This window comes from Shewanella sp. TC10 (assembly GCF_009663145.1).
Lineage (GTDB): Bacteria > Pseudomonadota > Gammaproteobacteria > Enterobacterales > Shewanellaceae > Shewanella.
Genome location: NZ_VKHR01000033.1, coordinates 1 through 55,823, shown reverse-complemented (window position 1 = coordinate 55,823; position 55,823 = coordinate 1). Strand labels below are relative to the sequence as shown.

The following is a 55,823-nucleotide window of genomic DNA, read 5'->3' as shown; positions in this document are numbered from 1 at the left end:
CTTCATTCCAGTTATTTATTGCACCATCACTAGAGCCTGATGGACGAGCCTGGTTACAGGGGTTAATTAACAAATTGGGGGTGGTGATTGACTCTTGTGGCAAAGGTGCAAAATTCGCGCGCTGGGCATTTGGCTATTTACTCATTAATTCATCCATATCCCCAAAATCCATTGCCCTTTGGGTACAACCTTGCACACATAGAGGTGGCTTGCCTTAGGCTTACTTGCTTTTACAGCGTTATTTCTAAGCCGTTTCATGCCAATGCAATATATTGTCATGCCTTTGGTTATTTTATTTGGCATTACTTGGCAATATTTAAGCCAAACTACACCTAGTTTTAATTTCGCACAGGCAGCACCTTGGCATTTGAGTTGGCCAGAAACTCATGAGTGGAGTTCGGCTGCTATTTTATTAGTGCTGCCGCAGTTAGCTTTAACGTTAACGAATGCGGTAATCGCAATATCGGCGATGGCGAAAGATACGTTTCCTGAAGACAGTGAGAAATTTACCCCGCAAGCTTTTGCAAAGAGTTCAGGTTGGGCAAATTTACTCATGGCGCCTTTTGGCGGCGGAGCCATGTGTCATGGTGCAGGCGGGTTAACTGTTCAATATCACTTTGGCGCTCGTACTTGGATTGCTCCAGCTATTTTTGGTACCAGCTGTTTATTAATAGCGGCATTTTGGGGGCAGGGAATTGCAACTGTGCTATCACTTATTCCGCTTGCGGTATTGGGAAGTTTACTGGCTATTGCAGGTACTCAGCTTGCTTGGTCAAAGCGATTTATTGATGGTAAACCTTTTTGTATCTTCGTTATTTTTACCACAGCGTTAGCGTGTCTTGCTATTAACACTGCTGTAGGATTAGCCGTTGGGGTGGTCTTAGAGTTGGGGCGTCACCAATGGCAAACCTTGTCAGCGCCGAAAAACTAGCTTCAAAATCGCCTCCTTTGAGCGTGATGGCGATCACAATGTCATCATGCTCATTTGTCATCTTGTACATGCGAAGTGACTAATGAGCAAACTGTGTTAACATTTTCATTTAACCCTTCCTTATTGTGAGCTAAATGAAAAATACCCTTTCCCGCGGTTTAACCAACTTATTACCTATGGTGTTAAGTCTCTGGTTATTTTGGTCATTGTTCATATCTTTAGACGGCTTAGGTCATTTATTACTGGATATTGTGGACCTTGAAAATAGCTTTGTTGGTGCTGGGTTTATTTTAGTTGCTGTATTGGTCTTTATTTCGGGACTGTTATTTTCATTTAGCCCTTTTGCTTGGTTATACGGCTGGGTTGAACAGCAGTTAATGAAGTTTCCTTTATTCAAGTCTGTTTATGGCAGTATCCGAGATATTGCTGGCTTAATGAAGCGGGATGGTAAGCCGAAGAATCAAAAAACAGTGTTAATTAAGCAAGCCAACGGTGGCTATGTGGTTGGCTTTATTATGAATCAGACTGCGCCGCAACCTTTGACTGAAGCATTACCTGAAGGTGATTGGGTACCGGTGTTATTCCAGTTAAGTTATCAAATGGCCGGTGTTACAAGCCTAGTGAAACGAGAAGATCTAATTGAAGTCGATTGGTCTTTTGAAGATGCGATGCGCTTTAACTTAACCGCTGGGATCTCAGCGAAATCGATTACAGCAGTTCATGATAAAAAACCGCTTAAAAAGTCTGTAGAAGAAAATCAGACTGAAACAACTGACGCAAAATAACAGTTTTTAAAAAGCCTTACTGGCTTTGTCAGCTTTTACTCCCTTGAATACTCACAAGGGAGTATTCAAGCTCTCACTTCACTCTTTTATTCACTTCACACTTCTACTCAGCCAATTTTCTATAATGCGATTATCCATAACCAGTTAATTTGATAATCCAACTTTCGAGCTAATGTTAGCTGCTGATATCTTAAGTTAAAACTGAAATATTAAAGCTGTCATCTTTCCCTTATAAACTAACTATTAACCTTTATGACTTTTCTGACATTGACAAGTTTTTGGCAGTGACTGTGTAGCTAGATTGATGTTTGCTGTTAATGTTATGTGATAGGTGTGATCGCAAAGTAAAGCTTTGTTCAAAGTGTATGCTGTTAAACAAAGTGAGGCGGTTAATTATGCTAATCTAACGATTAGTTTTTAGGGAATCCATATTATTAGCTGCTGATTAACCTAAATTTCTTTTCACTCCAAACTAGGAGTATTAATGTTACGTAAGGCCAGTATAAACCCGCCTGTATTTTTTTCGTCTGTCACCCTAATCACCCTGATGGTCCTAATGTGCGCTATATGGCCACAACAATCTGCTGACTTTTTTCAGTCAGTACAATCATGGTTGCAACTTAAAGTTGGATGGTTGTATATCGTAGGGGTCGCCATTTTTATTATCTTCATTATGTTTGTCATGATGAGCCGCTTTGGTGATATTAAATTAGGTCCTGATCACGCAGTACCTGATTACAGTTATAAAAGCTGGATTGCGATGTTGTTCTCGGCAGGTATGGGCATCGGTCTGATGTTCTTTGGTGTTGCAGAACCTGTAATGCATTATTTAGCGCCGCCTGATACTAGTCCAGAATCTATTGAAGCTGCGAAAGAGGCAATGAAAATTACCTTTTTCCATTGGGGGATCCATGCTTGGGCTATATACGCTGTCGTTGCGTTGAGCTTAGCTTATTTCTCTTACCGTCATAAATTACCATTGTTACCACGTTCAGCGCTTTATCCACTATTTGGTGAACGCATTTATGGTCCAATTGGCCATATTGTCGATACTTTTGCTGTGTTGGGTACCATGTTTGGCGTCGCAACCTCGCTTGGTTTTGGCGTGCTGCAGGTTAACTCAGGTTTAAGTTATCTTATTGAAAGCTTCCCAAACACTGCGATAACCCAAGTTGGCTTGATTGTGGTGATAACCGCTATTGCTACCTTGTCTGTTTTCTCTGGCCTTAATAAAGGGGTTAAGCGCTTAAGTGAGCTTAACCTTGGGCTAGCGATATTCCTACTGGTTGCTGTGTTATTACTCGGCCCTACCGTCGCTTTACTGCAAGCCTTTGTGCAAAACACGGGTGGCTATTTAAGTGACTTAGTGGGTAAAACCTTTAATCTTTATGCATACGATCAAAAAGAAGATTGGATTGGTGGTTGGACTCTACTTTATTGGGGCTGGTGGATTTCATGGTCCCCATTTGTCGGAACGTTTATCGCACGTGTTAGCCGAGGTCGAACTATTCGTGAGTTCCTGATTGGGATCATGTTTGTACCATCTGCCATTACCTTCCTATGGATGACAGTATTTGGTAACAGCGCTATTGATGCAATTATGAATCATGGTGCAACTTATCTTGCAGAAGCGGTCTCGACAGATGTCTCAGTTGCCTTGTTCAAGTTCTTTGAACATATGCCATTTTCATCTTTATTGTCGATTGTCTCAGTGTGTTTAGTGGTGACATTCTTTGTGACGTCATCTGATTCAGGCTCGTTAGTGATTGATAACTTAACCTCTGGTGGTGATGAAAAAGCACCGGTTTGGCAACGTATTTTCTGGGCTATCTTACAAGGTGTTGTAGCATCAGTATTATTGCTTGCTGGTGGCTTACAAGCACTTCAAACTGCCGTTATCGCAAGTGCGATGCCGTTTTTGATTGTAATGATGTTGATGTGTATCGGTTTGTTCAGGGCTCTGCAAGACGATTACTTGAAGTTAAACAGTGTTCAGTCTCACAACACCAGTGTGCAATTTGCTAAAGCCAACATGAGCTGGAAAGATCGTATTGACGTATTGGTTTCTCAGCCAACTCAAGAAGATGCGCAAAAGTTCCTTGATAACATTGCCAAGCCTGGCCTTGAAGAAGTAAGACAAACATTTGCCGCTAAAGGCGCATCTGCAGTGATTACTCAAGACGATGAACGTATTAGGTTAGTGATTGGTAATGCTGAAAACGAAACCTTACCGTTTGCCTATGGCTTGCGTGTACGAGCATTCACCATGAATGGCGCAGATATTGAAGTGTTTGATAGTGATCAGGATTACTATCGCGTGGAAGTGTTCTTAGAGCACGGTGGCCAGCATTATGACGTGATGGGGTACACCCAAGAGCAGATTATTGCTGATATCGTCAATCAATATGAACGTTATCTGCATTATCTGCATTTATCTAATTCAGAGTTGGTGACGGACTAAACAGTCGGTAATCATCTTTGCTAGATATAATCATTAGACTCAGTCTGTGATAGAAAACATTGCCCCAAGTGATAACTGAGATTATCCTTGGGGTAATTTTTTAGGTTAATATTTATAATTAGCCATTAATGGTACATAAACAAAAGTTGGAAAGTTGATGTCAGGTACTCAAAGCAAACTCGATAAAGTCTTAGCGGAAGCGAGAGAATATAAAGCCAGCCGAGAAAAGGGGTACCGCGAACAAGCGTTAAAACTCTACCCTTGGGTTTGCGGACGTTGTACACGGGAATTTACTCATAAGAACTTAAGTGAACTTACGGTACATCATGTTGACCATAATCATGACAACAATCCATCAGATGGCTCTAACTGGGAGTTATTGTGCCTGTATTGCCATGATAACGAGCATTCTCGATTTGAAGAGTTGATCCGTTATGGCAGTACCACTGAAGTAAAGCAAGAAGCAGCAACTTACAATCCGTTTGCTGATTTGAAATCGATGATGAAAAAATAAAGTTTTCGTCGATAAAAAATAAAAGGTTACCTATATGGGTAACCTTTTTTGTTTAAGTAAGCTTTCCTTCTGCAGCAAGCCATTTTTCGCGGCTGATAACTTGCTGACTGTTACCTCCCTTCATGGTTTCCTTTCTTGCGGGGAGTAAAGCCCAAATTTGCTGCTGACGTTCTTCACTCGCTTTTCCCCAACCTACAATTTCATTGATATGCCTGAAACAACCCATACAAAAATCATCATCGTTGAGTCCGCATTTGGCAACGCAAGGTGAGTGCATATTTAGATCCTATAATTAAACGTTAAGGGAGCAATTGGCTTTATATATTTTCATTAATAACACTAGACACAAAACTCGATAAAAATTAGTCTGCGATGAAATTAAATTATTATATATCAACTGGTTAATCTTACTGGTTAACTGTCGCTATTTTGTGTTTTATTGTAACTAATGCGACCGATTAATGTTGAGTAAGCTTGGCTAAATTGCTACAGGTTTGTGGAGAATACCATGAAAACATGGCTATGTTCAGCAGTAAAGCGCATGTCATTTGTGACAATGATGGGCTTAAGTTTAGCGGTAATGACCGGGTGTTCGTTACTTGAGGTAAAACTTGAAAGCGGTGTAGAACCTTTGCCAAAAGAGCAAATAAACATGCGAATGTTTAGCCGTGAGTTTAGCTACTCTTTTTATACTCAAGTAGAAGCCAGTGCTGATCTTATTGCTAACAGCACAGATGATGTCAGCATTATCTCGAATACTTTAATGTGGAAAATTTACTCTGAACAAAACCTTCAGCGTGCTATTTTTCAGGCATCACCCGTTGCTGCAATGTTAGATACATGGGTGTTTACCGAGCAGATGAATCAATACTTTTCTGAAGGCGCTGGTAGCGATGTATTTGGCGAGCATCAATCAATCGCCATTGAAGCTAGCCAAATGCTGTCGACTCAATTTGCTAAAACGGTTAAAGGGTTTGTGGGCTCAAGTAGTTACAAAAAGCATCAAGCTTTTGTAAAACAATATGTAGCTGATAATCCAATTCAAGATATAAGTTTTAGCCGAACCTCTGCGTTTCAAGACTGGCTAGCCTACAGCGAAATTTCAGAATTTGAAGCAATCACCACATTTGGCTCAATGCCCGAAGTGATGAGTGACATGTCAGATAGAATGGCGATGACGACTCAGCAAATGCCTAAAATTCTAGGCTGGAAAGCGGAGCTGTATGCTTTGCACGCTGATGTAAATGCAGCAGATGTTGAACAAGCCCTTAAAAACATCAGTGAGACAACCGTTAAGTTTCAAGCGTTAATGGAGCAAACGCCTGAGATGATGACCATGTTGGCGACGGATATGCGCACTGAACTCAGCCCCTTACTGGCTGAATTAAGTGAGTTAACCGATGATAAAATTCAGCAACTCAGTAAAGAGCGTGAAACCTTAACTTTGCTACTGACTAATGAGCGTGAAGCTTTAGTTGAGATGGTCACCAGAGAGCGGGTAGCAGCAGTGCAAGATATTGATGATTTGACCCAGAAAACAGTTGAGCAAGTGTTTAAGCAAATCACTGAAACTCTCAAAAGTTTGATTTTGTATTTCATTTTGTTCTTAATCGCGGTATTTTTTGCGCCATTAGGATTCGGTGTCTGGTTAGGCAAGCGAATGGCAATAAAACAACAAGCATAAAAGGTTTCGGCATTGGCTATTAGTTCACCAAACACGCAAAAGCTTACGCAAATCAGTGCATGTTTAATGTCGCTGAGACCTTTGTGGCAAGTGCAAGCATTTGAGTGTCAATCTTTACCTTGGGAGCAATTGTTTCCAACTTTGGCAAAGAGCGTATGGCAAATAGACGATGCCGATATTGATGCATTAGATATTGATCAGCAAAAGTTAGTCTCTTTTTTGTTGCCAAGTTTACTGGAAGATATAGCAACAAAAGCTGACAACGCAATAAAACCAGATGAGTTAGCGGCAATGCTAATGAATGACGGGCAGGCTTGTCATCAACCGAGTATTGGCCATCAACCGAGCATTGATAGTCTGCTCAGATTATCAGAAAAAGAGTTAAGCCATTTTAGTGCCCATATAAAAGGCCGAAAGTGGCAACAAATTACTCAGTTTGCAGATCATGTCCCAATGGATAGCTTACCTATTTTAGAGTGGTGCGCAGGAAAAGGGCATTTAGGCAGATACTTAGCGAAAACCCATGATACCAATGTCACTAGCCTTGAGTGGCAACAAAGCTTGTGCGACCAAGGTCAAGATTTTGCTAATCGCTGGCAGCTTCAGCAGCAGTTTCGCTGCACGGATGTGTTTAAGTTAACTGACAATCCTCTAAAAGCTAAGCAACATGCAGTGGCTTTACATGCGTGCGGTGATTTGCACGTTAAATTAATAGACTTAGCTGCTCAATCAGAGACTCAGTCAATTTCGTTTTCACCTTGTTGTTATCATTTAATTGAAGCTAAGCAATACCAGCCATTATCTAACGTTGCTAAGCAAGCTGGCTTTAGGTTATCGCGCCATGATTTACAGTTGCCATTACAACAAAGCGTAATAGCCAACCAAAAACAGCTAAGCCTAAGACATCAAGAGATATGTTGGCGCTTAGCTTTTGATAGTTTGCAGCGTGATGCCACTGGCTCGAATTGTTACTTGCCCATTCCCAGCATCAAACGAAGTCAACTTTCAGCAAGTTTTACTGAGTTTTGTCATTGGGCTGCTGCGCAAAAGCAGGTCGATATTACTGCTATCAAAGATATAGAAAAATATTTACATATTGGTTTTCATAGACAACGCCTAACACGACGGATTGATTTAGTGGCTCACTTGTTTAGACGGATTTTAGAGCACTGGCTAATATTAGACAGAGTGTGCTTTTTAGAGCAACATAATTACCAAGTTGAAGTGTTTGAATTTTGTTCAAACAGTATTACCCCAAGAAATAGCCTCATTCAGGCTCAAAAAAGATAATTACTATTATCTATGTTCGAATTGTTATCTAACTCGCTGTTATATATTCCTATATTTATATGCGGCAGATTAAACCTAATTGACCAGAAAGAAATTTTTGTCATATAAAGTGTGGTTTAGATAGATTTATCTGCGACTAAAAGTGGTTTTATATTGAATATTTGGGTTTTTCTTGCTCAAATGGCGGGTTAATAACAAATACCAATAAATACGGTTGCTGAAAGTGACCTTAAAGTGAGCGATTGATACGGTTTCATGAAATATTCCCGCGTTTTTATTAATAGTATGGCTTATGAGTTAGCACCCCAAGTGGTGTCTAGCCTAGACCTAGAATCTCGCCTTGCGCCGCTTTATCAAAAGTTTCGTATTCCAATGGGGCAATTAGCTGCATTAACCGGTATCAAAGAACGTCGTTGGTGGCCAAAAGGCTATCGTTTATCTGACGGTGCTTTATGTGCAGCGCGCAAAGCTGTAGATGAAACAGGCATTAGTGTAAGTGATTTAGGCGCTGTGGTTTATACCGGCGTTTGTCGCGATCAGCATGAGCCAGCGACTGCATGTCGTGTTGCTGCTGAGTTAGGTGTGTCTAAAGATACTGCGATTTACGATATCAGTAATGCATGTTTAGGTGTGTTGTCGGGTATTTTAGATATTGCAAACCGCATTGAGTTAGGACAAATCAAAGCGGGTATGGTGGTTTCGTGTGAATCTGCTCGTGATATCGTTGAAGTCACCATTGATAACATGCTGTCAGAACCGACGATGCAAAACTTTGCTCAGTCTTTAGCGACCCTTACTGGTGGCTCTGGCGCTGTTGCGGTTATTTTAACAGATGGCAGTTTGCCCCTTAGAAATGACAGACAGCACCAGTTGTTAGGTGCGAGCCATTTATCGGCTCCTGAGCACCATGAGTTATGCCAATGGGGCCTGCAAGAAACCAGCCCTAACTTCTATCGTGAGTTTATGCGCACTGACGCTGTTACCTTATTAAAAGAAGGTGTTGATTTAGCTAAGCATACTTGGGAGCACTTCTTAACCCAACGAGATTGGTTAGTTGAGCAAGTGGATAAAGTGATTTGTCACCAAGTTGGCGCATCAAACCGTAAGCAAGTATTAAACGCGTTAGATATTCCTCATGAGAAAGAATTTCCAACTTATGAAACACTTGGCAACATGGGCACAGTCTCGCTTCCTGTTACGGCTGCGATTGCACATGACCAAGGTTTTTTAAAGCTAGGCGATCAAGTGAGCTTTCTAGGAATAGGCAGTGGATTGAACTGTATGATGCTTGGCATTAAGTGGTAGTCATCCAACTGGTTATTTAACAGTATTATAAAAATTATTAGGAAGCATCATGTTAGAGAATCTGTTGCCTTTTGACAGTCATTACTTAGATCGTAATGGCAATAAATTACATTATGTCAACGAAGGTCAAGGCGAGCCTGTGGTTATGGTTCACGGTAACCCAAGTTGGAGTTATTACTATCGTAATTTGGTGAGTGCATTAAGCCCAACTCACCAATGCATCGTGCCTGATCATATTGGTTGTGGACTATCGGATAAACCTGATGATCCTCAGTACGATTACACATTAAAAAATCGAATTGATGATTTAGAAGCTTTGCTTGATCATCTGGACGTCAAAGAAAACATAACCTTAGTTGTTCATGATTGGGGTGGAATGATCGGTATGGGTTATGCTGCACGCTACCCTGAACGCATCAAACGCTTAGTCTTTTTAAATACTGCGGCATTCCATTTGCCTGAGACTAAATCGTTCCCATGGGCATTATGGGTTTGCCGTGAAACGATATTAGGGACGTTTTTAGTTAGAGGCTTTAATGCATTCTCTTCTATCGCATCTTATGTGGGTGTTAAACGTAAACCTATGGATAAGGAAGTACGTGAAGCGTATGTGGCTCCATTTAATAATTGGAAAAACCGCATTTCAACGTTACGCTTTGTGCAGGATATTCCATTAAAGCCAGAAGATCGTAATTATGATTTAGTATCAGAAATTGGCGATAGTTTAACTAAGTTTCAAGATGTACCAACTTTGATTTGTTGGGGCTTACAGGATTTTGTTTTCGACAAACACTTTTTAGCAAAGTGGCGTCAACACATGCCGCATGCACAAGTCCGTGAGTTTGATGATTGCGGTCATTACATTCTTGAAGATGCCAGCGAAGACGTGATTGGCCTCATTCAACACTTTATGGCTGAACAACCTAACAGCTAATTGTGTTAACTAAGAGCAAAATTAAGGGCATTTTTTTAATGCCCTTTTTATTTTCTCGGTTTTAATTGGCTTGATTTAACTTAAGTAAAGCGTAAAGACATTTAAAGCTTCATTAATACTAACGCTCGATTAATATTAACGCTCCATTACTACTAACGCTCATTAAAAGCTATGACATTACTATTATGACTAAACCATCAGCTAACATTTGTCGCCATCTTCAGCACGCTGCAACGCATACTCCAAAAGAACTCGCAGTAGCAGTGCAAACGGCAAAGTCATCTTCGCTTTCTTATCAAGAAATTAATTTCCTAGATCTGCATTTTCAATCCGATGATATAGCTTACCGCTTAAATGACTATGGAATTAAAGCGGGTATGAAAGCAGTGTTAATGGTAACGCCAAGCATAGATTTTTTTGTGCTGACTTTTGCATTGTTCAAAGCTGGTGTTATTCCAATTTTGGTTGATCCAGGTATGGGGGTTAAAAACCTCAAACAGTGTTTTGAAGAAGCTAAACCAGATGTGTTCATTGGGATACCCAAAGCGCATATTGCCCGCAGAGTATTAGGGTGGGGTAAGTCATCTGTTACTCATTATTTGAATGTCGGTGGTAGTCGCCTTCAGCGCTGGTTGTCTGGTGCAAAGAGTATTGATCAGTTACCCAAGGAAAGTGTCGCTGGTTCTTATCCAATGCAGTTACTTGAAAGGGATGAGATTGCGGCTATTTTATTTACCAGTGGTAGTACAGGTACGCCAAAAGGTGTGGTGTATAGCCATGGCATGTTTGAAGCACAAATTCAGGCGTTAAAGCATGATTACGGTATTACACCAGGTGAGCGTGACTTAGCCACATTCCCGTTGTTTTCATTATTTGGTCCTGCACTGGGCATGGCATCCATTGTCCCCGCTATGGATGCCAGTAAACCTATCACAGCTAATCCAGATTATTTATTTGCCGCGATTGAAAAGTATCAATGCTCGAATATGTTCGTTAACCCAGCTTTACTTGAGCGATTAGGCCAAGCTGGTGAGCAAACTAACCATAAGTTAACCAGTGTCAAACGTGTTATATCGGCAGGAGCACCAGCCACTATTTCGTCAATTAAGCTTTTCAGTCAAATGCTTACACCTAGTGTTGAAGTGTTAAACTCTTACGGGGCTACTGAGTCTCTACCAATAAGTATGATGCCAAGTTCCGCTTTATTTGACACCACCCAAGCCACGGATAACGGCAAAGGCATTTGTGTCGGGCACCCTATTGAAGGGGTTGATATCGCAATCATTGATATCACTGAAGAGGTGATTAATCAGTGGGATGAATCGTTAACCTTAAACCATGGTGAAATTGGCGAAATAGTCGTTAAAGGTCCTATGGTAAGTAGCAGTTATTATCATCGTGACAGCGCAACTGCTGCAGCTAAAATATCCGACAGTGCTGATGCTGAGAATAAAAACAGTCAGAATTTAGTACGGCATAGAATGGGCGATGTTGGCTATCTTGATACTGAAGGTAAGCTATGGATGTGCGGCCGTAAAGCCCATCGCGTAGATAGTGATAAACGTTACTTTTCTATCCCATGTGAGCGGGTATTTAACACTCATCCACAGATAAAGCGTTCTGCTCTTGTTGCAATTGAAGTGAACGGTGAAACTGCGCCGTTATTATGTGTGGAGCTTAAAAAAGGAATTGTTTGCTCAACCAGTAAAATGCTATATCAAGAGTTACTCGAGATTGCTGACAAGTACGAGCATACAAAAGGGATCCATCGTTTTTTAATCCACCCTGATTTTCCTGTTGATGTCCGCCATAACGCTAAAATATTCCGCGAAAAGTTAAGTGTATGGGCGCAAAAACAGTGGAAGGAATAAATTGTGTTTGCAAGAAGTAACACCAATTTGCTAACTGCCAATTAGAAGAGTCAATTAATGTTTGAAGATTTATTAGTACAAGAACAGCAAGCGCTAATGGCGCTTAAACCTGTGGTGAATAAAGTCTTTGTCACAGGTGCAGGCGGCTTCTTAGGTAAAACGATATGTAAAAGATTGCGAGCCGCGAATATCGAAGTCGTGGGCTTTGCGCGTGGCAGTTATCCTGATTTATCTGACATGGGGGTGACCATGTTTCAAGGAGATATTGCTGATTACGATAGTTTGTTTAATGCAATGCGAGAATGTGATCTGGTTTTTCATGTTGCATCTAAAGCGGGTGTTTGGGGCAGCAGAGACAGTTACTTTGAACCCAACGTGAATGGTACAGCCAATATCATTAGAGCTTGTAAGCAGCTGAATATAGAACGTTTAGTCTACACTAGTACACCGAGTGTGACCTTTGCAGGTGAAGATGAAGCTGGGATTGATGAGTCTGCGCCGTATGCAGAAAAGTTTCTGAATTATTATGGCCATTCAAAAGCAATTGCTGAAAAAATGGTGTTAGATGCCAATAGTGAAGAGTTTAAAACGACGGCTTTAAGACCGCATTTAATTTGGGGGCCTGAAGATCCTCATCTTGTCCCTCGCGTTATTGAGCGGGCTAAAATAGGTAAGCTAAAGTTAGTCGGCAAGCAAGATAAATTAGTCGATACCATTTATGTGGACAACGCTGCTTATGCACATATATTGGCAGCGGTAGATTTATCCACGACAGCAAATGCTGCTGGCAAAGCGTATTTTTTGAGTAATGATGAACCCATCACTATGGCTTCTATGCTAAATAAAATACTGGCTTGTGTTGATATTGCGCCTGTCACCAAACGAGTGCCTGCTGGTGTAGCATATACTGCAGGGGTTGTTTTAGAGTCGGTTTATGGGCTATTGAATAAACAACAAGAACCTATCATGACGCGTTTTGTCGCCCGTCAGCTATCTACCTGTCACTATTTTGATATTAGCGCAGCAAAACAAGATTTTGGTTATCGAGCCCTGATCAACATAGATGAAGGGATGCAGCGACTAAAACAATCTCTTTAATACTTTAAGCGTTAATTAGTCGTTAGAGTTAATAAGTAAAACAACAGGTTTTACTTATCGATAGATTTAATAAACTTGCAAGGATTGCCGGCATACACTCCGTTACCGGCAATATCTTTTGTTACCACACTACCAGCACCAACCACCGCCTTATCACCGATTGAAACCCCTGGCAGTATTGAAACATTCCCACCTAACCAGACATCATTGCCAATAGTAATGGGTTTACCATATTCAGTTGAACGCCTCTCAATTGCGTCAATAGGATGAGTTGCAGTTGATATCATCACATTGGGACCAAACATTACATTGTCGCCAATTTTTACTTGGCAAACATCAAGTATCACCAGGTTATGATTAGCATAAAAGTTATCGCCAACTTCGATATTAATACCGTAATCGCAGAATAAATTGGCTTCGATGTGGCACTTGCCTTTGGGTGATATTAGTTTGTCTAAAATCTGGTTACGTCTATCTGATTCAGAAGGACAAAGCAGATTAAACTGATGGCACGACTTTTTAGCCTGGGCTCGTAATTCAAGCAACTCTGGCTCCCATGCATCATAAGTGAGACCAGCTAACATCTTTTCTTTTTCAGTCATATTAGAACCCATTTATTCATTATGAGATGGCCATTCTTTGTCTGCATTCTTCTATTTTAGTTTTCTACACTGTTCTTTTAATTTAGCTTTCTGCATTAGCTTGGAAGATTCATAGTTTTAGTTGCCAGAGAATATAAAATTAAAACGTTTTCCAGTAGACCAATGTCGGCTATATCTTGCCAAGATACACTAGCAAAATATAGGACAACTTGATGTCTAACAATTTTAATTCTTAGTAATATTTAATACAGGAAACCTAAATGACAAAGCGACTTACATTATTATCATCGATGAGATTTTACCTAGTCATATTTACATTATTTATAAGTAGCTCTGTCACTGCAGTTGATGATGAAAGCCAAATTGGACAATTGCACAGTCCATTGATAGGGAGTTGGGAGTTAATTTCTGGAGAATATTTGAATGATAAAAACCAGTGGGTCGATTATCAAGGGTTAAATCTTGAAGCCATTAAAGTCATCTCAAACAAGCATTTTAGCTTCACGACAATCAAGAATAACTCAAAGGTAAAAGAGTTTTGGGCTGCTGGAACTGGGCGTTATCAATTAACAGAGCAACATTATATCGAGTTTCCCACATTGAACTCATTTAACGTAAAAGAGGGTGAAAGCTTTAAGTTTTCATATCAAATATTAGGTAATGAATGGCATACCAAGCGATATGAAGATGGACAATTAGTAGAAAAAGAAACTTGGAGAAGGCTTGACTGACGCACCATACAGCTCAATTGTAACACTTGATTTACGTTATGTTTGTATATAAAAACAGCGCCAAGTATTGGCTAAATGATTTAGCTCTGTATCTTAAATTCGTATTCACTATTTAAATATTACTCTAATGAATAGTGAGCAGGGAGAGCAGATGCAACGACAATGGAATTTAGCCACCTTAGCGATTCATGGTGGCCATAAAAAGGAAGAATTTGGGGCGTTAGTAACGCCGCTGTATCAAAGTGCAACTTTTGTCTTTGATAACGCAGAGCAGGGAGGCGCGAGGTTCGCTGGTGACGAGCCCGGGCATATGTATACACGGCTTGGTAACCCGACGACTGATGAGCTTGAACGTAAAATGGCAATGCTTGAAGGTGCAGAAGATGCAGCTGCTTGCGCATCAGGTATGGCAGCAGTGTCTTCGGCATTAATGACGCACCTTGAAGCGGGCGATCACCTTATTGCGTCTAATGCTGTATACGGTTGTACCTTTGCTTTATTAAACACTCAACTAAAACGTTTTGGGATAGACACTACGTTTGTCGACTTTAGTGATACCTTGGCAATAGAAGCTGCAATTCAACCAAATACCAAATTGATTTTTTGTGAAACGCCAGTTAACCCACATTTACAGGTTTTTGATTTAGCAGCAATTGTCGCTATCTCAAAACGTAATGATTTGATAAGTATTGTCGATAACACCTTTATGACCCCACTCCTGCAGCAGCCGTTGTTAATGGGCATAGATATGGTTATTCATAGCGCGACTAAGTATCTTAATGGGCACGGTGATGTGATTGCAGGGGTAGTATGTGGCCGTGAAGAACATATTACTAAAGTTAAATTTGAGATTTTAAAAGATTTCGGTGGAGTGATTTCGCCTCATGATGCATGGCTAATTCTTAGAGGCCTGAAAACATTGGATGTTAGGTTAACTCGCCATTGTGATAATGCTGAATTGATAGCCAGTTACCTTGAAAAACATCCAAAAATTAAACAAGTATTTTATCCTGGGCTAGAAAGCCATCAGGGTTATTCTTACATCGGTAAACAAATGAAGCGTGCTGGTGGGGTGATGGCATTTGAGTTAAATGCGGATAAGCAAGCCGCAATAAAATTCGTCAACAGTTTATCACTGTTTACTATCGCCGTGAGTCTTGGGGATGCAGAGTCGTTAGTTCAACATCCAGCCTCAATGACACATTCTCCATATACCCCAGAAGCAAGAGCAGAAGCTGGGATCACAGATAACTTGTTAAGAATTTCAATAGGGCTTGAGAATGTTGAAGATTTAATTGCTGATATTGAATTGGCGTTAAATAGTAGCGTGTAGTAATTAAAAAGCCCACATTTGTGGGCTTAAGGAGTGTTGACTATTTAATTCTCAAATAAAATTAATTACCTGAGATAGTACCGTCTCCACCACCTGATCCACCACCAAAACCAATTCCACCTGGGGCTGGAGCTGAACCAAATGCACCACCACCTGCTGTTTGAGTTTCTTCAACAGCTTGTGCCACGATGGAAGGGTCAACACCGTTAGCCAATGCAATTGCTAAAATTTCATCAGCATCCATTCCTGAGGCTGCAGCAGCTGCCAGTACTTGTATTTGCATTTCTTCATTACCATCAGTTGCCTGAATAGCTAAAGCTAAAATATCAGCTGCATCTTCTGGAGAGGCGTTGAACTGATTTAAGGCAAAATCTGCTAAAGAAATTCCTTGATTATTTGCTTGTGTAAGACCGTCAATGAAATCAGTTTCACTCATTGCTGCAATTCCATTACTCGATACCATAGCTGATAACAGTAGGAAACTAACCTTAATGTTACGCATCATTTTTCCTTAATTTGTGGCGAAGGATTAAACTTATTAATTAGAAGTATAGTGTGTAAAGCATCATTTTTGGAAGAGATAATAGTATTAAAGTTAGCCACAGGGTAGAGTCCGTTGCCTTGTAAACCATCAATATTCATTTCTAAACAATGAGTTGAAATCGATAAGTTCTCTACATGTGGGGCTATTATCTTAATTCCTATACCATGACAAATTTGGGTAATTGTCTGCACGAAAAAGCGAGTATCAGCTTGATTAATATCTCTAATATAGCTTCCATCAAGCTTAATGTAATCAATATCTAAATTACGGATATATGAAAACGTGCTTAAATTTGCCCCAAATCTTTCAAGGGTAATTTCTAGACCTGCAGCTTTGGCTGCGGTAATAAATCGTTTTGTAGACGTAATGGCCGCGATAGCTGCAGACTCATTTATTTCTAATATAATTTCTGGAAGTTCAGACTTTTGTTGTTGATAATTTTCCATTAGCCATGCAGTAAAGCTCTCATCATGTATAACATTGTTGCTTATATTAATAGCAACTTTAGTTTGCTTCACTTTTAATAGCTTGTTGAATATAAAACTGACAACAGCTTTTTCTAATTCGACAGATAGTCCAAGCCTTTCAGCCATGGCAAAAACATCAGGGGTTGAAAAAAGCTCGTCACCTAATTTAAATCGAACAAAGGTTTCGACATACAACAATTGTTGTTCATTATCGATTAATGGCTGCAGCATCAGGTCGAAAATATTATCTAATTTATTAAAGTGACTCGTCGCACTTTTTTCTAGACTACCTTCATGATGCTCAATAAATTGCTTCAGAATGGCTAACCACTGGAGCCTTGAGTGACTTTGCTGTGATGATTCACAAATTGGGTTATTAGGCTTAAGGAAGTATTCTTGGGTAGCAATATTGGTATCACAGCGCTGAATGGTTTCTGGAAAGGTTTCCTCCAGTTGGACCATTGTCATAATCTGTTTGGCAAAACCTTGGGGATAATGCTCATTGCTTGCAACACTAATAGCTTCGTTAAGCAGATTATCTAACTTGCTTGCTTGGTCATTTGATAATGAAGACAGAATCACAAATTCAGAACCTGAAATTCGATATAAGGTACTTTCATCAAAAGGAGTAACTTGAGTTTTGAACAAATTGGCTGCCCAAAGAATGTAGCTATCGCCTGCACTATAGCCTTGAGTATCATTTATTACCTGTAGGGAGCTCATTGATATCAAGTTTAAATATAGAAATGTACCAGTTTCAGCCGCTTCTACTTTTAAAGAATCAAACTTTTGTATAAGTGCTCTTCTGTTGGGTAATTCAGTATGAGAGTCGATATACACCTGTTTAGATAGTGATTCGGCATGCTTAGTTTGTTCATCAAAACTTTGTTTTATGTTTGATACCATCTTATTTAATGCGTTCACAACAGCACGTAACTCTGTTGTGAATGGAATGTCTGGATTAATGTCGTATTGCTTACTAGCTACTGCATTAGCTTGTGATTCAATTTTTCGAAGTGGAGTTAAAACCGCTTTGAGAATGAGATAACCCAGGAGAAGGGCACCTATAAGTTGAAATAAACTTAGCCACAATACTTTTTTACTGTGTTGCCACAGTGTTAGATTAGCTACCCCGACATTTGACTGCACTGCAAGTTTTCCTGCAATTACCCATCCATTTGATACTTCACTGATCATTTCTGGAGGCGTTAAGGTGAATAATTGAGTAAACCAGTGTGGTACGTTTGATGTAGTGGCTGGGTTTTGTCGCGAAAATTTTAATTCACCATTAAGATCGGTGAACGTGATGTGTTGATAATAACCTGAATCAAATATAGCGTTGGTCATTGTTTTAGCAATGACAAGATTTTCCTCATCCATATAGGGAGATATTGATAAACCTAAATTATGAGCAGCATCTTGAGCATGAGACGCCAACTGCTCATCAAGGTACACTTGCATATTATTTATATTAATAATAGTTGAGGCGAAAAAACTGAAAGTGACTAAACACGTAATTAATAAATATAATTGCGCTTTCAGTGAAAAGCCTTTTGTTAGTTTCACGATACCACTCCTGTTATTGTCCTTGCTCAATTCGTTCCATTAATTGGGTCCAATCTTTTGAGCCTGAACCGCTTTTTACTTTATTACCTAACCCTTGAGCTTTAGATAACCATAACCCTTGGCCATTGAAGGAATAGATTGGCTTGAGATCAGGTCGTTTATTGGCAGGTAAAATGCGACTTTTCAAGTTATCTAATACTAATGGTATAGAGTTAGGTTCTTCTGAGTAGATTAATACCATATGAGGCTCATCTATCGTTAAGGCTCTGACATACATCAAGCGTAATTTTGACTCTTCAATTCCTGATGCAATCAAACTTACATATTTAAATATTGCGTAATCTTCGCAATCACCGAACCCAGTCCCTAAGGACTCAATAGGGGTTGCCCAATAATCATCCTTTCCCCAATGCTCTATGTCTGTTTTAAATTGGATGTTTCGATTAGCAAATTGGTTAACTCGATTTAATTGCTCATAAGCATCTCGTTGAGTGTTATTGATAATCAATTTCTGCCATTCATGAAATGCATGCGTTCTGTCTTCACCATACTTATCTGAGATTTTGCTGAAAAAAGTCTCATTGAACATATTTTCGGGCGAAAAAGAGAAGCTGTAACAGCTTAATAATACAAGCAGAAGTAATAGCTTGTAGGAACGACTTGCAAGCGCAGTTTTTACGCTTTGAAAATCGTTAACCTGTGAATTGCCCGATAAGGTTTTCATTAATTTTTCATCATTTAAATTGTCGAGTCATTAATGCTGAGTTCTACCATGAGACTGAACATTAATCTTATCACTCATTTTTGATTAAACGGAATGTTAAATTCAATCCCTGTCACTTTTTGTAACTTTATTTCAATTGATCGCCTTTTGTTGTTCTTTTGTTGATTTATGTGCTGTTTTGTTTGTGGGCCCGTTGTGATTGTTTTGATTGGGTTTACATATATTTTAGAGTGTCACAAAAATGTCTTTACGGTTTTGTTATATCAATTCCCCTTTTATTTTTAGGGTTGTACGGACTCTTGTTGAGTGTCATAATATTGACGCTACCTTTGTTTGTTCATTCTAAATAGTTTGGCTTGAAATTTGCTTTTTACATAAATCTACTTGGTTAATAATTTTTGTAATAAAATTTCATTGGGCCCTTTTGATGGTTAAGTTATTGTTTTTGATTGGTTATGCTTTATTTTATTAATCGTATTTTGATTGTTTGAATGAGTTTTTTACAGTGTGTAATCAAATTTACATCTAGATTGGTTAGTCTTGTGTTCCAAAAAGGTGCAAAGCACTCATTGTTGAACTAAATGTTAAGGGTTTGGTGTTTTTTGTGGCTTGAGTTCGAGGGATGAAAGTAAGTCATTATTAGCGGTAAAAGTACAAATTGGAAAGTTCTACAGCAATCTGGAAGCTGAGATTCAGGGGCGGTAGCGTGATTTTTTTCAAATAGTTTATGAAGTTTGAGGTTAATAAATGAAAGTTACAGTCTTCGGTATTGGTTATGTTGGTCTTGTACAGGGCGCAATCCTTGCAGATGCAGGTCATGAAGTTTGTTGTGTCGATGTAGACCAACAGAAAATCGATAATTTGAGGAAAGGAATCATTCCAATTTATGAGCCAGGGCTGGCATCAATTGTTGAGAAGAACCATGCACAAGGCAGGCTTTTGTTTACAACTGATGCTTCAGAAGGCGTAAATTTCGGTGAGTTACAGTTTATTGCTGTCGGCACTCCACCAGATGAGGATGGCTCTGCAGATTTAAAATACGTACTCGCTGTCGCAGAAACGATTGCTTCATATATGTCATCTTCAAAAGTGATTATTGATAAGTCTACTGTCCCCGTAGGCACTGCAGATAAAGTCACGGCCTGTATTAATCAAGTATTGAGTTCACGCTTTAGTGAAGATAATGAAAAACCTGAGTTCTCTGTTGTTTCGAATCCTGAATTTCTAAAAGAAGGTTCAGCTGTTGCCGATTGTAAAAGGCCAGATAGAATCGTTATTGGTACTAATTCAGACTATGCTGAAGAGTTAATGCGTGAGTTATATGAACCTTTTAATCGCAATCACGAAAAAATTATTGTGATGGATGTAAAAAGTGCCGAATTAACCAAGTATGCTGCGAACTGTATGCTAGCGACAAAAATTAGTTTTATGAATGAAATGGCTAATATTGCTGAACGAGTTGGTGCCGATATTGAAAACGTAAGACAAGGGATTGGTTCTGACTCAAGAATTGGTTTTCAGTTTATTTATCCTGGTTGTGGCTATGGTGGTTCTTGTTTCCCTAAAGATGTTCAAGCCTTGGTAAAAACTTCAGATAGTATAGGTTATGAATCGCAAATTTTGAAAGCGGTAGAGTCTGTAAACTTTTCTCAGAAAAATAAGTTATTCGAGTATATTTGCCAACATTACCTCCCTCAATTAAATATATCTTCAGTTATAGAGAATAAAGGGTTAACAGGGAAAACTATCGCGATCTGGGGGCTTGCTTTTAAACCTAATACAGATGATATGCGTGAAGCGCCGAGTCGAGTGTTAATGGATGCCTTGTGGCAAGCTGGAGCTAAAGTTCAAGCTTTTGACCCTGAGTCTATGGAAGAGGCGCAACGCATATATGGCAATAGAGATGATTTTGCGTTAATGGGTACTAAGGAAGCTGCATTAAACGGTGCAGATTTATTGGTGATTTGTACTGAGTGGCAAAGCTTTAAAGCACCAGATTTTGAAACTATTAAAGGTTTATTATCTGAAGCAGTAATTGTAGATGGTCGAAACCTTTTCAACGTAAAACGTATGAAGCAAAAGCAGTTCAAGTATTACAGTATTGGTAGAATACCAACTGATATGTCGTTGATAAGATAATTGTTTTGATTTAGTCACTCAGACTTCCAATCACAATCTAGTGGTAGTGTATATTTTTTTACTACCCAGCTAGTACAGCCAGGTAAGTTTGCTAAGTCAATTTAGTTAATGTTGCTGTGTTTTCGGCCTGCGGCCGGAGTCACTGGATTGTTATCTTTAAATCAAAAAAATCAATTTTTGTATCGAAACTTGTTTATTAACCGCTTTAAAGTGTAACAAAGTTAGAGGCTTACATGGAAAGTATAGTATTTTTTAGACCAATCACCCAATACGAAAATCTCGGTGATTTGGTCATTAATCAAGAGCTATTAAAGCTACTACCCGATAATTGCTCAATTGTTATTGAGGCCAAAGGGATCCCTGAGTGGTTCGTAAAGGCTTTAGTTGCTGATGTAAAAGTTGAATCGGTCATTACGGAGAAAAAGCGTTTTTATAAGCGGGTATTACAGTCAATTTTTGGGAAAACTAAAACATATTTCTTAGATGTGCCTGGCCATGTTTTCTATGATAATGCAGACAAAAGTGCTTGGTTTCGATACCTAAAAATGCGTGTTTTTAGTCTAATTGGTATCAGATATGTACGTCTTGGGGTCTCATTAGGACCCTATGGCAAGTCTGCTTTAACTTTAGAAACAAAGAAAAGCAAAGTTTATGCTTTTACTGGGGTTAGAGAGGCATACAGCCATCAGTATTTACGCGGTGTCAATATCACTAAGTTTACTTACTTTCCAGACTTTGGCTTGTGCTTACCATTTTTGGCAAATACATCTTTAAAAACAAATTCAGTTGGCTATTCATTCAGAGCCGGAGTGGTTTCTGCTGATGCTAATGCCGCTGAAAATACTAAGCCAATTATTGATGCGATGCTAAAACTTAAAACTCATTATGAGTTAACACCAGTAGTGCAGGTTAATCTTGATGATGATTATATGTCTTTAATCGCTGAATCAATTAAGCCCCAGCATGATGCTGTTACTTTCCTAGAACATGATCAAACAGCAATTTTTGACGCATATTCAAAGGCTAAATTTGTTGTTTCAAATCGCCTTCATGTTTTGATTTTTGCCTTATCGAGAGGTGCTATAGCAGTGCCTTATATTGATCGTAAAAAACACACAAAAGTCACTGGTGTGTTTGAAGATATCGGCTTAGGTGACGCTATTTTTGATATTAGGCATGATAAAGATATTGAGCAGCACTTAATCAACACTGAAGCTTTTTATTGTACGCTTGATGTTGGAGGTATTTTCAAAACAAAAAAAGCTGAAATTGAATCTTTATTGTCTCAGCAAGTATTTGTTGATCATATTGATATATTAAAAGTAGCGGACAATTCAGCATGTTGATTAGTGTTTATATTACGACTAAAGATAGACTTACACTATTGAAACGAGCAGTAGAGTCGGTTTTAGCACAAACATATACCTCGGTCGAAATTATTGTTGCAGATGATGGCTCTACGGATGGCAGCCATGGGTATTTACAAGCCATGGAAGCTGAAGGGAGGTTGACAGCGATACTCAATACAGAGTCCTCAAAAGGGGCATGTTATGGCCGCAATCGAGCTATAGAGTCTGCTAATGGCGAATTTATTACTGGTCTAGATGACGATGATTACTTTGAACCGTGGCGATTAGCAGCTTTTGTAGATTATTGGATAGAGCAAAAGGTCGATGAGCAAAATATTGCAGGTTTATTTGATAGCGTAATCGAGCTTAGAGAAGATGGTATACACAAATACAATGAAACGTCTTCTGCCTCATATACCCAGCTAAGAAAAAGCAACCTTGTTGGCAATCAAATTTTTACGCGAGTAGCTTACCTTAAATCAGTTTCTGGCTTCGATGAAGCAATGCCTGCATTACAAGATTGGGATACTTGGATTCGATTAACGAAAGAATTTGGTACCTTAGTGAATATAGGTAAATATTCATACATTATCGATCAAACCCATGGTGAGGTAAGAATTTCAGAGAAAAAAAGTGCCAGAATTAGGATGGCTTTTTCTCGGTTGCAGCAAAAGCTACAGCCGCTTAGTTTTGATGAAAAAGTGAGTTTAACAGATGCTTTATATCGTTATAAACAAATAGAAATTAAATTTTCAGAGCTTGTTACTCTATTTCTTGGTTTTAAATTTAGAAAGATTGCTCAAGTTATTAAATGGAAATTAACCAATGGTTAATTCGTTTTATATTTTTTCACCTTTGCTTTTTTATGTGGTTTTTTTAAGAGCTTCACTTGACCCTGTGCTCAATTTAACTAAAGTCGCTGGCATCGGTATGGGAGCTATTTTAAATTTAGTCGTTGTTTGCTTTTTCATTGTTGTTTGTTTTATTAAAAAGTTTGAGTTGCCCAAAAGTTTTTTTAAAGTTTGGTTTTTATTTGTTTCAGTAGGTCTTATCTCTATTGTTATATCTCCGGATAAAGTAGGGTCAGCAAGGTCCTTTTTTTCTGTATTGACCTATTTTTCAATTTTTTCGTTAACCTTTTATTTTATTAAAACTAAAGAAGACTTTGCGGGGATTGTCAGGCTGATAGTGTATTCATCAATCATTCCATTTTTATTTGTATTCAAAGAGTTTGCATTACCAGCTGCGAGTACAACCAAAGATGGTTTTAGGTTATTTGCATCATTTTCTCACCCTAATATTTTTGCGTTTTACTTAGTGCTGGTAGTTTCAATGTGTTTTTATGCGATGAAGTCAAAAGTGATTCTATTTACGCCTAAGTTTATTCAACATGCTAAATATATAATGTTTTTTGGCATATGTTGTTTAGTGTTAACTAAAACAAGAAGTGCATGGGCTGCACTACTGGTAGTTTTTACTATTTATGGCGTTATTTATGAAAGAAAAGTCTTACTTTATCTAACCGTGTTGGCCTGTATAGGCATGTTAGTACCTGCTGTACAAGAGCGTGTACTTGATATCTTTAGTGGTGTTACCGCAGACGACCTTGAGTATGGGGAAGTATTAAATTCATATACATGGCGTCAGATTGTTTGGGCCGCATCTTGGGATTACATCATTGATAAGCCTTTGCTGGGCCATGGTTACGATACTTTTTCTTACTACTTTTTAGACTTTTTCCCTTTAGAAGGTTCGACAAAGTTTGATGCACATAATGCTTATGTGCAAATTGCATTTGATATGGGATTTGTAGGGGTTCTCGGATTTCTACTTATCTTCATATTCGTCATTAAAGAAATGCTGGTTTTTTATAAATATGATAAGCCGGGAACAGCTATTCTTATTGGTTTAATCTTATCTTACTTACTGGTTTGTTATTCAGATAATATGTTTTTCTATCTCTCATATAATTGGTATTTTTGGTTAGTGATGGGAGCTTTCTACTACCTCTCTAGAATTGAAACAGCAACAGCTCAAGGAGTTAGTAATGACTTCAGTTAAGGCTATGGATTTAACTATTTTTTTAAGAGCTTTTTCAATTTTTTCAATAGTGTCTGGTCATCTAGGCTTTATAGGATTAGCTGGCGGTGCTTTTTACTTGATATTTTTGTCAGGTTTTAATTTTGTTAAGTTTAATTTCCCCAAAGTAGAGAAGGCAAATGATAATAGTGAAGAGTTTAATACATCTATTTTTATTAGTATCTATTTTGGTTTCTTATTAAAAATAATTGTGCCCGTTTTGCTATATACACTATTTATTTATGTGTTTCTTGATAGATATTATTTAGGTGGGATACTTTTGATATCTAATTTCTACGGCCCTAATTATGCTGATGGCTTGACCTTCTGGTTTATTGAAGTATTGGTCCAAATTTATATATTGTTTGGTTTGTTAATGTTGACCAATAAATATTACTACTGGATAAAAAAATCACCTTATATTTCTTTTCTCATCGGATTTGCCTTTTTTTATGCGATTTCAATCTTGTGTAAGTCGACTTGGGACACGTCTTTTTATCTCGATCGTTTTCCTCATTTAATGATGTATATGTTTTTTGCTGGAGCCCTAGTTGCTTTTAGCCAAACTCAACAACAAAAAATAATGACTTCCTGTGCATTAGCTTTTGTCGCAACCGATTTTATTTTATTTGATTTTAGTAGTAAAACCATGTTCTTCATCATTGGGGCCATTGCGACTTTGTGGATTCAGAAAGTGTCAATTCCTAAGCTATTGCATTGGCCTATATCAATTATTGCAATGTCATCACTATTCATCTATTTGTCTCATTTTCAAGCTAAATCGTTGTTAGATAAATTATTACCTAATTCACCAGCAATTGTAGTTGTTTGTTTTGCTTTAATTGTTGGAATTATCATGTCTGAAGCGTGGAAAAAACGCAAAATTTTGTATACCAAACCATTTAATTTAAAGGGATTTTTTAAGTGAGAATTACTTACTTTATTAACCAGTACCCTCAAGTGAGTCACACCTTCATTAGAAGAGAAATTTTAGCACTAGAATCTCAAGGATTTGAAATTCAACGAGTGGCTTTGAGAGGGTGGGATGCTGACATCGCCGATGAAACGGATCAAATTGAAAGGCAGAAAACTCAGTACATTTTAAAAGCTGGCTTAAAGTCATTAGTTCCTTTATTTTTTAAACGTTTAGTTAAGCAACCTATAGCGATATTAAAAGCACTACGAATGGCTTTTCAATTATCAAAAATGTCAGAAAGAAGTTTACCTTACCATTTGGTTTACCTTCTAGAAGCTTGTCAATTGGCCAATCTGATGGAATCGGAAAAGAGTCTTCATGTGCATGCTCATTTTGGTACAAACTCCACAGAAGTCGTCATGTTAGCTAAATACTTAACAGGTATTCCATATAGTTTTACGGTTCATGGCCCTGAAGAGTTCGATAAACCATTGAGTTTGCATTTAAACGAAAAAATTTCAGGTGCAAAATTTGTCTCTGCAATCACAAGTTATTGCCGTTCTCAGCTTTATCGTTGGGCAAACTATGAAGATTGGTCAAAAATTAAAATTGTTCATTGCGGTTTAGATGAGAGTTTTTTACAAGGTAACGTGCCAAAAGTTTCCAAACCAGCATCTTACCAGTTTCTTTGTATCGGAAGACTATGTGAACAAAAAGGTCAGCTATTATTATTGGAATCATTTGTACAGCTTGTAAAAACGAATGATGCAGTGAAGTTAATTTTAGCGGGTGATGGTGATATGCGAACTGAAATTGAACAATTCATTAGACAACACCAATTAGACCGACATGTGGAAATCACTGGATGGATTAGCTCAAGTGAAGTTAAAAAGTTGTTGACCGAATCTGATGCAATGGTGTTGCCGAGTTTTGCTGAGGGCCTACCTGTAGCTATCATGGAAGCCATGGCAATTGGAACACCTGTACTAACAACTTATATTGCCGGGATCCCTGAGCTGCTTTCAGATAAAGACAATGCAATTTTGTTCCCTGCGGGAGACGTTGATGCAACTAGCATTGCGATGAAAAACTTTACTGAGTTAAGTACCGATTCTTTAAATCAATTAATTCAAAACGCTTATACAAGCGTTAGTACCCGCCACAATATTGATATCGAAGCTGCGAAATTAGCTGAACATATCAGGCAAGGATAAAGTATGGCTTATCTTGATTATATCAGTGCCGTCTTACTGTTTATCATAGTGGGCGTGCCTACAATGATGATCAGTATTGAATTGCTTCTTGGACAAAGAAAGCAAGTTTTACTTGTCCCTAAAGCTGCTCGTCAGCCTTGTGTAATTTTAATGCCCGCTCATAACGAAGCATTAGTGATCACAGATACCTTATCGAAATTATCAGAAGTTGTAAGTTCAGAAGATAAAGTGATTGTAATTGCAGATAATTGCAGTGATGAAACCGTTAATCTTTGTCAGCAATTTAACGTCAAGGTGTTAGAGCGGCACAATACTGAATTAGCTGGTAAGGGTTATGCGTTAGATTATGGCGTTCAGTATGTAAAATCATTATCCGTTGCGCCTCAAACCCTCGTAGTGTTAGATGCCGATTGTGAGTTTGAAGGTAATGGCTTGGATGTCCTTGTTCATCAAAGCCAAACTCAAGACTCTGTCGTTCAATCGCTTTATTTAATGAAGTCTCCAATAGGTGCATCGATTAAAACGCGAGTGGCAGAATTTGCTTGGTTAGTCAAAAACAAGATTCGACCGACTGGGTTAGCAAACTTAGGTATAGGCTGTCATTTACAAGGCTCGGGAATGGCATTTCCGTGGCGTTTATTTAATAAAATCTCCTTTGCTAGTGGCAGTATTGTTGAGGATTTAGAGCTAGGTTTAAAACTTGCCAATATCGATGAACAAGCGAAATTCAGTCCTTCAGCAATTGTGAATAGCTATTTCCCTGAGTCAAATGCTGGGACGGAATCTCAAAGAACGCGCTGGGAGCATGGACATTTAAGTGCCATATCTCTTTTGCCACAAATGATGTTAACTGCGTTGCTAAAAGGCAGGGTTAGCGTTTTTTTACTTGCCTTAGATGCGGCAATTCCTCCAACAATTTTATGGCTACTATTAGTGGTTTTCGCAACATTATTGAGTGCGGTAATGACCTTGCTAGGATTAACGACTGCGTTTTACATAAGCCTGATGCTATTAAGCCTGCTGATTTTGTCACTTGCCTTATCCTGGCTTTGTAACGGTCGAGAGATTATCAAGTTAAGTGATGTATTCGGAATCCTTGCTTATATTTTGAGTAAGTTTTCAATCTACAAAAAATTCTTCACGGCTAGACAAAAAGAGTGGGTTCGAACGGAGCGTGATGATAAGTATGAACAATGAAACGATCTTAGATAAGGTAAGTTATTTAGAGGCATTTCAGGTTGACGATTTTATCAACCAATTATTGTCCACGCCAGATGCAATCTCAGTCGGTTTTTTAAATCAGCATGGCTATAACCTCGTAGCGAAATCACCAGTTATTAAAGCCGATTTTTTAGCCTTGGATTATATTTTACGTGATGGTATTGGAATTAAAATTGCGTGTAAATTAAGCCAAATAAAACCTGGGGAGAACTTAAACGGTACTGATTTAATTCCTCGGATTATTGAATGTAGCCAAATCCACAGCCAGACAGTTAAATATCTATGCTACGGCACTATCGAGCCTTGGTTATCAAAAGGGGCATCGAAGCTTTTTAAGCAGCATCCCTTTGATTCTTTAGATGGTTTTCAAAACGATGATGACTATCTTGAGCATTTTAGAACACATTTAGATAAATCTGCTTTAAATATCGTGGTACTTGCAATGGGAATGCCTAAGCAGGAGCGTATTGCAAAAATGCTGACTCAAATAGTTGGCGTAAGAGTGCTAGTGATTTGTGGTGGCGCGATTCTGGATTTTCAAGCTGAGCGAGTCTCGAGAGCTCCAGAGTTTTATCAAAAAAATGGTTTGGAATGGGTTTATCGTCTCTTAAAAGAACCCAAAAGAATGTTCTCGCGATATGTTATCGGGATTCCCATTTTTTTTGCCAACGTAGCGATGAAAAAATAACACAATTTGATAGTGATTTTAGTCTAGTTCTAATGTCTAGAACGTCTCTAAATTAGTCAACCTAAAGTTCGAATTCGAGCAGACTTTATATTTAAAGTTTGTCATCAATTTTATTATTACAGTTCAATATTCACTTTAAAGGAGTATATCGTGGATAAGCCTTCTAACTTTCATGTCGCTCGAAACGGACTTGCTTTCGTATTTCGTCTAGTCGATGTGAGTGTGTTAATTTTTGCATTTTTTGCCATGCTGAACTTTCACGATGTGTTATTCGACAGAGAATATTTTCTGCTTTTGATGGCAGAGCTATTCTTTTACCTCTATTTAGCTGAATCCATTTCACTATATCGTTCATGGAGGTTAAGCAGTTTTCTTTATGTTTTAGGATTAATGGCAACCGTGTTAGTGGTGTCATTCTTTATTTTACTCACTGCGATTTTCCTATTCAAACAAGGTGAGTATTATTCTCGTGTAGTGATTTTTGGTTGGTTTAGCCTTTCTCTAGTGACATTAGTGAGCTGGCGCGTTCTCGTTAGAATTATTAAACGAACTATGCGAAGAAATGGATACAGTCTTCAGAAAGTTGCGATTATCGGCATGACAGAATCTGGTAATAACTTATATCGAGAATTAAATGGCAATATTGAACTAGGATTACAATGTGTTGGCTTTTATGACGATAGAGAGCCAGACCGTGTTAACTGTGAGCATTTACATTTGTTAAATGGCTCGATTGACAAAGCGGTTGAAATGGCTAAAAAAGGCGAGGTGAAAAAACTGTATATCTGTTTACCTATGCTAGCTGAAAAGCGAATATCTAGCATTATTCAACAACTCGGTGACTCAACAGTAGATGTTCTTATCTTACCTGATTTCCTACTTAAAAATCTTATGCATGCGCGAATCGGTAACGTTGGAGATTTAGACACCATTAGTGTTTTCGAGTCACCAGTTCATGGAATGAAAAACTTCTATAAACGCACTTTTGATATTCTATTTAGCTCTCTTGCCATCATCGCTATTTCACCTGTGCTAATCATTATAGCCATTGCTATTAAGTTGACTTCACCTGGTGCAGTGCTGTTTAAACAAGACCGCTACGGTCTTGGTGGGGAACGTATTAAAGTGTTCAAGTTCCGCTCCATGACGGTGACTGAAAATGCCGATAAAGTTACCCAAGCGAAGAAAAATGATAGTCGACTGACTCCCATTGGTGGCTTTTTACGTAGAACATCGTTAGATGAATTACCACAGTTTTTTAATGTTCTATTAGGCACTATGTCCGTTGTGGGACCTCGACCTCATGCAGTTGCTCATAATGAGGAATACCGACAAATTGTGGCTTATTACATGCTTCGTCATAAAGTTAGACCAGGAATAACTGGGTGGGCACAAATTAATGGCTGGCGCGGAGAAACTGACACTCTCGATAAAATGGAAAAGAGAGTTGAGTACGATCTTGCGTATATTCGACATTGGACTTTATGGTGGGATATTAAAATTATTTTTATGACAATTTTCAAAGGTTTTACTGGCAATAATGCCTACTAACAGGGAGAAAAGAATGAAAAAGTTATTAGGCAAAAGAAGCATTATTGGGATTGTCGTAAGTTCGTTGATAGGTCCAGTTGCAGTTGCACAAAATAAAGAAAATGCTGCAGTGATCAAAACCGAGTCGGGCATTGATTTTACGCCAGGCTTAAATGCTAGTTTGAAATATGATGACAATATTGCAAGTGCAAATACTGATACAGAAGACAGTATGATATTAGTGGTTAATCCAGCTTTGAAAGCTGAGTTACTAAGCGGTAACAGTGTTTATTCTGCAGAGGCAGGCATCGAATATGGTGAATATTTTAGTAGTAGTGATGATAATTACTTAGATGGCTTGCTTAGATTAAAAGCGGATGTCGAGCTTAATCAATCAAATCGATTTAATATTACAGGTACTTATATCGGTGGTCATGAAGACAGAGGTACGGGTATCTTTGAAGGCGCAGGTAATATTCAAGATGAGCCAAATACCTATGATGTTTATGCTATCGGTGGCTACTATGAGTATGGTGCTAGAAGTACGGCTGCAAGATTAAGGTTGAATGGTAAGTATCTTGAAAAAGAATACAAACGTTATGAAGAATTAACTCAATACAAAAACTATTCAGAAACAACCTATGGCGGAACATTCTTCTATGATGTGAGCCCTACTGCCAGTTTAGTGGCTGATGTTCAACGAATTGATACTGAATACGATAAAAGGCCTGAGCAAATAGAACTAGAAAATCGTGACAGTAGTACGACAAACTATTTATTAGGTGCAGATTGGGAAGCGACAGCTTCTACTGAAGGTAAGGTTCGAGTTGGTTATCAACAGAAAAGTTTTGACAATAGTAGTCGTGAAGATTTTAGTGGTTTAACTTGGGATGCAGACATGACATGGCGCCCATTAAGCTATAGTGCTTTTACCCTTAAAACAGGGCAAAGTAGTAAAGATCCAAACTTATTAGGTGATTACGTTAGAGAAACTAATTATGGCGTTGCTTGGAAGCATGAATGGACTGAACTTTTCTCAAGTAACCTTGGTTATGAGCGTATAGAAGAGGATTTTACTGGAATTATTCGTGAAGACCGTACGTCGCGCTATCAAGCTTCTGTTAGTTATTCTTTCGCTCGTTGGTTGCTGATGAGAGTTGGATTGGACATTAACGACAGTACATCAACAGATGAGATCTATAAGTTTGATAGAAACATTTATTACATTAATGCAGAGATGACACTGTAATAAAAGGAAGGTTATGAAATTTGTTTTACTGATTTGTGCAGTTATTTTTTTCAGCGGTAATGCTAGTGCTGTATCAGAAGGAAATCATCGCTTAGCTGCCGGTGATACTATTGTGATTAAAGTTTATGGGGAAGAAGATTTAACTCTTGAAACTAGGCTTACGAATAGCAGTACTGTTAATTACCCTTTTTTAGGCACATTAGCGTTAAGAGGTTTAACGGTAAAAGAAGTTGAGGCATTGATTTATAATGGCTTGAAAGGGGACTATTTCGTTGAACCAAGTGTTTATGTTGGGATTGTTCATTATCGTCCGTTTTACATTCATGGTGAAGTCAAAAAACCCGGAGGATATCCATACCAACCTGGTATGACGATTAATCAGGCGGTTGCCCTAGCGGGTGGATTAACAGAAAGAGCTTCAACAGATAAAATTTTTATTTCTCGTGAAGGCACTAAAACTACTTCAGAAAGCGCGGAAATAAAAACTAAAATTCATGCAGGTGATACTATAACAATAGAGCAGAGATTCTTTTAATGATGTCCAATAACCCTCAAGTTAAAACAACGCCTATTATTCCTGAGCAGTTAATTGATTTTAAGAAGTTATTTAAGCCTATTCTGTTTTTCAAGTGGCGTATACTTGCTTTCTCTATTATAGTTACTGCGTTAACCGTATTTGTTGTGATGAGTATGAAGCCTATTTATAGTGCGACTTCAACACTACTCATCGAGTCTGAGCAGGCAAGTGCGATTAAAATTGATGAAGTATATGGGATTAACTCAGGTCAAAGAGAGTATTACCTTACTCAATTTGAAATTTTAAAGTCTCGCTCAATTGCTGAAAGAGTTTTCAATGAACTAGATTTAGTCAATCATCCTCAATTTTTACCTCAACCTTCTTTATTTAAGCAGTTAAAAAATAGTATCGACTTTTTGCCTAAAGAAGAGGCTGCACCTGTTGATGAAAATAAAGTTTTTCAACAAAAGATAAATGGTTTTGCAAATAATATTATTATTACGCCAATAAGAAAAACTCAATTGGTTAATATCAGCTATGAAACTCCAGATCCAGAGCTTGCATCGCTTGTTTCAAATGCTGTGGGAGATGCTTATATTCTAAGTCAACTTGAAGCTAAAGCGGGAATGACTCAAAAAGCCAATATATGGTTAGGTGGTCGATTAGAAGATTTACGAGTAAATTTAGATGCGTCTGAACACCGTTTAGAGCAGTTTAGAATTGACAACGGTTTAGTTGATGTTGAAGGTGTAACGGCGCTAGATGCTAAAGAACTACAAAGATTAAGTGATGACATTACACTTGCTCGTTCTCGTAAGGCTCAAGCTGATAGCTTTATGGCCGTGGTTAAAAAATATGGTGCGAGTGATATAGGCCGATTAGAAAGTTTGCCTGAAGTGACTTCACATTTGTCAATACAAAACGTTAAACGCGAAGTAAGCATTGTCGAGCGAAAAGTTTCAGAGTTACAACAAGTGTATGGACCGAAGCATCCTAAATTGATTTCTGCAAAAGCAGAGCTTGCAACGGTTGAAAACAATCTTCGAGTTCAAATTGGGCGTTTAGTGCAAGGTATAGAAGATGAGGCGCAAACCGCATCACAAAACTTACGTTCTTTAGAGGCTCAATTCAACAGCTCTAAAGGAGACTTCCAAGATTTAAGTACTATCGACACCACATATAAGCGTTTACTACGTGAAGTTAATACTAATCAGCAATTATTTGAAAGCTTTTTGTCTCGTCAGAAGGAAACCGAAGTCACTGGTGATTTTGATTCTCCTGTCGCGAGGTTTACCGATAGAGCTGTCACCCCATTTAACCCTATTAAGCCGAACAAAAAGCTGATTGTTGTAGCAGCTTTCTTAGCGAGTCTTATTTTCGCAATGGTAATTGTATTAGTGTTAGATGCGTTAAACGATACAATTAAAACCACTGATGATGTTGAGAAGGTTTTATCTCAGCGTGCACTTGGTTATATCCCAAAAGCTGACAAAAAAGCGACTTATGATGAGGTTAACTTTGCCTTTTACGATAGTAATGCCAAGATGCATGCGGAGTCAGTGAGAACAATAAGGACATCGTTATCGTTAATGGCACTCGGGCAGGATTTAACGACAATTGAAGTTACATCTTCGTTTCCAAATGAAGGTAAGACATCGGTAGCAATGAACTTGGCATTTGCTTTTTCTGGTATGGAGAAGGTGTTAATTATTGACGCTGACATGCGTAAACCCAATGTTGGTAGTCGTTTTGGTTTACCTAATTATCAACCAGGTTTATCAAATGTGTTAGCAGGTTCCGAAGCTGTTGGTGACTGTATTGCTCATGATGTTAAGCCTAATGTCGATGTCCTTACTGCTGGCGCTATTCCTCTTAACCCCCAAGAACTGTTATCTACACCTATTTTAGCAAAGGTTATACAAGAGCTTAAACAGCACTATACCAAAATAATTATTGATACGCCTCCAGTGCAAGCCGTAAGTGATGCTTTAGTCATTGCCCCACACAGCGATGCGATTGTGACTGTGGTAAAAGCTGCCACAACGCGTTCTGAAGCTGTAAGGCTAACTCTTGCCAAGTTGTACCAAGCAAGAGGGAAAGTGTTTGGTGTAGTGTTAAACCAGCTTAATATTAAAGACGCACAACAATACCACGGTCAGTATGGTTACTATCAACCTTATGAAAGCAATAGTGTCGAAGAGTCTGAGACACACGCTAAAGCGTCATGATAGACATTCATTGCCATGTTCTACCTGAAATAGATGATGGTGCTAAGTCTCTTGATGAGTCAATGGCACTTATTCGTCAGTCAATTAATCAAGGTATCACTCGGATTGTGGCAACTCCTCATATTCACGTCGGCATTTACGACAATACTCAACAAACCATTGTTGATGCTTATCATCGAGTTCAGCAAGAAATAAAAGCTCAAAACCTACCGATTGAGCTGAGGGTTGCCGCAGAAGTAAGAGTTTGCCCCGAGATTATTATGTTGGCAAAACAAAAGCAGTTGCCCTTTGTTGGGGACTTTGAAGAAAAGAAAGTTTTGTTGTTAGAGCTACCTAGCAGTCACTTACCCGCCGGTGTTGAGAAGCTCATTGATTGGTTAATCAATGCCAATATTCTGCCAATGATTGCACATCCTGAACGTAACCGAGAGTTGCAACGATACCCTGATAGAATTAAGCCTTTTCAGCAAAGAGGCTGTTTGTTTCAGTTAACTGCAGCATCTCTCATAGGTGACTTAGGTGAGTTGCCTAAAGCACTAAGTGAGCAATGGATTAGTCAACAGCTTTATACCATTATCGGTTCGGACTGCCACTCTTTAAAGCGTCGTCCGCCTAAGTTACATCAAGCTCATTCCATTGCTGAAGTACTAACTGATCATACATATGCTAATCAGCTGGTTATTGATAACCCTTATTTGATTTCAAAAAGGCTATTTTCCTAAACTGCCATGTTAATAATGCCAACCTCTCGAAAGTTATTTTATGCTGCGCTGATCATTATATTGTTAGCTTTTCTGCCTTTACTCGTTCAAAAAGGGGTAGCTAATGCCTATCACTTTAAGTCGCTTTATTATTTAAAGCTTTGGGAGAAACACGCAAAAGCGGATGAAGAGCAATATCAGCAAGCTAAAAAGGCTGCTACTTATGCTTATTCTTTAGATAATTCGAATCCACATTACTTACTCACTTTAGCTAAAGTAATAGAGTGGGGCAGTTATGCTGAGTTTGAACGTTTGGATGTATCATTCGTAACTTATTTATATGAAACAGCAATAACGCAAAGGCCCTTATGGCCAAATGCTTATGCTGATTTTGGGGCCATGATAGCTTTCAGTAGTGGAGATATTCATAAAGCATGGCCTTTACTGTTGCAAGGACAAGAAAAAGGCCCCTATACCCCGGAAGTCATTCGCCAAATATTGGCAGTTGGGTTTGCTTTTTGGGACGAGTTAACTGTGGAGCAGAAACAACAAGTAATAGATGTCGCTACGATAGCTACAGAGTCGAAATGGGATGTGAAGTTGACACTGCAATCACTTGTTAAGCAGTACGAGAAAGACCAAGTTTTGTGCACTTATTACAAATATTCTGGTAACAAGTTCTCTGAATCAGCGGCACATTGGATTACTGAATCTTTATGTCATCAAAATTATAAATAGGATGTAATGTTTAGATGATCACTTCTTCTCGACTTGCTAAATATATTGTTTTTATCTTATGTACGTTAATTGTTTTCTCGCCGATTCCATTAGGGAGTAATAGGATTTGGGCTTGGTCAATATTGGAGTTTGTGATATTGAGCTTAGGGTGCATACATATTGGATATTGTGCTAAATATGATAAGGCTTTTCTTAGTCATCAATGGCAAAAAACATTATTGATCCCTTTGGCTGTATTCTTAGGCTTTTTGTTTTTACAAGTGATTAATTTGATCCCTGGCATAGGTACTGTCGATAGTTACCAGACAACTCAGCAACTATTAAAAACATTAAGTTACCTTATTTTTGCTTTATTATTGAGTGAGTACTGTATTAATAGTCAAATGCTCAAGTGGATTGTATTTTCGATACTTTTATCTGGTTGTTTTCAAGCATTTTATGGCTCAACGATTCATCTAATGAATTTAGATGTTTCGCCAATATTTCATTATGCAGATGGTGATAAAGCAAGAGGCACATTCGCCTATCAAAATCACTATGCAAATTATCTCGCTCTATGTCTTTCGATTGCTATCGGTTGGCTGATTTCAGAATTAAAAACACAAAGTACTGATTTTGAGCTTAGACAGTTTTTGGTCACTAGCTTATCGACCTTATTTAGCCGAAAATTATTAATTCGTTTAGCTATAGTTCTTATGATTATTGGTCTCATTTTAAGTCGTTCAAGAATGGGAAATGCAGGCTTTTTTACCGCGCTTATTATTGTATCTGTCATAGCCATTTTTATTTATCGACGACCGCCCATATTGCTCAAACCCCTAGTTGTTAGCATTTTCATATTAGATTTGATCATTGTAGGTTCTATTTTTGGCGTTGAAAAAGTTAAGCAACGTATTGAAGATACTAGCTTCGCATCAGAAAGCAGGGATTTAGTTGTTATTGATAGCTTACCTATAATTGAACAAAACTGGCTAACTGGTACAGGTGGGGGCAGCTTTTATACTGTTTTTCCCGGCTTTCAACCTAGGCCTTACAGTGGATTTTATGACCATGCACATAATGAATATGTACAATTTTCGATAGAGTACGGTGTTGTTATTTCTGCCATGTTAGCATTATGGATGTTATATGCCTTCTTGTTAGCATGTAAAACCATGAAAAATAGGAATAATAAATTTTATAAAGGTGTGGCTTTTGGTTCGGCGATGGCCATTATTCATATGTGTGTTCATAATTTTGTAGACTTTAACCTTCAATCTCCAGCCAATACTCTATTGTTCATCACCATTATAAGCCTATGTTGGATTTCCAATAATCTTCCTTCTGACTTTAAGAAGAAACCACGGAGACATCGTGGGGATTAGATAAAAAAAATAAACTTCAATAATTTTAGATAATGACAATTTATTTTACTTTACTTAAAAAGGACTCTTATGAAAGTTGTAATTCCTGTTGCCGGTTTAGGAACCCGGATGTTGCCTGCAACAAAAGCCATCCCAAAAGAAATGCTGCCTTTGGTTGATAAACCTTTGATTCAATATATTGTTGATGAATGTGTTAAGGCTGGTGTTAAAGAGATTGTTCTGGTAACACATGCCAGTAAAAACGCAATCGAAAACCATTTTGATAAATCCTATGAACTTGAATCAACCCTTGAAAAGCGTGTAAAGCGTCAATTGCTCAAGGAAGTACAAGGGATTTGCCCTAAAGACGTTACAATCATGCATGTACGTCAGGGAGAGGCTAAAGGACTCGGACATGCGGTCTTATGTGCAAAGCCATGTATTGGCAACAACCCATTTGCTGTTGTTTTACCTGATGTCATCTTAGATGAGTACACAGCAAATCAAAGTTCTGAAAACTTAGCGTCAATGATCTCTCGTTACGAAGAAACGTCTTCAAGCCAAATCATGGTAGCTCCAGTTAAAGAAGAAGAAGTCCATAAATATGGTATCGCTGACTGTAACGGCTTCGATGTAAAGCCTGGTGAGTCAACTACAATTATTAAAATGGTAGAGAAACCAGCGGTTAATGAAGCGCCTTCAAATTTAGCTGTTGTGGGGCGATATGTCTTATCTGAAAAAATTTGGGATTTATTAGCCAAAACTCCAGCTGGAGCAGGGAATGAAATCCAGCTTACAGATGCCATTGATATGTTGATTGAATCTGATAAAGTTGAAGCGTTCAATATGACAGGTAAATCGCATGATTGTGGTGACAAACTAAGTTATATGGCAGCATTTGTTGAATATGGTTTAAATGATAAAAAACTTGGTGCAGACTTTAGAAAAATTATTGCTGGACTAGTTAACTAAAGAATTTATAGATTGTTATGAAAGCCTGCTTCTTAGCAGGCTTTTTTGTATCTAAATTAGATGCTAAGTGCTAAGTGCTAAGTGCTAAGTGCTAAGTGCTAAGTGCTAAGTGCTAAGTATTTACAATTACTTGCTGGACTTTAATAGATAAAAGAATGAATAAAAATTTGGAAATAATAGGGGAAATATTCTTGTAGAAGGCGTTTATAAATTGGTTGCGGGAGCTGGATTTGAACCAACGACCTTCGGGTTATGAGCCCGACGAGCTACCAAACTGCTCCATCCCGCGTCCGTATTTATTTAAAACACCATTGAAATGTATTGAACTGAAGTGAAACAGTATCTGTACAACTTATAAAGAGGTCTTTATAAGAAATTGGTTGCGGGAGCTGGATTTGAACCAACGACCTTCGGGTTATGAGCCCGACGAGCTACCAAACTGCTCCATCCCGCGTCCGATTTTTTCAATGTTATTAAGTGAGTGGTTGCGGGAGCTGGATTTGAACCAACGACCTTCGGGTTATGAGCCCGACGAGCTACCAAACTGCTCCATCCCGCGTCCGTACTTAATATTGATAGTTTTTATATTGGTTGCGGGAGCTGGATTTGAACCAACGACCTTCGGGTTATGAGCCCGACGAGCTACCAAACTGCTCCATCCCGCGTCCGAATATAAACTATCTTGCTTAAACAGAATGTTGAAAATATTAATTATCAACTTTGCAGTTTTATAAAGTGTCCAAATACTTGATTCACTTTAAAAATTGGTTGCGGGAGCTGGATTTGAACCAACGACCTTCGGGTTATGAGCCCGACGAGCTACCAAACTGCTCCATCCCGCGTCCGTTTAAGCGGGGCGAACTATAACGACCTATACAGTGCTTGGCAAGTCGAAATGACATTTTTATGATTGTTTGTTGGGTTAATGAGCACAAATCGCTATTTTGAAGGATTATTGTCTGGCTTTTGAGCATTATCAGTATTCTTTAATTTCCAGTATTGGAATTTTGAGATCAAAATCAGCCCCTCTAGTGATCTAAATTTCTACTTATTAAAGTGAGCTTAACGTAAAAAGGGGATAAAAAACCGAGATTTTGTGCTTTTCAGTGACATTTTCACACTTGAGATTTGGTTTAGGTATATAATGCCGACTTAATTATATCTGTGAGATGATGACTGCGATTCCATGTTAAATTTTTTTGCTGCTGCCCCTAAGGGTTTTGAATATAGCTTATCTAATGAGCTTAAAGAGTTTGGTGCTACTGATGTTAAGGAAAGCGTCGCTGGTGTGTATTTTTCTGCACCAATAGAACTTGCCTACCGAATTACATTATGGTCTCGACTCGCTAGCCGCATTGTCGTGGTTATCTATAAAGGTGCTTGTGAATCTGCTGAGCAACTATATAACGCAGCTTATGCTGTTGATTGGCCATCTCACTTTTCTAATAACAGTACTTTTGGTATCGATTTTCATGGTACTGGCGGTTTTATTAATAATACCCAGTTTGGTGCTTTAAAAATCAAAGATGCGGTAGTTGATCGCTTTCGTGATGACGGTAAAGAAAGACCGGACGTAGAGCGAATTAATTCAGACTTTAGAATTGATGCGCATTACCGTAATAATCAACTGACTATGTCGATTAACTTCTCCGGCCCTTCACTGCACCAACGCGGTTACCGCTCTACAACAGGTGAAGCGCCGCTAAAAGAAAACCTTGCAGCAAACATGCTAGCTCGAAGTGGCTGGCAAGCAAATCCTATTACCTTATTAGACCCTTTTTGCGGTAGTGGCACCGTTGTTATTGAAGCCGCATTAATGGCAGCTGATATTGCCCCAGGTTTGCAACGTGCAAGGTTTGGCTTTGAACATTGGCTTCAGCATGACGATAACGTTTGGCAAGATATCTTAGATGAAGCTCACGCAAGAGCTTCATTAGGTAAGACTCGCTGCGCGGTTAAATTCTTCGCATCAGATATTGATTCTCGTTTAGTCGCTTTAGCTAAAAAGAATGCTGAAAATGCCGGCGTTATCGATTTAATTGAATTTTCAGTCTCTGATGCACTAAATGTAACGCCGCCAGTTGCAGACGGTTTCCTTATTTCTAACCCTCCATACGGTGAGCGTTTAGGTAGCATTACTGAATTACTTCAGCTGTATTATCAGCTGGGTGATAAGTTTAAGAAAGACTTCGGCGGTTGGAAAATTGCCATGCTTTGTAGTGACATTGAATTATTGTCAGCATTAAAGCTTAAAGCTGATAAACAAATGAAGATGTTTAATGGCGCACTTGAATGTGGTTTTAATCTTTATACACTGCACGCAAAAAGCACTCGCCGCGAAGCACCTGTATTGCCAGAAGGTGTCGACATAGCCGACATTTCACCAGCATTTGCTAATCGTATTAAAAAGAATATGAAACAGCTGACTAAATGGGCGAAGAGAGAGGGCATAGATAGCTACCGCATTTATGATGCTGACTTGCCTGAATATAACGTCGCCGTTGATAAATATGTTGACCATGTTGTTATTCAAGAGTATTCAGCACCGGCCAGTATCCCTGAAGCGGTAACCAAACGTCGTTTAACCGATGTGTTGTTATCACTGCCAAATGCATTAGGCATTGACCCTGAACTAGTCACGTTAAAAACCCGTGAGCGTCAAAAGGGAACCAATCAATATCAAAAAATTGATGAGCAAAAACTTGAAATTATCACTCAAGAATATAATGCCCGCTTTAAATTAAACCTCACTGGATATCTAGATACAGGTTTATTCTTGGACCATCGCTTAACCCGTAAATTAGTCGGTGAAAAGTCTAAAGGTAAACGAGTATTGAACTTGTTCTCATACACAGGTAGTGCATCAGTTCATGCAGCACTTGGTGGTGCTAAGTCTGTCACGACAGTCGATATGTCAAATACCTACCTTGCTTGGGCTAAAGAAAACTTTGAGTTAAACAACCTCAATGTTAGACAGTACCAGTTTGAACAAGCAAACTGTATTCAATGGATTAAAGATTGTAATGAACAATTCGATTTGATTTTTATTGACCCGCCAACCTTCTCAAATTCAAAAAGAATGGAAGATAGCTGGGATGTTCAGCGTGACCATGCCGCTTTGCTGGTAGATTTGATTAAGTTGTTAAGCCCTAATGGCGAGATAATATTTTCGAATAATAAACGTAAATTTAAAATGGATATCAATCTTTTAAGCCAATATAAAATGGATATTAAGAACATTGATAATCAGACCTTACCAATGGATTATAAGCGTAATCCACACATCCATAATACATGGTTAATCACTCACGCTAAGTCGCCTTATAGCAGCTAAAGCATGCAGAGTAGTAATATGTTAACTAACACTATGAATAAAAATTCTAGCCTCATTTTATATCACACAGATGGTTGTCATCTGTGTGAGTTAGCTCAGTCATTAGTTGAACAATTAGACATGAGCTATGAGCATATTGATATTTGCGATGACGATCTATTAGCTGAGCGTTATGGTATTTCAATTCCAGTGTTAGTAATGGGTGACAAAGAGCTGTTTTGGCCATTTGATGGCGAGCAGTTAACTGATTTTATTAGGAGCGTCGTTTGAGTCTAGTTCGTATTAATAATGGATCGTTAGCCTATGGTTATACGCCATTATTGAAAAATTCTGATTTCACTATTTTACCTGGTGAGCGTGTTTGTATTGTTGGCCGAAATGGCGCAGGTAAATCAAGCTTGATGAAAGTGTTATCAGGAGATGTGTTACTTGATGATGGTGAATTTAACATTGCCTCCGATGTAACAGTAAGTCGATTGCAGCAAGACCCACCTAAGGCTGAAACAGGTACTGTATATAAGTATATTTCAGCAGGCCTGCAAGAAATTGGTGAGCAGCTTGAGCGTTACCATCAGCTTTCTCACGATGTTGCAACAGCTGAGCCTGATGCAATGGAGAAAATGCTCAATCAAATGACCCGCCTGCAAGAATCTCTTGATCATAATAATGGTTGGCAGTTGGATTCACGTATCATACAAAATTGTGAACTATTAGGCCTTGATCCTGATAAACCTTTAAACGAATTATCGGGTGGTTGGCAGCGTAAGGTTGCCTTAGCTCGAGCGTTAGTGAGCGAGCCAGACTTATTACTACTTGATGAACCAACTAACCACCTCGATATCGATACTATTGAATGGTTAGAGCAATTTTTGCTTAACTTCAAAGGTGCCATTGTTTTTGTAAGTCATGACCGTGGCTTTATTCATCGAATGGCGACTCGTATTGTTGATCTTGATCGTGGCGTTGTGACGTCATGGCCTGGTAACTACAAAATGTACTTAGAAGGCAAGCAAGAATGGTTGCGGGTTGAAGCAGAGCAAAATGCTCACTTTGATAAAAAACTAGCTGAAGAAGAAGCCTGGATCCGCCAAGGCGTAAAAGCGCGTCGAACTCGTAATGAAGGGCGCGTTAGAGCGTTAAAAGCATTAAGAAGTGAACGTAGTGAGCGCTTGAACCGTCAAGGCAATGCCAAGATGAATGTCAGTGATACTGAACGCTCTGGTAAGTTAGTATTTGATATCAAAAATATTAATTACAATTTACCTGAAAAAGATCTCGTTAAAAACTTCAGTTCAACAGTAATGCGTGGCGATAGAATTGCCTTAATCGGACCTAATGGTTGTGGTAAATCAACATTAATTAAGTTACTGATTGAGCAATTAACGCCGCAATCGGGCGAAGTGAAAGTAGGGACCAAGCTTGAAGTTGCCTATTTTGACCAATACCGCGAAGCACTTGATCCTGAAAAAACCGTTGAAGAAAACGTTGGCGATGGCAAAAGTACCGTTACGATTAACGGACAAGATCGTCACATCTTAAGTTATTTACAAGACTTTTTATTTTCTCCAGCAAGAGCAAGAACACCAGTCAAGGCATTATCAGGCGGTGAGAAAAACCGTTTGTTGCTTGCTCGTTTGCTTTTAAGACCTGCAAACTTAATTATTCTCGATGAACCAACCAATGACCTTGATGTTGAGACCCTAGAATTGTTAGAGTCTTTGCTTACTGATTTTGCTGGGACATTACTGATTGTTAGTCATGACCGTGAATTTATTGATAATACCGTAACCAGTAGTTGGTGGTTTGCAGGTAATGGTGGCTGGCATGAATATGTTGGTGGCTATAATGATGCCGTTTCTCAGGGCGCTAAATTTTATTCTGAGGAACCTGAAGCCGCATCTGTTGTCATAGCATCAGCGCCTGTTGAAACTAAGACTGAAAAGCCTAAGCAAACAGCTACTAACGCGCCGAAAAAATTATCGTTCAAACTTCAACGTGAACTCGACCAATTGCCGAGTAAGATGGAGAAGTTGGAACAAGAAGTAGAAGAATTACAAAATACTGTGGCTTCGGCTGATTTTTATAGCCAACCACAAGATGCTGTCAATACAGTGCTGCAAGCATTGGCGACAAAAGAACAAGAATTGGACACTTGCTTTGAACGTTGGGAAGAACTCGAGTCATTGAAGTAAGCGCATAATAAAAATAGGAATTAAAATGAAGTCGAAGTTTGATAAGGCATTATCTGTCGTTGCCTTGAGTGTGCTTGGCGCTATTGGAAGTGTCCATGCTGCACCTGTATACGAAATTGTAAACATTGAAGATTTTGATCTTAAAGGTAATGTCGATGGCACCAGCCGTGGCTACGCTCTGGGTGTTAATGCTAACGATGAAATGGTGGGGGTATCTAAAGGTAAGAAAAAATTATCTGTAGATGATGAAGATGACGATGGTGTTATCGACGTTGAAGATGGTATTGCTCCTGAAGAAGCTATTGTATATTCAGTTTTTTTACCGATTATTGCCAATAACTATACATTTACTGCTGAAGAAAATGATGCTGAGTCACCTTGGAATCCAAATTTCTTTAGTATTAATGGCACCACAGCCCCTACTGAAGTGGATGATGAAGGTGAGTTAATTATTAACTCAGTGGATACTTTTTTCTATGGTATGAATGACAGTAATGTCAAAGTAGGCGCATACACTGCACCAGAAAAAACCATGGATTATGAAGGCAGTGATGAAGACCAAGAGTTTTGGTATTACCGTGACTTTGAATTGCGCGGAGTCGCGGTAACCGAAGATGGAACTGAAATTGAACTAGTTCCATCGTATGAAACCTATGTTCGTGAAGATGATGATTTTGTTGTTGAACTAGGTGGCTGGTCAGCTGCAGCAGCAGTAAACAGTAATAACCTTGTTGCGGGTTATGCAAGTACAGATATTACCGATTTCAGTTCAGATCGTGTTGATAGTTGTATTGATGCTAGTCAAGATGAAGATGCTGAGTTTCCTGTGCCAGTTGAGATTTGCGTACAAGCAGATCAATATCCATCTAATGGTGTAAGAAATATTTCTTATCAAACTCGTGCTCATGTATGGCAGATTGAAGCTGATAATACTATCCCTGAAGATAATATCATTGAGCTTCCACTGGGTTTGACGCCGGATGAAGATTCAACGTTAAATTACACCGCTCAAGGTTTAGGGCTGAATAACAATGATGTCATCGTCGGAAGATCGCATACTTACCGAAATGGTAAAGAAGACGACCTATATCAAGATGCAGCATATTGGCAGAAAAATACCACTACAGGCGAATACGAATATAACTGGATTGATCCTGATATCTTTAGTGACACAGTCTACAGTTCAATAGCCTATGATATTAATGATAACGGTATTGTTGTTGGTAGCTTTCAAAAGTATATCAGCGGTTATTTAAGAGAAAAATTCTTTTACTATGACATCAATGATCCCGCAGCTGAAATTGTCGTGCCTGATGATTTTCAAGAAGGATTGTCGGATTTAACTAGTAAACCAAAAGCGATCAATAATGTTGGTCAAGTCGTGGGTAACATTGAAGTTACTTATGATAAAGATAAGCCGCGTCCAAAAGCGGGCTTCTTGTTTAACATGAATGATAACGAGTTTATTAATATCAATAATAACCTAACGTGTGAATCGAAAGGTTACGAGCAAGATGAAGATGGTGAGTGGACTCGTCATCAAGTTGAAGTGATTGATGGTGATGGCTCTATTTTAACTTACGGTGCTGAATTCTATGTTGTTGAAGCTAACAGTATTAACGAACAAGGAACAATCGTAGGTACAGCATTCGTTCGTAAACCAGTATACCAATATGATAGCGATGGGAATTTGATTTTAGGTGAAAATGGCACTCCGCTATTTGAAATCGATGGTAATGGCGATCCTGTTACTTCATTCTTAACCAGAATGGTAGTACTTAAGCCTACATCTGGTAACCAAGAAGCGTGTACAGAATCTGATCTCGTAGAAGATGAACCTTATGTACGTAAAGGTGCAGCTTCTTTAGCATGGTTATTGGGTTTACCATTACTTTGGTTACGTCGTCGTAAAATGAAATAGTCTGAGCATTTTTTGAACAAAAAGTCGAGGTTTTTTCCTCGGTTTTTTTTTGCCTTTTTTCTCAATATCTTAATTAAAAATGCATAAATTTGTCATAAATCGACATTGATCTTGTATGAATTTTCGCCTATCTCTTATGTTGAAGCCATTAGTGAGGTACAGACTAATTAGGCTTAATTAACAAAACGAGGATGTGTTAATGAAAAGACAAAAAAGAGATCGACTAGATAGAGCTTTTTCTAAAGGTTTCCAAGCGGGAATTGCAGGACGTTCAAAAGAACTTTGTCCATATGGAACTTTAGATTCTAAATCACAATGGTTAGGCGGGTGGCGTGAAGGTGTTGATGGCCGTTTAAGCGGTTTATTTAATAAATAGATGTAATTTGATTTAAGAATATAAAAAGCCCTCATAAGACATATGAGGGCTTTTAAGAAAATACTATAGATGTTTTGTGGGGCTCGAACTTTTCGATAGATTAGGTTTTACTTTTAGATTCTTTCAATCTACTCATCGCCACAAAATTTATCTTAATTAGAATGAAGAAGTATCAGTAAAAATACCCACTTTAAGATCTGTTGCTGAGTAAATCTCGCGGCCATCAACTTCCATGACTGCATCAGCAATGCCCATTACGAGTTTACGATGAATTTTACGTTTCAGGGTTAACTTATATGTGACCTTTTTAGCTTCTGGTAAAACTTGCCCAGTAAATTTAACTTCACCGACTCCTAAAGCACGGCCTTTACCTTCAGCGCCTTCCCAACCAAGATAAAAACCGACGAGTTGCCACATAGCATCTAAGCCTAAACAGCCTGGCATAACTGGATCGCCATTAAAGTGACAATCGAAAAACCATAAGTCAGGTGTAATATCCAGTTCAGCTACGATTTCGCCTTTACCGAACTCACCACCGTCTTCATTAATCTTAGTGATACGGTCGATCATCAACATATTATCGACAGGTAAGCGAGGTGAGTTAGGTGCAAAAAGGTTACCATTACCACATGCGATTAACTCTTCTTTAGTGAAACTGTTAGCTTTTACCATTTAAAATATTACCACTTGATGTTGAGTAGGGTGACAAGATAGCGAACACGTGTAAGCTAAACAACTCCGATCACTAAATTATCCGTAATTTTATTAATATTTTTTGTATAAATGATGGCTCAATCTCGTCATCATCTTGACCAGCCATTTTTTCTAGACGTTGTTGTACTAAACCATATAAAGATTTCTCTGGAAAATCATTATCTTCATTTCGCTCACCTGCTGAAATCTGCATGAGTAACGAAATGGCTTCATCCATATGTTCTATGGCGTGAACATGAAATAAACCTTTGGATATGGCTTCTATAACTTCAGGTTCTAAGTTTAATTGCAACACATTCGCTTTTGGAATAATGACACTATGTTCACCATTTAATCCACGTACTTTACATAAATTAAAGAAGCCTTCGATTTTTTCATTCACGCCGCCAATCGCTTGCACATTACCAAATTGATCAAGTGCACCAGTTACAGCAAAAGCTTGATTGATGGGTTGCTCTGCAATTGATGACATAAGGCAACAATATTCGGCTAGGGAAGCGCTGTCGCCATCAATTTCTTGATATGATTGCTCGAAAACGATGTTAGCATTTAGATGTAACGGCGCGTCACGACCAAATATACGATATAACGAGGCAGATAAAATCATCATGCCTTTTGTATGTATATTGCCACCTAACTCCGACTTTCTTTCAATATCGATGACTTCACCATCACCATAATGCACTGTGGTGGTAATTCTGGCGGGCTCACCATAACTAGCATCTTGAGTATCAACAACAGTGAGTCCATTGATTTGGCCTATCATCTCATCTGTAGTTTGCAGATTAATGAAATTATCAGAAAAACTCTGTGCTGCATAAACCTCAGAACTGTCATGACGATTTTTAGCATTTACAAGGGCTTTTGATATAGAAGAAGCAGTTACTGCTTTAGTTGCTTTTAATGAATTGGCCTGCGTCATGACTTGCGCTATTTGCAACATTGATAAACTTAAGCGTTGCTGGTGCTCAGTAAGCTTTGCGCTATACCAAAATAACGGCATGATTGAAGATAACTCCAATTCAACATTATATTCATTGGCTAAACTTACAAGCCATTGTAAATACTGACTTTCAGAATATTTAGTCAAATCTAATTCTGAATTAACTTCAGCAAGCAATGGGAAGTATTTAAAAAATACTCTGTCATCGCTGCGTAAGTGGGTGAATAAATTGACTGCACCGACAAAGATAATTTTGCAATTAAGCGGAATAGGGGCAAGTTCGCTATTAATGCGATAATGACCTTGTTCTAGAATTTGCATCACAAATTCCCACAGGCCTTCACGTTTCCATAGCGATTCTACATCAATAAAAACAAAATGATTGGAAGCTAATATACCAGGCTTATATTGACTAGATTTTTCGGTTTTCTGCATTTTACCAATCAAGTCGGCCCGACGAATTTGACCGCTAACATAGCTAAACAATTGGTTTTGGTTTGCAATAGTACCGACGTTAGCCGAAGGCAGTTCAGTTTGCCAGCGAAAGCTAAAGTCTTGATTTTCATTTTGACTCTTAGTGGCTACCAGATATGAGTCAGATGGCGTATCAGTTTGCCCAACCAAGGCCTTAATGAAAAGCTCACGATCGATGCTGGCAAAATCGGCAAGATATAGATGTTGATTTTTGACTTTTGACATCAAATTAAATGCATCTACACAGCGCTCTTGACCAAGTAATAAGTGGCTTAAATATACGGTACTTGGTAGAGATTGAGGCAAGGTGAACTGCGGTGCAAGTTGCGAGCTTGGGATTAAAGTTGTGGTCATAGCAACAAATGTTAGAAATAATTAAATCGATTTTAGCACACAATATCGTCATATCATTGAAATGATTCAACCATTATTGCGTTTGAATCTGGCCTTTTAGATTACTTTTGATTTCTTTAATGAGTTGTTTAGGCTCGGTTTGGTTAAAAAAACACTAAAAAGACTATTTGATGACCATTTGAATAAGTTTTTAAAAAATCATGTTTACAAGTGAGTCTGATACTTATATTATTCTCGGCGTTCGGAGAGATGGCAGAGTGGTCGAATGCACCGGTCTTGAAAACCGGCATGGGTTTGTAGCCCATCTAGGGTTCAAATCCCTATCTCTCCGCCATATTTAGAAAAGCCCGCTATTTTATAGCGGGCTTTTTGCTATCTAGAATTTAATATATAAAACTCCATGGGTTTGTAGTTCATCAATGTAGGCTTCAAATCCTTATCTCTCGGCCATATTTAGAAAAGCTCGTTACTGCAAAGTAACGAGTTTTTTGCTATTTGGAATTTGAGATAGTTTGACGAGATAGTTCAAAGGTTTGTAGCTCATCAATGTAGGCTTCAAATCCCTATCTCTCAGCCATATATAGAAAAGCCCGCTATTTTATAGCGGGCTTTTTGCTATCTAGAATTTAATATATAAAACTACATGGGTTTGTAGTTCATCAATGTAGGCTTCAAATCCTTATCTCTCCGCCGTATTTAGAAAAGCTCGTTACTGCAAAGTAACGAGCTTTTTGCTATCTAGATTTGAGATAGTTTGACGAGAGAGTTCAACGGTTTGTAGCGCATCAATGTAGGCTTCAAATCCTTATCTCTCGGCCATATTTAGAAAAGCTCGTTACTGCAAAGTAACGAGTTTTTTGCTATCTAGAATTTGAGATAGTTAGACGAGAGAGTTCAAAGGTTTGTAGCGCATCAATGTAGGGTTCCTTTTTCAAAATACGCTATCTCTACGCCATATCTAGAAAACCTGTTATTGCAAAGTAGCGGGCTTTTTGCTTTCTTGAGATTGAGTTACTAAAGAAGGTAGTTAAAGCGCTTCTAGAAGATGAATGTAGAGGTTATCTAAAATCGGTCTAATAACCTTTATTAACATTGTTTAATTCAAGTTGCAGAATTAATAGTATGTGGATTGATACAATTCAGCATATACTTCAGCTTCACACTTAAATATGGAATAAACTTTGTTGTTTCAACGTCTGAAAATCATTTTATTGTTGTTAATATCGCTGAGTAGCTTCTCTGCGATTGCACAAGTGCAGCTAAATGATGGGCAGAATTTGAAACAAGCTGAAATTTCAAATTTTGTTCAAAGTGATTTCAAAAAACAAGTTAGTGATTTAAATTCTCAGTACTCAAACAAACTTGATCTTTTTTCGAAAGCGAGTGTGTCCGAAGGACAAGATTACATTCAAGCTCTTCTTAAAAGTCAGCCACAAAAAAAGCAAGCCTCACCGGAGCAAGAGCAACCACTCATTAGCGAATTAGCCAGTGTTAACTTTTTCAATGAAGTTAGGCGTGTGGTTAGTAGTGATAACCGTGCAGGTGTAGGTGCAAAACCTAATTATTTTTTACAAATTGCTTTTTTTGAACCCGCTATTTTTAATCGCTTTATCCCCCCAGTAGAAAAGCCTAAATTTGCCTCTCATTGGACTAGTCAGCTATCTAGTACTGTTTCTCGCCTATCCGGCTGGAAAGACGGTAATAGTCTTTATACTCATAATCACATACGTTTTAGTTAACCCTCTGTTATTTAATTAAATTAGTTATTGCCTGCTTATGGCAATTTTCAGTGCCCTTGTAGATACCTGTTTGAGCCATTTTCTTTCGAGTTTGAATCGTAAGAATTATGCTCACGCACATTCTTTGGTTCACAAGTGCACGGGTTCATTCTTAACAGAGAATAAAAACGTGAATAAAAAAACACCTCAACTTCCAATTAATCGCTTTGCGACTTGGAAATACATCGTGCTGCTTATTAGCATTGTAATGATGTTTCTTAGCGCTATACCGTCACTTTTTGGCGAAAATGCTGCGCTGCATATTAACGCTAGGGATAACCAAATACCGATATCACAGCTTGTTAAGCAGTTAAATAGCGAAGATATTTCGACGAATTACGTTACTCAAACACCAGACAAAATAACCATTGTGTTGAACGATCCAAACCAGCAATCCATAGCGAAAACATCGATGGAGTCTTACTTGGCAGACGATGATGTCGTTGTGGCATTAGCTATGGAATCTGATGCACCTAAATGGTTAACCGACTTAGGGTTTAATCCAATTAAGTTAGGTCTAGATCTACGTGGAGGCGTGCAGTTTTTACTGGATGTAGATATGGAACCGGTTTACCACGCCCATCGTCAAATGGTGATTGATGAATTTAGGCAAATGGTCAGGGGCAGCCAAGGTCGGCATGTAGATGGCAAAGTTCAGCTTAACTTTCGAAATGCTGTCGATTTACAAACTGGTGTAGCTAGCGCGCGTGAAGAGTTTCCTCAATGGCAGCGCAGTGTGAATGGCAATACATTGGTATTAACTCAAACTGAAGAAGCCCGTGAAGCGCTCCGTAGTACAACGGTACAACAAAACCTGCAAATTATGCGTAGCCGTATTGAACACCTTGGGATTACTGAAGCATCGGTTCAACGCCAAGGCCAGAACCGGATTCGCATTGAACTACCTGGCGTGCAAGATCCTGCAACGGCTAAAAATGTGATCGGCGCGACAGCATCTTTATCTTTTCATGCTTTGGCTGAGCCGCGTTCGCCTATGGCGATGTCAGTGGATGATGAAAATGGCAGAGCTGTTCATTTAAACAGAAGGGCGATTTTGGGTGGTGAACATATCATTGATGCTAGAGCAAGTATCGGTGAAATGGGCATGCCACAAGTTAACCTGACATTAGACTCTGCAGGCGGTAGAAAAATATCATCATTCTCACGGGATAATATTGGTAATCCAATGGCAACGCTTTATAACGAATTTAGCCAAGGAAAAGACGGCGAAAGCGTAGAGAAAAGTAAAGTGATAAGTGTTGCGACTATTCAGGCTCACCTTGGTAACCGGTTTATGATTTCAGGTAGTGGCAATTTAGCAGAGTCACAAGAGTTGGCGATGTTACTTAGCGCTGGCTCTTTAACTGCACCAGTCACCATAGTTGAAGAGCGTACTATCGGACCAAGCCTTGGCGCGGACAACGTTAAAAACGGTTTTGCTGCGTTGGCATTGGGACTCGGTTTAACACTGACATTTATTGCCTTTTGGTATCGACGCTTAGGTTGGGTGGCAAATTCTGCTTTATGTATCAACCTTGTCATGCTGGTAGGTTTGATTGCTTTAATTCCTGGCGCGGTATTGACCATGCCTGGTATTGCCGGATTGGTATTGACCGTGGGGATGGCGGTCGACACTAACGTACTTATTTTTGAGCGTATAAGGGACAAAATGAAGCTAGGTAATAGCTTTGCTCAATCTATTAATAGTGGGTTTGATAGCGCATTTTCATCGATTTGGGACGCTAACTTAACCACTATGATTGTGGCTATCGCGCTTTACTCTATAGGTAATGGACCTATACAAGGTTTTGCGCTGACGTTAGGACTTGGGTTATTGACCAGCATGTTTACCGGTATTTTCCTTTCAAGAGCAATTATCAATTTAGTGTGGGGACGTGATAAACGTCGTATGGTAAAAATATGAATAACTTCATTTCAAAATTTTCAAAAAATCAGCCAGATAATAACCAAATGAAAACGGGTTTAACTCGAATTAGATTTTTACTCACGAGCTTTTCAGTATTGATGTTGCTGATTTCAATATTGATGATTGGTCTTAAAGGCTTCAATTGGGGGCTGGATTTCACTGGCGGTGTAGTGACAGAAGTGACACTCGATAATAAAGTGACATTGACTGAATTGAACCAACATTTGGATAAAGTGTTAGATCAAGATGTTCAAGTGATAAAAGCCTCTGAAGATGGCCAATGGATATTACGTTACAGCGAAGAAGTAACGGGTGATATGAGCATTACAGAGCAATTAGCGACGATAAGCGAAAAGGTGGAATTGGTAAGTCATAGTATTGTTGGGCCACAGGTGGGTAATGAGATGGTCGAACAAGGAGGTCTGGCTGTTTTAGTGTGCTTAACGATGATCATGGTGTACTTGAGTTTGCGTTTTGATTGGCGTTTAGCATCCGGAGCTTTACTTGCTTTGATGACGGATATCATTATTGTTCTAGGGGTATTTGCTGTACTGCAGTTAGAATTTAATTTAACGGTTTTAGCGGCGTTATTAGCAGTATTAGGTTACTCACTCAATGACTCAATCATCATTGCTGATCGCGTCAGAGAAATCATGCGAATGAGACCTAATGGTGATACCAATGAAATTATCAATGAAGCGGTTAAGGCTACTTTTTCACGTACATTAGTTACCTCAGGTACAACACTTGTGACTGTATCGAGCTTATGGTTGTTAGCGGGAGCCAGTTTACAAGGATTCTCAATTGCCTTATTTGTGGGAATAGTCTGCGGAACCTGTTCATCTATAGCGCTCGGGGTGACAATGCCGCAATTGTTTGGTTTAAAACCAGCGGACTATATTCCACAGCCAATAGATGTTGAGGAAACCTATTCGTAACGGCCTAGTTGAAGTTTGCGAATACAAGCTTTGTCATTTTAAAATTCGATAGTGAAATTAAAAACCAGCCCCATGGCTGGTTTTTATTATACATTTTAGTGTCTAACTACATATGTTAGCGTTTAAATAAGTATTTAATCGCCTAACTGCATATGGCCAATAACTGCGGCAAATATTTTTTGTCTAGGTTTGCTATTTCGGTTTGTTCTTGTAGCACACTATTGAGTATTTCATGGGTGGTGAGTGGATTAGCCAGTACGACTCTGAACACCGTTGTTGTTTGTCGTTGGTATTTTGCGGGTTTAATTCTTGTACGAGAAACAAATGATTTACCTTGCTCACGTTGATGTTTTTGAATAAACCGAGTTAATCCATCAAGCAATTTATTACACTTATTGAGCGTATCAGTGTCATTGTGAGTAATGGCATCATTGATAAAGGCTTGAACTTGCTGAGGAACAAATCGGTAGGTCAAGATGCAAAGTTCAGGCTCTGTAATGAGTTCAAAATCTTGGTGATTGCTAATCTTTTTTGCAAAGTAACGTGCTTTTTCAAGGCTGTTATTGATTAAAATTTCGTAACCTTCACTGCCAATGATTTGTAAGCAAGCATGCACTAACATCGCCATACCTGGTCTAGAGCCTTCTAGCGTTTGGCTACCTAAATCTTTAGAGCCGACACGAAGAATGTACTCAGCATGGTGTGCAATCGCATGTGCTAGTTCAGGATCTTTAAATAGCACCATTCCAGCGCCCATTGGCACATACATTTGTTTATGAGCATCTATGGTGACAGAATCAGCTAGTTCAATACCTTTAAGTAAATAACGGTACTTGTTCGATAATAAACTAGCGCCGCCCCAAGCTGCGTCAACGTGGAAGTGACATTGTAATTCAGAGGCTAATTGTGCAAGTTCAGTTAATGGGTCAATATTGCCGGTTTCAGTGGTGCCAGCAACCCCAACAATTGCCATCACTTTGATGTTGTCTTTTTCAAGCCTAGCGGCTGTTTGACGCATCTGTTGTACATCGACTTTGTTGTCAGCGTCAGTTGGGATACTAATGATATTGTCACGACCAATGCCAAGTAAATCTGCAGTTTTACCTATCGAATAATGACCACGTTCAGAGACTAAAATAGCTAAATCATCATAACCATAATGTTTTAGTGCCCGGGGCAAGCCTTCTCGATTAATCCCTTTAAAATTGCCGTCGGCTTTGAGTAGCTGGTTTCGTGCAATCCATAAAGCGGTAATATTGGCTACAGTGCCCCCAGAGCAAAATGCGCCAAGCGAGTAATTCGCGCTGTGCATCCACTGGTCATAAAAATTATTAGATTGATCAAAAATTAAATGATGCATCATACCGAGCACCTGACGTTCAAGCGGTGTAAAGGCTTTCGATGTTTCAATTTTGACCAGGTTTTGATTTAAGCCCACCATCATTTTTGAAAGTGGCAAAACAAAGTAGGGCAGTGCAGAGGTCATGTGGCCGATGAAACTTGGCGCTGAGGTATGTACTGAGTGCGCCACTAAGTTTTTCATGATTTCATCAGTGTAATCTGATACAAACCTTGGTGACTCTGGAATTTGATAGGCGCAAAAATCTTGTTCGATTAGCGTTAAAGGTTTTTCAAGGGCGGCAATGCTGTTACCTAAAAAGCCCGCTAAGTCTTCAGAAAGCTTCTGCTCAATGATACTTAGCGTGGATTCCGCATCTTCAGGAATAGTAAAAATACGTAGAAGGCTCGCTTCTGATGCTTGGGCTTGTCGGTAGTTCTTTGCGGTCATGTAATCGTGCCATCATTTTTATTTTTCAGCCAAGAAGCGTTAAATCATTAATAGGCTTCTTGGCAATTATGAGGGCTAACTTTACTTCATGGATTATAGGTCAGCAAGTTTTTGCTAAAATCGAGCTGATTTATAATGAAAGCTTTAGCGTCGCGGCGATATTTTGAGCGGTATTAACCAAATTATTATGGGCATCAGCTAAAATATCATCCAAAGGCGCAAGCGCTGGAATGATAGGGAAAATCGCTGTCATGCCTTTTTCTAGAATGAGTTCAGCGCCTTCACCTAAACAACCTGCAATACCGATGACAGGGATCTGCTGGTTTAGTGCTTGTTGCATCACTCCCATAGGTGTTTTACCACTTAAAGTTTGGCTATCCATTCTACCTTCGCCAGTGATGACGATATTCGCCCCTTGCATTAACTCTGCTAATTTCACTGATTTAATCACAATGTCGACACCAGGCTGAAGCTCAGCGTTTAGTAAAGTCATGACCCCAAAGCCCATTCCGCCAGCTGCGCCAGCTCCAGGGTATTGTGCTATATCATTAGCTAGCTGTAATGTTGGTGTGCTATTGACGATACTTGCAAAGTGATTAAGCGTGTTATCTAACTCAGAGACCATTTCCGGTGTCGCGCCTTTTTGCGGACCGAAAATTGCTGAAGCGCCATTATTGCCGCATAAAGGATTATCAACATCGCATGCCACTTCGATTTTGCAGTTAGCAATCAGTGGATGTGCAGTTGAATCGTCGATATAAGCTAATTGACTTAAACCCGCAGCGCCGTAACTGATTGAAGTACCTTGAGCTGTATTTAGTTTAAAACCTAACGCTTGCGCCATACCTGCGCCGCCATCATTGGTTGCGCTGCCACCTAAGCCTACAATAATGTGGTTAATACCCTTATCAAGCGCATCTCGGATAAGCTCACCTGTGCCATAGCTAGTTGTTAGCATTGGATTACGTCTATCACGTTCAATGTGATGTAAGCCAGAAGCTTCAGCCATCTCAATCACAGCGGTGACACTGTTGGTATATTTTCCTTGAGATCCTAATATGCCATATTGCGCGTTAACAGGTTGTCCATCGGGACCTGTCACTTGCAGGGTTTCTAGTCTTCCACCAGTGGCATCAACCATGGCTTGTACAGTGCCTTCTCCACCATCAGCCATCGGTACTTTACAAAATTCAGCGTCAGGAAAAACTCGTTTAAAACCTTCCTCTATCGCATTAGCAACACCTAATGCACTAAGGCTTTCTTTAAATGAGTCAGGGGCAATGACTATTTTCATATCAGATCTCTTGGGCTAAGTTAAACGACTAAAAGTGCCACCCTRTAYAGGGTGGCACTTTTAGT

General features: G+C 38.9%; 45 protein-coding genes, 6 tRNA genes and 1 pseudogene. 38 read left to right on the top strand and 14 right to left on the bottom strand.

The features are described from left to right. From FNZ24_RS21700 to FNZ24_RS12570, 5 genes and pseudogenes are all read left to right on the top strand, one after another. Positions 1-218 (top strand): hypothetical protein (locus tag FNZ24_RS21700; protein ID WP_228768475.1); only part of this gene is annotated, 218 nt, incomplete at its 5' end. Continuing rightward, positions 215-931 (top strand): annotated as a pseudogene (locus FNZ24_RS12585) (putative sulfate/molybdate transporter); the annotation flags it as partial. The gene FNZ24_RS21700 and the pseudogene FNZ24_RS12585, both read left to right, overlap by 4 nt. 134 nt (positions 932-1,065) lie before the next feature. Beyond that, positions 1,066-1,716, top strand: a complete 651-nt coding sequence (locus FNZ24_RS12580) for a DUF502 domain-containing protein (RefSeq protein ID WP_153914822.1) — start codon at positions 1,066-1,068, stop codon at positions 1,714-1,716. 484 nt (positions 1,717-2,200) lie between these two features. Beyond that, on the top strand, positions 2,201-4,177 hold the full coding sequence (locus FNZ24_RS12575; RefSeq protein WP_153914821.1) for a BCCT family transporter: 1,977 nt from the start codon (positions 2,201-2,203) through the stop codon (positions 4,175-4,177). A 157-nt stretch (positions 4,178-4,334) separates the two neighbouring features. Further along, positions 4,335-4,691 carry a YajD family HNH nuclease gene (locus FNZ24_RS12570; RefSeq protein ID WP_055022992.1) on the top strand — a complete coding sequence of 119 codons (357 nt, stop codon included), beginning with the start codon at positions 4,335-4,337 and terminating at the stop codon, positions 4,689-4,691. A gap of 52 nt (positions 4,692-4,743) precedes the next feature. On the opposite strand, the gene FNZ24_RS12565 is transcribed toward FNZ24_RS12570, so the two are convergent. Further along, the gene (locus FNZ24_RS12565) at positions 4,744-4,968 is read right to left on the bottom strand and encodes a DUF1289 domain-containing protein (protein WP_153914820.1); all 225 of its coding nucleotides are present in this window, start codon (positions 4,966-4,968) and stop codon (positions 4,744-4,746) included. Positions 4,969-5,199: 231 nt separating this feature from the next. Between FNZ24_RS12565 and FNZ24_RS12560 the strand changes: the two genes are divergently transcribed. The 6 genes from FNZ24_RS12560 to oleD all read left to right on the top strand — a co-directional run bounded on the left by FNZ24_RS12560 (position 5,200) and on the right by oleD (position 12,873). After that, positions 5,200-6,375, top strand: coding sequence for a chemotaxis protein (locus FNZ24_RS12560; RefSeq protein ID WP_228768474.1), 1,176 nt, complete (start codon positions 5,200-5,202; stop codon positions 6,373-6,375). A 66-nt stretch (positions 6,376-6,441) separates the two neighbouring features. Next, a complete protein-coding gene (locus tag FNZ24_RS12555; RefSeq protein ID WP_153914827.1) occupies positions 6,442-7,665 on the top strand; it encodes a methyltransferase in 1,224 nt (407 codons plus the stop codon). A gap of 255 nt (positions 7,666-7,920) precedes the next feature. Continuing rightward, a complete protein-coding gene (locus FNZ24_RS12550) occupies positions 7,921-8,970 on the top strand; it encodes a 3-oxoacyl-ACP synthase III (protein WP_153914819.1) in 1,050 nt (349 codons plus the stop codon). A 49-nt stretch (positions 8,971-9,019) separates the two neighbouring features. Beyond that, entirely contained in the window at positions 9,020-9,904 is an 885-nt protein-coding gene (locus FNZ24_RS12545) for an alpha/beta fold hydrolase (protein WP_153914818.1), read from the top strand. A 185-nt stretch (positions 9,905-10,089) separates the two neighbouring features. Further along, positions 10,090-11,775, top strand: coding sequence for an olefin beta-lactone synthetase (gene oleC, locus FNZ24_RS12540; protein ID WP_153914817.1), 1,686 nt, complete (start codon positions 10,090-10,092; stop codon positions 11,773-11,775). A gap of 57 nt (positions 11,776-11,832) precedes the next feature. Continuing rightward, on the top strand, positions 11,833-12,873 hold the full coding sequence (gene oleD, locus FNZ24_RS12535; protein WP_153914816.1) for a 2-alkyl-3-oxoalkanoate reductase: 1,041 nt from the start codon (positions 11,833-11,835) through the stop codon (positions 12,871-12,873). Positions 12,874-12,923: 50 nt separating this feature from the next. Here oleD and FNZ24_RS12530 read toward each other — a convergent pair whose 3' ends face one another. Beyond that, positions 12,924-13,475, bottom strand: a complete 552-nt coding sequence (locus tag FNZ24_RS12530; RefSeq protein WP_153914815.1) for a sugar O-acetyltransferase — start codon at positions 13,473-13,475, stop codon at positions 12,924-12,926. A 260-nt stretch (positions 13,476-13,735) separates the two neighbouring features. Between FNZ24_RS12530 and FNZ24_RS12525 the strand changes: the two genes are divergently transcribed. Further along, positions 13,736-14,206: a hypothetical protein gene (locus FNZ24_RS12525; RefSeq protein ID WP_228768473.1), complete on the top strand. Its 471-nt coding sequence runs from the start codon at positions 13,736-13,738 to the stop codon at positions 14,204-14,206. 151 nt (positions 14,207-14,357) lie between these two features. Continuing rightward, positions 14,358-15,539, top strand: coding sequence for a methionine gamma-lyase (gene megL, locus FNZ24_RS12520; RefSeq protein WP_153914814.1), 1,182 nt, complete (start codon positions 14,358-14,360; stop codon positions 15,537-15,539). A gap of 61 nt (positions 15,540-15,600) precedes the next feature. Here megL and FNZ24_RS12515 read toward each other — a convergent pair whose 3' ends face one another. The 3 genes from FNZ24_RS12515 to FNZ24_RS12505 are packed head-to-tail and all read right to left on the bottom strand — an operon-like array spanning position 15,601 to position 18,840. After that, the gene (locus FNZ24_RS12515) at positions 15,601-16,041 is read right to left on the bottom strand and encodes a hypothetical protein (RefSeq protein ID WP_153914813.1); all 441 of its coding nucleotides are present in this window, start codon (positions 16,039-16,041) and stop codon (positions 15,601-15,603) included. Then, entirely contained in the window at positions 16,041-18,116 is a 2,076-nt protein-coding gene (locus FNZ24_RS12510) for an EAL domain-containing protein (protein WP_153914812.1), read from the bottom strand. Before FNZ24_RS12510 ends, FNZ24_RS12515 begins: the two co-directional genes overlap by 1 nt. A gap of 13 nt (positions 18,117-18,129) precedes the next feature. Then, the gene (locus FNZ24_RS12505; RefSeq protein WP_228768472.1) at positions 18,130-18,840 is read right to left on the bottom strand and encodes a transglutaminase-like cysteine peptidase; all 711 of its coding nucleotides are present in this window, start codon (positions 18,838-18,840) and stop codon (positions 18,130-18,132) included. Between the two features lie 747 nt (positions 18,841-19,587). On the opposite strand from FNZ24_RS12505, the gene FNZ24_RS12500 reads away from it, so the two are divergent. From FNZ24_RS12500 to galU, 16 genes are all read left to right on the top strand, one after another. Next, positions 19,588-20,979 (top strand): UDP-glucose dehydrogenase family protein, encoded by a 1,392-nt coding sequence (locus FNZ24_RS12500; RefSeq protein ID WP_153914811.1) that lies wholly within the window; start codon positions 19,588-19,590, stop codon positions 20,977-20,979. 233 nt (positions 20,980-21,212) lie between these two features. Then, positions 21,213-22,325: a polysaccharide pyruvyl transferase family protein gene (locus FNZ24_RS12495; RefSeq protein ID WP_153914810.1), complete on the top strand. Its 1,113-nt coding sequence runs from the start codon at positions 21,213-21,215 to the stop codon at positions 22,323-22,325. Beyond that, positions 22,319-23,161 carry a glycosyltransferase gene (locus tag FNZ24_RS12490; RefSeq protein WP_153914809.1) on the top strand — a complete coding sequence of 281 codons (843 nt, stop codon included), beginning with the start codon at positions 22,319-22,321 and terminating at the stop codon, positions 23,159-23,161. Before FNZ24_RS12495 ends, FNZ24_RS12490 begins: the two co-directional genes overlap by 7 nt. Beyond that, positions 23,154-24,389: an O-antigen ligase family protein gene (locus FNZ24_RS12485; protein ID WP_153914808.1), complete on the top strand. Its 1,236-nt coding sequence runs from the start codon at positions 23,154-23,156 to the stop codon at positions 24,387-24,389. Before FNZ24_RS12490 ends, FNZ24_RS12485 begins: the two co-directional genes overlap by 8 nt. Beyond that, positions 24,376-25,335, top strand: coding sequence for an acyltransferase family protein (locus FNZ24_RS12480; RefSeq protein ID WP_153914807.1), 960 nt, complete (start codon positions 24,376-24,378; stop codon positions 25,333-25,335). The genes FNZ24_RS12485 and FNZ24_RS12480 overlap by 14 nt, the downstream gene beginning before the upstream one ends. Further along, a complete protein-coding gene (locus FNZ24_RS12475; RefSeq protein WP_153914806.1) occupies positions 25,332-26,537 on the top strand; it encodes a glycosyltransferase in 1,206 nt (401 codons plus the stop codon). Before FNZ24_RS12480 ends, FNZ24_RS12475 begins: the two co-directional genes overlap by 4 nt. Positions 26,538-26,540: 3 nt before the next feature. After that, positions 26,541-27,734 (top strand): glycosyltransferase family 2 protein, encoded by a 1,194-nt coding sequence (locus tag FNZ24_RS12470; RefSeq protein ID WP_153914805.1) that lies wholly within the window; start codon positions 26,541-26,543, stop codon positions 27,732-27,734. Continuing rightward, positions 27,724-28,446 (top strand): WecB/TagA/CpsF family glycosyltransferase, encoded by a 723-nt coding sequence (locus tag FNZ24_RS12465; RefSeq protein ID WP_194945061.1) that lies wholly within the window; start codon positions 27,724-27,726, stop codon positions 28,444-28,446. Before FNZ24_RS12470 ends, FNZ24_RS12465 begins: the two co-directional genes overlap by 11 nt. 150 nt (positions 28,447-28,596) lie before the next feature. Beyond that, on the top strand, positions 28,597-29,997 hold the full coding sequence (locus FNZ24_RS12460; RefSeq protein ID WP_153914803.1) for an undecaprenyl-phosphate glucose phosphotransferase: 1,401 nt from the start codon (positions 28,597-28,599) through the stop codon (positions 29,995-29,997). 13 nt (positions 29,998-30,010) lie between these two features. Next, on the top strand, positions 30,011-31,225 hold the full coding sequence (locus FNZ24_RS12455) for an outer membrane beta-barrel protein (protein ID WP_194945060.1): 1,215 nt from the start codon (positions 30,011-30,013) through the stop codon (positions 31,223-31,225). 13 nt (positions 31,226-31,238) lie between these two features. After that, positions 31,239-31,760 carry a polysaccharide biosynthesis/export family protein gene (locus tag FNZ24_RS12450; protein WP_153914801.1) on the top strand — a complete coding sequence of 174 codons (522 nt, stop codon included), beginning with the start codon at positions 31,239-31,241 and terminating at the stop codon, positions 31,758-31,760. Next, positions 31,760-33,970 (top strand): GumC family protein, encoded by a 2,211-nt coding sequence (locus tag FNZ24_RS12445; RefSeq protein ID WP_153914800.1) that lies wholly within the window; start codon positions 31,760-31,762, stop codon positions 33,968-33,970. Before FNZ24_RS12450 ends, FNZ24_RS12445 begins: the two co-directional genes overlap by 1 nt. Next, on the top strand, positions 33,967-34,692 hold the full coding sequence (locus FNZ24_RS12440; RefSeq protein ID WP_153914799.1) for a tyrosine-protein phosphatase: 726 nt from the start codon (positions 33,967-33,969) through the stop codon (positions 34,690-34,692). The genes FNZ24_RS12445 and FNZ24_RS12440 overlap by 4 nt, the downstream gene beginning before the upstream one ends. Before the next feature lie 15 nt (positions 34,693-34,707). Then, positions 34,708-35,409 (top strand): hypothetical protein, encoded by a 702-nt coding sequence (locus tag FNZ24_RS12435; RefSeq protein WP_153914798.1) that lies wholly within the window; start codon positions 34,708-34,710, stop codon positions 35,407-35,409. 14 nt (positions 35,410-35,423) lie between these two features. After that, positions 35,424-36,773 (top strand): O-antigen ligase family protein, encoded by a 1,350-nt coding sequence (locus FNZ24_RS12430; protein WP_153914797.1) that lies wholly within the window; start codon positions 35,424-35,426, stop codon positions 36,771-36,773. 69 nt (positions 36,774-36,842) lie between these two features. After that, positions 36,843-37,724, top strand: coding sequence for a UTP--glucose-1-phosphate uridylyltransferase GalU (galU, locus tag FNZ24_RS12425; protein WP_153914796.1), 882 nt, complete (start codon positions 36,843-36,845; stop codon positions 37,722-37,724). 212 nt (positions 37,725-37,936) lie between these two features. Here the strand turns inward: galU and FNZ24_RS12420 are convergent. From FNZ24_RS12420 to FNZ24_RS12400, 5 genes are all read right to left on the bottom strand, one after another. After that, positions 37,937-38,013: transfer RNA gene (locus FNZ24_RS12420), tRNA-Met, on the bottom strand. 88 nt (positions 38,014-38,101) lie between these two features. Then, positions 38,102-38,178 (bottom strand) — tRNA-Met (locus FNZ24_RS12415). Between the two features lie 28 nt (positions 38,179-38,206). Further along, positions 38,207-38,283, bottom strand: a tRNA-Met gene (locus FNZ24_RS12410). A 29-nt stretch (positions 38,284-38,312) separates the two neighbouring features. After that, positions 38,313-38,389 (bottom strand) — tRNA-Met (locus FNZ24_RS12405). Between the two features lie 100 nt (positions 38,390-38,489). Then, positions 38,490-38,566 (bottom strand) — tRNA-Met (locus FNZ24_RS12400). A gap of 344 nt (positions 38,567-38,910) precedes the next feature. Between FNZ24_RS12400 and rlmKL the strand changes: the two genes are divergently transcribed. The 5 genes from rlmKL (at position 38,911) to rmf (ending at position 45,547) form a co-directional block, all read left to right on the top strand. Next, positions 38,911-41,058: a bifunctional 23S rRNA (guanine(2069)-N(7))-methyltransferase RlmK/23S rRNA (guanine(2445)-N(2))-methyltransferase RlmL gene (gene rlmKL / locus FNZ24_RS12395; RefSeq protein ID WP_153914795.1), complete on the top strand. Its 2,148-nt coding sequence runs from the start codon at positions 38,911-38,913 to the stop codon at positions 41,056-41,058. 3 nt (positions 41,059-41,061) lie between these two features. Beyond that, positions 41,062-41,328, top strand: a complete 267-nt coding sequence (locus FNZ24_RS12390) for a glutaredoxin family protein (RefSeq protein WP_228768471.1) — start codon at positions 41,062-41,064, stop codon at positions 41,326-41,328. Further along, a complete protein-coding gene (locus FNZ24_RS12385) occupies positions 41,325-43,250 on the top strand; it encodes an ABC transporter ATP-binding protein (RefSeq protein WP_153914794.1) in 1,926 nt (641 codons plus the stop codon). The genes FNZ24_RS12390 and FNZ24_RS12385 overlap by 4 nt, the downstream gene beginning before the upstream one ends. A 25-nt stretch (positions 43,251-43,275) precedes the next feature. Further along, on the top strand, positions 43,276-45,171 hold the full coding sequence (locus FNZ24_RS12380) for a DUF3466 family protein (RefSeq protein ID WP_153914793.1): 1,896 nt from the start codon (positions 43,276-43,278) through the stop codon (positions 45,169-45,171). Between the two features lie 199 nt (positions 45,172-45,370). Further along, entirely contained in the window at positions 45,371-45,547 is a 177-nt protein-coding gene (gene rmf, locus FNZ24_RS12375) for a ribosome modulation factor (protein WP_102528615.1), read from the top strand. A 156-nt stretch (positions 45,548-45,703) separates the two neighbouring features. Here rmf and fabA read toward each other — a convergent pair whose 3' ends face one another. Both fabA and FNZ24_RS12365 read right to left on the bottom strand, forming a co-directional pair. Then, positions 45,704-46,219, bottom strand: a complete 516-nt coding sequence (fabA, locus tag FNZ24_RS12370) for a bifunctional 3-hydroxydecanoyl-ACP dehydratase/trans-2-decenoyl-ACP isomerase (protein ID WP_153914792.1) — start codon at positions 46,217-46,219, stop codon at positions 45,704-45,706. A gap of 73 nt (positions 46,220-46,292) precedes the next feature. Further along, complete coding sequence (locus FNZ24_RS12365; protein ID WP_153914791.1) at positions 46,293-48,032, bottom strand: S16 family serine protease; 1,740 nt, start codon at positions 48,030-48,032, stop codon at positions 46,293-46,295. 243 nt (positions 48,033-48,275) lie between these two features. Here FNZ24_RS12365 and FNZ24_RS12360 point away from each other — a divergent pair. From FNZ24_RS12360 to secF, 4 genes are all read left to right on the top strand, one after another. Beyond that, positions 48,276-48,366: transfer RNA gene (locus FNZ24_RS12360), tRNA-Ser, on the top strand. A gap of 847 nt (positions 48,367-49,213) precedes the next feature. Beyond that, positions 49,214-49,771 (top strand): hypothetical protein, encoded by a 558-nt coding sequence (locus FNZ24_RS12355; RefSeq protein ID WP_153914790.1) that lies wholly within the window; start codon positions 49,214-49,216, stop codon positions 49,769-49,771. Positions 49,772-49,940: 169 nt separating this feature from the next. Then, positions 49,941-51,734, top strand: a complete 1,794-nt coding sequence (gene secD, locus FNZ24_RS12350) for a protein translocase subunit SecD (RefSeq protein ID WP_228768470.1) — start codon at positions 49,941-49,943, stop codon at positions 51,732-51,734. Between the two features lie 47 nt (positions 51,735-51,781). Further along, positions 51,782-52,675 carry a protein translocase subunit SecF gene (secF, locus tag FNZ24_RS12345; protein ID WP_153914823.1) on the top strand — a complete coding sequence of 298 codons (894 nt, stop codon included), beginning with the start codon at positions 51,782-51,784 and terminating at the stop codon, positions 52,673-52,675. A 142-nt stretch (positions 52,676-52,817) separates the two neighbouring features. Here the strand turns inward: secF and panP are convergent, their stop codons facing one another. Both panP and FNZ24_RS12335 read right to left on the bottom strand, forming a co-directional pair. Continuing rightward, entirely contained in the window at positions 52,818-54,464 is a 1,647-nt protein-coding gene (panP, locus tag FNZ24_RS12340; protein WP_153914788.1) for a pyridoxal-dependent aspartate 1-decarboxylase PanP, read from the bottom strand. Between the two features lie 130 nt (positions 54,465-54,594). Further along, positions 54,595-55,758 carry a glycerate kinase gene (locus tag FNZ24_RS12335; RefSeq protein ID WP_153914787.1) on the bottom strand — a complete coding sequence of 388 codons (1,164 nt, stop codon included), beginning with the start codon at positions 55,756-55,758 and terminating at the stop codon, positions 54,595-54,597. Positions 55,759-55,823 lie beyond the last annotated feature (65 nt).

Coding starts and splice junctions, on each gene's coding strand:
- FNZ24_RS12580 (WP_153914822.1), top strand. CDS start 1,066: ATGAAAAATACCCTTTCCCGCGGTTTAACCAACTTATTACCTATGGTG.
- FNZ24_RS12575 (WP_153914821.1), top strand. CDS start 2,201: ATGTTACGTAAGGCCAGTATAAACCCGCCTGTATTTTTTTCGTCTGTC.
- FNZ24_RS12570 (WP_055022992.1), top strand. CDS start 4,335: ATGTCAGGTACTCAAAGCAAACTCGATAAAGTCTTAGCGGAAGCGAGA.
- FNZ24_RS12565 (WP_153914820.1), bottom strand. CDS start 4,968: ATGCACTCACCTTGCGTTGCCAAATGCGGACTCAACGATGATGATTTT.
- FNZ24_RS12560 (WP_228768474.1), top strand. CDS start 5,200: ATGAAAACATGGCTATGTTCAGCAGTAAAGCGCATGTCATTTGTGACA.
- FNZ24_RS12555 (WP_153914827.1), top strand. CDS start 6,442: ATGTCGCTGAGACCTTTGTGGCAAGTGCAAGCATTTGAGTGTCAATCT.
- FNZ24_RS12550 (WP_153914819.1), top strand. CDS start 7,921: ATGAAATATTCCCGCGTTTTTATTAATAGTATGGCTTATGAGTTAGCA.
- FNZ24_RS12545 (WP_153914818.1), top strand. CDS start 9,020: ATGTTAGAGAATCTGTTGCCTTTTGACAGTCATTACTTAGATCGTAAT.
- oleC (WP_153914817.1), top strand. CDS start 10,090: ATGACTAAACCATCAGCTAACATTTGTCGCCATCTTCAGCACGCTGCA.
- oleD (WP_153914816.1), top strand. CDS start 11,833: ATGTTTGAAGATTTATTAGTACAAGAACAGCAAGCGCTAATGGCGCTT.
- FNZ24_RS12530 (WP_153914815.1), bottom strand. CDS start 13,475: ATGACTGAAAAAGAAAAGATGTTAGCTGGTCTCACTTATGATGCATGG.
- FNZ24_RS12525 (WP_228768473.1), top strand. CDS start 13,736: ATGACAAAGCGACTTACATTATTATCATCGATGAGATTTTACCTAGTC.
- megL (WP_153914814.1), top strand. CDS start 14,358: ATGCAACGACAATGGAATTTAGCCACCTTAGCGATTCATGGTGGCCAT.
- FNZ24_RS12515 (WP_153914813.1), bottom strand. CDS start 16,041: ATGCGTAACATTAAGGTTAGTTTCCTACTGTTATCAGCTATGGTATCG.
- FNZ24_RS12505 (WP_228768472.1), bottom strand. CDS start 18,840: ATGAAAACCTTATCGGGCAATTCACAGGTTAACGATTTTCAAAGCGTA.
- FNZ24_RS12500 (WP_153914811.1), top strand. CDS start 19,588: ATGAAAGTTACAGTCTTCGGTATTGGTTATGTTGGTCTTGTACAGGGC.
- FNZ24_RS12495 (WP_153914810.1), top strand. CDS start 21,213: ATGGAAAGTATAGTATTTTTTAGACCAATCACCCAATACGAAAATCTC.
- FNZ24_RS12490 (WP_153914809.1), top strand. CDS start 22,319: ATGTTGATTAGTGTTTATATTACGACTAAAGATAGACTTACACTATTG.
- FNZ24_RS12485 (WP_153914808.1), top strand. CDS start 23,154: ATGGTTAATTCGTTTTATATTTTTTCACCTTTGCTTTTTTATGTGGTT.
- FNZ24_RS12480 (WP_153914807.1), top strand. CDS start 24,376: ATGACTTCAGTTAAGGCTATGGATTTAACTATTTTTTTAAGAGCTTTT.
- FNZ24_RS12470 (WP_153914805.1), top strand. CDS start 26,541: ATGGCTTATCTTGATTATATCAGTGCCGTCTTACTGTTTATCATAGTG.
- FNZ24_RS12465 (WP_194945061.1), top strand. CDS start 27,724: ATGAACAATGAAACGATCTTAGATAAGGTAAGTTATTTAGAGGCATTT.
- FNZ24_RS12455 (WP_194945060.1), top strand. CDS start 30,011: ATGAAAAAGTTATTAGGCAAAAGAAGCATTATTGGGATTGTCGTAAGT.
- FNZ24_RS12450 (WP_153914801.1), top strand. CDS start 31,239: ATGAAATTTGTTTTACTGATTTGTGCAGTTATTTTTTTCAGCGGTAAT.
- FNZ24_RS12445 (WP_153914800.1), top strand. CDS start 31,760: ATGATGTCCAATAACCCTCAAGTTAAAACAACGCCTATTATTCCTGAG.
- FNZ24_RS12440 (WP_153914799.1), top strand. CDS start 33,967: ATGATAGACATTCATTGCCATGTTCTACCTGAAATAGATGATGGTGCT.
- FNZ24_RS12435 (WP_153914798.1), top strand. CDS start 34,708: ATGCCAACCTCTCGAAAGTTATTTTATGCTGCGCTGATCATTATATTG.
- FNZ24_RS12430 (WP_153914797.1), top strand. CDS start 35,424: ATGATCACTTCTTCTCGACTTGCTAAATATATTGTTTTTATCTTATGT.
- galU (WP_153914796.1), top strand. CDS start 36,843: ATGAAAGTTGTAATTCCTGTTGCCGGTTTAGGAACCCGGATGTTGCCT.
- rlmKL (WP_153914795.1), top strand. CDS start 38,911: ATGTTAAATTTTTTTGCTGCTGCCCCTAAGGGTTTTGAATATAGCTTA.
- FNZ24_RS12390 (WP_228768471.1), top strand. CDS start 41,062: ATGCAGAGTAGTAATATGTTAACTAACACTATGAATAAAAATTCTAGC.
- FNZ24_RS12380 (WP_153914793.1), top strand. CDS start 43,276: ATGAAGTCGAAGTTTGATAAGGCATTATCTGTCGTTGCCTTGAGTGTG.
- rmf (WP_102528615.1), top strand. CDS start 45,371: ATGAAAAGACAAAAAAGAGATCGACTAGATAGAGCTTTTTCTAAAGGT.
- fabA (WP_153914792.1), bottom strand. CDS start 46,219: ATGGTAAAAGCTAACAGTTTCACTAAAGAAGAGTTAATCGCATGTGGT.
- FNZ24_RS12365 (WP_153914791.1), bottom strand. CDS start 48,032: ATGACCACAACTTTAATCCCAAGCTCGCAACTTGCACCGCAGTTCACC.
- secF (WP_153914823.1), top strand. CDS start 51,782: ATGAAAACGGGTTTAACTCGAATTAGATTTTTACTCACGAGCTTTTCA.
- panP (WP_153914788.1), bottom strand. CDS start 54,464: ATGACCGCAAAGAACTACCGACAAGCCCAAGCATCAGAAGCGAGCCTT.
- FNZ24_RS12335 (WP_153914787.1), bottom strand. CDS start 55,758: ATGAAAATAGTCATTGCCCCTGACTCATTTAAAGAAAGCCTTAGTGCA.